Origin of the sequence: Streptomyces hiroshimensis, from assembly GCF_014650335.1 — a bacterium.
GTDB lineage: Bacteria > Actinomycetota > Actinomycetes > Streptomycetales > Streptomycetaceae > Streptomyces > Streptomyces hiroshimensis.
Window position 1 is genome coordinate 120,905 of sequence record NZ_BMUT01000015.1, and the last position, 49,297, is coordinate 170,201.

Annotated in this window: 39 protein-coding genes, 2 pseudogenes and 1 riboswitch; of the genes and pseudogenes, 19 read left to right on the forward strand and 22 right to left on the reverse strand. The window is 73.1% G+C overall.

What is annotated here, in order from left to right:
- Positions 1-163 precede the first annotated feature (163 nt).
- The gene (locus IE241_RS28570) at positions 164-616 is read left to right on the forward strand and encodes a hypothetical protein (protein ID WP_190024743.1); all 453 of its coding nucleotides are present in this window, start codon (positions 164-166) and stop codon (positions 614-616) included.
- Positions 617-758: 142 nt separating this feature from the next.
- Here IE241_RS28570 and IE241_RS28575 read toward each other — a convergent pair whose 3' ends face one another.
- Together IE241_RS28575 and IE241_RS28580 are read right to left on the reverse strand one after the other, a co-directional pair.
- Positions 759-2,009: an MFS transporter gene (locus tag IE241_RS28575; protein ID WP_190024744.1), complete on the reverse strand. Its 1,251-nt coding sequence runs from the start codon at positions 2,007-2,009 to the stop codon at positions 759-761.
- A 110-nt stretch (positions 2,010-2,119) separates the two neighbouring features.
- Positions 2,120-4,438, reverse strand: coding sequence for a chitinase C-terminal domain-containing protein (locus IE241_RS28580; protein WP_373300794.1), 2,319 nt, complete (start codon positions 4,436-4,438; stop codon positions 2,120-2,122).
- 409 nt (positions 4,439-4,847) lie between these two features.
- Positions 4,848-4,978, forward strand: a riboswitch (FMN riboswitch).
- 164 nt (positions 4,979-5,142) lie between these two features.
- Between IE241_RS28580 and ribD the strand changes: the two genes are divergently transcribed.
- The 15 genes and pseudogenes from ribD (at position 5,143) to IE241_RS28655 (ending at position 18,999) form a co-directional block, all read left to right on the forward strand.
- Positions 5,143-6,270 (forward strand): bifunctional diaminohydroxyphosphoribosylaminopyrimidine deaminase/5-amino-6-(5-phosphoribosylamino)uracil reductase RibD, encoded by a 1,128-nt coding sequence (gene ribD / locus IE241_RS28585; RefSeq protein ID WP_229899931.1) that lies wholly within the window; start codon positions 5,143-5,145, stop codon positions 6,268-6,270.
- A 2-nt stretch (positions 6,271-6,272) separates the two neighbouring features.
- Positions 6,273-6,890 (forward strand): riboflavin synthase, encoded by a 618-nt coding sequence (locus IE241_RS28590; RefSeq protein ID WP_190024745.1) that lies wholly within the window; start codon positions 6,273-6,275, stop codon positions 6,888-6,890.
- The gene (locus IE241_RS28595) at positions 6,887-7,540 is read left to right on the forward strand and encodes a nicotinamide mononucleotide transporter family protein (protein WP_190024746.1); all 654 of its coding nucleotides are present in this window, start codon (positions 6,887-6,889) and stop codon (positions 7,538-7,540) included. The genes IE241_RS28590 and IE241_RS28595 overlap by 4 nt, the downstream gene beginning before the upstream one ends.
- Positions 7,537-8,865, forward strand: a complete 1,329-nt coding sequence (locus tag IE241_RS28600) for a bifunctional 3,4-dihydroxy-2-butanone-4-phosphate synthase/GTP cyclohydrolase II (RefSeq protein WP_190024747.1) — start codon at positions 7,537-7,539, stop codon at positions 8,863-8,865. Before IE241_RS28595 ends, IE241_RS28600 begins: the two co-directional genes overlap by 4 nt.
- A gap of 83 nt (positions 8,866-8,948) precedes the next feature.
- Positions 8,949-9,434 carry a 6,7-dimethyl-8-ribityllumazine synthase gene (ribH, locus tag IE241_RS28605; RefSeq protein ID WP_190024748.1) on the forward strand — a complete coding sequence of 162 codons (486 nt, stop codon included), beginning with the start codon at positions 8,949-8,951 and terminating at the stop codon, positions 9,432-9,434.
- 34 nt (positions 9,435-9,468) lie between these two features.
- Positions 9,469-9,738, forward strand: coding sequence for a phosphoribosyl-ATP diphosphatase (locus tag IE241_RS28610; protein WP_058047755.1), 270 nt, complete (start codon positions 9,469-9,471; stop codon positions 9,736-9,738).
- A gap of 80 nt (positions 9,739-9,818) precedes the next feature.
- Positions 9,819-10,667 carry an ATP phosphoribosyltransferase gene (gene hisG, locus IE241_RS28615; RefSeq protein WP_190024749.1) on the forward strand — a complete coding sequence of 283 codons (849 nt, stop codon included), beginning with the start codon at positions 9,819-9,821 and terminating at the stop codon, positions 10,665-10,667.
- A gap of 48 nt (positions 10,668-10,715) precedes the next feature.
- The gene (locus IE241_RS28620; RefSeq protein WP_229899933.1) at positions 10,716-11,180 is read left to right on the forward strand and encodes a PH domain-containing protein; all 465 of its coding nucleotides are present in this window, start codon (positions 10,716-10,718) and stop codon (positions 11,178-11,180) included.
- A 231-nt stretch (positions 11,181-11,411) separates the two neighbouring features.
- Positions 11,412-12,743, forward strand: coding sequence for a hemolysin family protein (locus IE241_RS28625; RefSeq protein WP_190024789.1), 1,332 nt, complete (start codon positions 11,412-11,414; stop codon positions 12,741-12,743).
- Positions 12,740-13,849, forward strand: coding sequence for a hemolysin family protein (locus tag IE241_RS28630; protein ID WP_229899935.1), 1,110 nt, complete (start codon positions 12,740-12,742; stop codon positions 13,847-13,849). The genes IE241_RS28625 and IE241_RS28630 overlap by 4 nt, the downstream gene beginning before the upstream one ends.
- A gap of 135 nt (positions 13,850-13,984) precedes the next feature.
- On the forward strand, positions 13,985-14,290 hold the full coding sequence (locus IE241_RS28635) for a CU044_2847 family protein (RefSeq protein WP_190024750.1): 306 nt from the start codon (positions 13,985-13,987) through the stop codon (positions 14,288-14,290).
- 10 nt (positions 14,291-14,300) lie between these two features.
- Positions 14,301-15,191, forward strand: a complete 891-nt coding sequence (locus IE241_RS28640) for a S1 family serine peptidase (protein WP_190024751.1) — start codon at positions 14,301-14,303, stop codon at positions 15,189-15,191.
- On the forward strand, positions 15,188-17,593 hold the full coding sequence (locus IE241_RS28645; protein ID WP_229899937.1) for a tetratricopeptide repeat protein: 2,406 nt from the start codon (positions 15,188-15,190) through the stop codon (positions 17,591-17,593). Before IE241_RS28640 ends, IE241_RS28645 begins: the two co-directional genes overlap by 4 nt.
- A gap of 48 nt (positions 17,594-17,641) precedes the next feature.
- Positions 17,642-18,310, forward strand: a pseudogene (locus tag IE241_RS28650) (polysaccharide deacetylase family protein); the annotation flags it as partial.
- Positions 18,307-18,999 carry a DUF5995 family protein gene (locus IE241_RS28655; protein WP_190024752.1) on the forward strand — a complete coding sequence of 231 codons (693 nt, stop codon included), beginning with the start codon at positions 18,307-18,309 and terminating at the stop codon, positions 18,997-18,999. The pseudogene IE241_RS28650 and the gene IE241_RS28655, both read left to right, overlap by 4 nt.
- A 53-nt stretch (positions 19,000-19,052) precedes the next feature.
- On the opposite strand, the gene IE241_RS28660 is transcribed toward IE241_RS28655, so the two are convergent.
- From IE241_RS28660 to IE241_RS28670, 3 genes are all read right to left on the reverse strand, one after another.
- Positions 19,053-20,753: a flavin monoamine oxidase family protein gene (locus IE241_RS28660; protein WP_190024753.1), complete on the reverse strand. Its 1,701-nt coding sequence runs from the start codon at positions 20,751-20,753 to the stop codon at positions 19,053-19,055.
- A 61-nt stretch (positions 20,754-20,814) separates the two neighbouring features.
- Positions 20,815-21,624, reverse strand: coding sequence for a carbon-nitrogen hydrolase family protein (locus IE241_RS28665; RefSeq protein WP_190024754.1), 810 nt, complete (start codon positions 21,622-21,624; stop codon positions 20,815-20,817).
- 284 nt (positions 21,625-21,908) lie between these two features.
- Positions 21,909-22,880, reverse strand: a complete 972-nt coding sequence (locus tag IE241_RS28670; protein WP_190024755.1) for a LysR family transcriptional regulator — start codon at positions 22,878-22,880, stop codon at positions 21,909-21,911.
- Positions 22,881-22,981: 101 nt separating this feature from the next.
- Between IE241_RS28670 and IE241_RS28675 the strand changes: the two genes are divergently transcribed.
- Positions 22,982-24,463 (forward strand): MFS transporter, encoded by a 1,482-nt coding sequence (locus IE241_RS28675; RefSeq protein WP_229899939.1) that lies wholly within the window; start codon positions 22,982-22,984, stop codon positions 24,461-24,463.
- On the opposite strand, the gene IE241_RS28680 is transcribed toward IE241_RS28675, so the two are convergent.
- The 5 genes and pseudogenes from IE241_RS28680 to IE241_RS28700 form a co-directional block, all read right to left on the reverse strand.
- Entirely contained in the window at positions 24,441-24,896 is a 456-nt protein-coding gene (locus tag IE241_RS28680) for an Lrp/AsnC family transcriptional regulator (protein ID WP_030365350.1), read from the reverse strand. The genes IE241_RS28675 and IE241_RS28680 overlap by 23 nt on opposite strands.
- A gap of 436 nt (positions 24,897-25,332) precedes the next feature.
- Positions 25,333-26,835: pseudogene (locus tag IE241_RS28685) on the reverse strand (amino acid permease); the annotation flags it as partial.
- A gap of 411 nt (positions 26,836-27,246) precedes the next feature.
- Positions 27,247-28,689, reverse strand: a complete 1,443-nt coding sequence (locus IE241_RS28690; protein ID WP_190024756.1) for a GuaB1 family IMP dehydrogenase-related protein — start codon at positions 28,687-28,689, stop codon at positions 27,247-27,249.
- A 232-nt stretch (positions 28,690-28,921) separates the two neighbouring features.
- Positions 28,922-29,887, reverse strand: a complete 966-nt coding sequence (locus IE241_RS28695) for a LysR family transcriptional regulator (RefSeq protein ID WP_190024757.1) — start codon at positions 29,885-29,887, stop codon at positions 28,922-28,924.
- 53 nt (positions 29,888-29,940) lie between these two features.
- Complete coding sequence (locus IE241_RS28700; protein ID WP_190024758.1) at positions 29,941-31,197, reverse strand: MFS transporter; 1,257 nt, start codon at positions 31,195-31,197, stop codon at positions 29,941-29,943.
- 69 nt (positions 31,198-31,266) lie between these two features.
- On the opposite strand from IE241_RS28700, the gene IE241_RS28705 reads away from it, so the two are divergent.
- Entirely contained in the window at positions 31,267-31,860 is a 594-nt protein-coding gene (locus tag IE241_RS28705) for a CGNR zinc finger domain-containing protein (protein WP_190024759.1), read from the forward strand.
- Positions 31,861-31,934: 74 nt separating this feature from the next.
- Here IE241_RS28705 and IE241_RS28710 read toward each other — a convergent pair whose 3' ends face one another.
- From IE241_RS28710 to fmt, 10 genes are all read right to left on the reverse strand, one after another.
- Positions 31,935-33,050, reverse strand: a complete 1,116-nt coding sequence (locus tag IE241_RS28710) for a prephenate dehydrogenase (protein ID WP_373300795.1) — start codon at positions 33,048-33,050, stop codon at positions 31,935-31,937.
- Between the two features lie 69 nt (positions 33,051-33,119).
- Positions 33,120-34,814: an FAD-binding oxidoreductase gene (locus IE241_RS28715; protein WP_190024761.1), complete on the reverse strand. Its 1,695-nt coding sequence runs from the start codon at positions 34,812-34,814 to the stop codon at positions 33,120-33,122.
- The gene (locus IE241_RS28720; protein WP_190024762.1) at positions 34,811-36,361 is read right to left on the reverse strand and encodes a CoA transferase; all 1,551 of its coding nucleotides are present in this window, start codon (positions 36,359-36,361) and stop codon (positions 34,811-34,813) included. The genes IE241_RS28715 and IE241_RS28720 overlap by 4 nt, the downstream gene beginning before the upstream one ends.
- Positions 36,358-37,206 carry an oxidoreductase gene (locus IE241_RS28725; protein ID WP_190024763.1) on the reverse strand — a complete coding sequence of 283 codons (849 nt, stop codon included), beginning with the start codon at positions 37,204-37,206 and terminating at the stop codon, positions 36,358-36,360. The genes IE241_RS28720 and IE241_RS28725 overlap by 4 nt, the downstream gene beginning before the upstream one ends.
- A gap of 49 nt (positions 37,207-37,255) precedes the next feature.
- Positions 37,256-38,431 carry a 4-hydroxyphenylpyruvate dioxygenase gene (hppD, locus tag IE241_RS28730; RefSeq protein WP_190024764.1) on the reverse strand — a complete coding sequence of 392 codons (1,176 nt, stop codon included), beginning with the start codon at positions 38,429-38,431 and terminating at the stop codon, positions 37,256-37,258.
- 107 nt (positions 38,432-38,538) lie between these two features.
- The gene (locus tag IE241_RS28735) at positions 38,539-39,768 is read right to left on the reverse strand and encodes a cytochrome P450 (protein WP_190024765.1); all 1,230 of its coding nucleotides are present in this window, start codon (positions 39,766-39,768) and stop codon (positions 38,539-38,541) included.
- Between the two features lie 330 nt (positions 39,769-40,098).
- The gene (locus IE241_RS28740; RefSeq protein WP_190024793.1) at positions 40,099-41,088 is read right to left on the reverse strand and encodes a sugar-binding transcriptional regulator; all 990 of its coding nucleotides are present in this window, start codon (positions 41,086-41,088) and stop codon (positions 40,099-40,101) included.
- A 152-nt stretch (positions 41,089-41,240) separates the two neighbouring features.
- A complete protein-coding gene (gene rpe, locus IE241_RS28745; protein WP_190024766.1) occupies positions 41,241-41,927 on the reverse strand; it encodes a ribulose-phosphate 3-epimerase in 687 nt (228 codons plus the stop codon).
- Between the two features lie 382 nt (positions 41,928-42,309).
- Positions 42,310-43,734: an RsmB/NOP family class I SAM-dependent RNA methyltransferase gene (locus tag IE241_RS28750; protein ID WP_190024767.1), complete on the reverse strand. Its 1,425-nt coding sequence runs from the start codon at positions 43,732-43,734 to the stop codon at positions 42,310-42,312.
- Between the two features lie 62 nt (positions 43,735-43,796).
- On the reverse strand, positions 43,797-44,732 hold the full coding sequence (fmt, locus tag IE241_RS28755) for a methionyl-tRNA formyltransferase (protein WP_190024768.1): 936 nt from the start codon (positions 44,730-44,732) through the stop codon (positions 43,797-43,799).
- 270 nt (positions 44,733-45,002) lie between these two features.
- Between fmt and IE241_RS28760 the strand changes: the two genes are divergently transcribed.
- Positions 45,003-45,512 carry a hypothetical protein gene (locus IE241_RS28760; protein WP_190024769.1) on the forward strand — a complete coding sequence of 170 codons (510 nt, stop codon included), beginning with the start codon at positions 45,003-45,005 and terminating at the stop codon, positions 45,510-45,512.
- Positions 45,513-46,121: 609 nt separating this feature from the next.
- On the opposite strand, the gene IE241_RS28765 is transcribed toward IE241_RS28760, so the two are convergent.
- Together IE241_RS28765 and metK are read right to left on the reverse strand one after the other, a co-directional pair.
- Positions 46,122-48,275, reverse strand: a complete 2,154-nt coding sequence (locus IE241_RS28765; RefSeq protein WP_190024770.1) for a primosomal protein N' — start codon at positions 48,273-48,275, stop codon at positions 46,122-46,124.
- Positions 48,276-48,376: 101 nt separating this feature from the next.
- Positions 48,377-49,297: methionine adenosyltransferase (gene metK, locus IE241_RS28770; RefSeq protein WP_190024771.1), on the reverse strand; the 921-nt coding region annotated here is incomplete at its 5' end.

A 49,297-nucleotide genomic window follows, 5' to 3' on the forward strand; every position in this document is an offset into this window, starting at 1 on the left:
GGCGTCCAGCGCTCCACCCGGCGGCGTCCGCCGTCGCCGGGATTTTGCTGCAACCGGCGCAATTGGTCGCCCGTAGGACTGTATGACCGTCTTCTCATGCTGTTCTCCGCCATGAGCACGGTATCGGTGCCATTGTCCGATTCCTGCAACTCAGGAGACACATATGCGTAAGCTCGCCGGCCGCGCCGCGGCCGCTGCCATCATCGCCGCAGTCGCGATCGTCCCGGCCGCCGGAGTGGCCCAGGCCGCCCCCGCCACGCCGGCGGTCGCCTTCCACGACGACGATCACGACCGCGACGGCCGCGACCACGGCCGCGACCACGACCACGGTCGCGACCACGACCACGGCCGCGACCACCACCACGGCGGCTGGGGCGGCCACGACCACGGTGGCTGGGGCCACCACGACCGCGACTGCGACCACGGCTGGGGCGGCGGCTGGGACGACTGGGGCTGGGGCGGCGGCTGGGGTGGCGGCTGGGGCGGCCACCGCGGCGGCCACGGCGGCCACGGCGGCTGGGACGACTGCCACAGCAGCTGCGGCTGGGGCGGCCACCACGGCGGCTGGGGCGGCTGGGGCGGCGGCTGGGGCGGCATCCTCGGCGGCATCCTCTAACCGCACCTGCTCCTCATCACCACGGCGCGGGCCGTGGCGGCGGACCTCATCGGTCCGTCGCCCGGCCCGTCCGGATTTCCCTCCCCGGCCCCGGGGTCCGGAGCCCCGCGATCCGGGGTTCCGGACCCCGGGGCCGGGTCGTTCACCTGGCTTCCGACCGTTCCCCCGGCGCCTTCTCCTTCGCCGCCGCCGTGCGCTCTTCAGCCCCGGCCCGCAGCACGCCCGCCCCGGCCACCAGCCCCGCCGCCAGGACCGTGACCAGGCCGAACGACGTCACCAGCGAACCGGCGTCCGCGATCTGGCCGATGGCGGCCGGAGCCACGAGCCCCGAGGTGTACGTGATCGTCGCGACGCCCGCGATCGACCGGCTCGGCGCGGGCCCGCTGCGCCCCGCCGCCGCGAAGGCCAGCGGGACCACGACGGCGATGCCCACACCGATCAGCGCGAACCCGGCGACGGCGGACGGCGCACCCGGGGCCGTCACCACCAGTACCCCGCCCGCCGTGGCCAGGACCCCGCTCACGCGCACGGTCCGTACGGGGCCGAAGCGCCGCACGACCGGGTCGCCGGCGAAACGGGCCAGGGCCATCGTGCAGGAGAACGCCGTGGTGCAGGCGGCGGCGACGCCGGGGTCGGAGCCGATGACGTCCCGGAGGTAGACGGCCGACCAGTCCAGGCTCGCGCCCTCGGCGAAGACCGCGCAGAAGCCCACCGCGCCGATGACGAGCGCCGACCGGGGCGGCAGGGCGAACCGGGGCGGCGGGTGCTCGCCGGCGGCGGTGCGCAGGTCGAGCACCCGGTGACAGGCCACCGAGCCGAGCACGGCCAGCACCGCGGCCGCGATGCCCAGGTGGATGCGGGCGTCGAGGTCCGCGTGCGCGGCGGCCGCGCCGGCCGCGGACCCCACGAGCGCGCCCGCGCTCCACATGCCGTGCAGGCCCGACATGATCGAGCGGCCCAGCCGCTCCTCGGTCTCCACCCCGAGCGCGTTCATGGCGACGTCCGCCATGCCGGACGCCGCCCCGTAGACGGCCAGCGCCCCGCAGAGCGCCGGCAGCCCCGGCGAGAGCGCGGGCAGGGCCACGGAGGCGCACCACAGGGCGATCAGCCCGCGCAGCGCGGCGCGGGAGCCGAAGCGGTGGCTGATGCGGCCCGCGAGCGGCATGGCGCACGAGGACCCGACGGCGGGGAGGACGAGCGCGAGGCCCAGCTCGCCGGAGCTGAGGTCCAAGTGGCTCTGGATCCAGGGGATACGGGTGGCGAAGCTGCCGGTGACCGCGCCGTGGACGGCGAACACCGCGGCCACGGCGAACCGTGCGCGGCGCAGCCGGCCGTCAGCGCGGTCCGTGGTCCCGCCGCCGGTTCCGTCGCCGGTTCCGTCTCGGGCGTCCATGGCGCCTCATCCTCCCGGACAGGGCCCGCGCGGGTCGACCCCGGCGCGGGTCCCGTCACGGGCCCGGCAGCAGACCCCGTTCGAGCCCCGTCACGGCCTGCGGCGCGGGCTCAGCAGGCGCCCGCGTCCTGCCACACCCCCCACTCGCCGGTGGTGCCGGGCTCGTCGCCCTGGGTCCACCACCTGGCCTTCCAGGAGTGGGACTTCCAGGCCACGGTGGCGCCGCCGTTGTAGACGGCCGCCTTGTCCCACTGCGGTGCGGTGCAGGTACCGCCGGTGGGCTTTCCCGTAGGGGTGCCCGTGGGCGTACCCGTCGGGGTCGGCGTGGGGCCGCCGGGGTCGACGACGGTCGTGCCGCGGGCCAGGTCGCCGGCGAGGGCGTACGTCTTCCCGCCGAAGCTCACGCTCCAGTTGGACGGGGTCGACACCGGCAGGTAGTAGACGAAGTCGAGGTCGGCGGAGGCGCCGGGCGCGAGCGGCTGGGAGGCGGGAAGCTTCACGGAGACCCGGTTGTAGTCGCCCTTGAGGCCGCCGATGTTGTCGGCGGCGGTGTGGTCGCTGCGGACGACCTTCAGCCCCCAGCCCGACTGGTCCTTGGCGTTCCCGGGCGCGGAATTGCCGTAGTCGAACTGGAATTCCGTGCCGCCGGGGAGGGCGGCCTTGGTCCGGTTGGTGATGTGGATCTTCGGGTTGATCGGGTAGTTGCTGTCGCCGAGCGGGAAGTTCGTGAAGCTCACGTCCACGTCGAGGACCTGGGCGGGCAGTTCGGTGGTCGCACGGCGGGCGCCGTAGGCGGGGGCGGCCTTGAACGCGTCGTACATCGCGGTGGTGAGGGTGGTGCCCGGTTCGTACTGCCCCTTGGCGGCGTTCCAGCCGTAGTCGCCGGCGAGTTCCCAGACCATGGTCCCGCCGAGGCCCTTGTCGACCACGTACTGGGCCTTGGCCTTCACCGACTGCTCGTCCTCGGTGGACAGGAAGACCTTCTTCTCCGCGTTCCACAGCCACGGCGCTGTCAGGCCCGTGTCGTAATTGCGGGCGTAGGTGCCGGTGAGCTTGGTGCCGGCCGGGAAGCCGTACTTCCCGGCGTAGTCCCCGACGACGCCCTTCTCCAGGTTCTTGGCGTGCCACATCGGGTTGGAGCCGGCCGGGGACTCCTTGCCGTCGTCGTCCTTGTCATGCCAGAGGTTGTCGATGCCGACGGCGCCGTCGCCGCAGGTGGTGAGGCCGGAGCCGGCCGGGCAGGAGGTGGTCTTCGCCGTGCCCCACAGGCCGTTCGTGCCACCGGTGACGTTCTTCCAGCCGCGCGTGTAGTAGGGCAGGCCGAGGTTGATCCGGCCCGCGGGCATCGAGCCGCGGAAGTAGTGGTAGGCCCAGTCGCCGTTGAGGTAGCCGATTCCGCCGTACTGGGCGGTGGTGTAGACGCCCCACTTGGCGAGCTCGGCGTCCTTTCCGTCGTCGTAGAGCGCGGCATTGGGCCCGACGAATTCGTTCCACGCGCCGTGCAGGTCGTACGACATCACATTGACGTAGTCCAGGTACTTCGTGGTCTGGTACGTCTCCATGCCGCGCAGCAGATATCCGGAGGAGGGTGCGGCGACGGAGAGGAGGTAGTGCTTTCCGTCCGCCGCCCCGGCCCGGTCGAGCTTTTCGCGGAGCGTCTTCATCAGTGCCGCGTAGCCCTTGTTCAGGCCGCCGCGCCGGGCATTGGCGAGCGCCCAGTCCTTGGGGTTTCCGGCGTCCTTCATCGACGTCGGGTATTCGTAGTCGATGTCGACGCCGTTGAATCCGTACTTCTTGACGAAGGCGACGGCCGAGTCGGCGAAGGTGTCGATTCCGGCCTGGTTGACCGAGCCGTCGGCGTTGGTCGCCGTCTTGTAGAAGCCGCCGGAGTCGACGCGCTTGCCGTTCTCGTCGATGTAGCCGCCGGTCTCGGCCCAGCCGCCCACCGAGATGAGGGTCTTCACCTGGGGGTGCTGCTTCTTGTACTTGTTCAGCAGGTTGAAGTGGCCCTTGTAGGGCAGGTCCGGGTCCATCTCGGCGCCCGCGACGCCCGGCCAGGTCATGCCGGTCGCGGGGTTGTCCGCACCGTCCGCGCCGACGGAGATCTTGTCGTCGGGGCCGACGTGTGCGAAGGCGTAGTTGAGGTGGGTGACCTTGTCCCAGGGGATGTCCGGGGCGAGGTAGGCGGGGGTGCCGTCCTTGCCGGTGCGCCAGCCCGTGAAGTAGCCGATGACGCGGCGCTGGTGGTCGGCGCCCATCTTCTCGCGGCCGGCGGAGTCGTAGACGGAGCAGTACGGGACGTCGGTCCCGGGGGTGGTGTAGAGGCCGTCGGGGCGGCAGGCGGCCTGGTCCTCGGCATGCGACGCGGTCGCCGAGACCGTGCCGATCAGCAGTCCGGCCAGGGCGGTGCCGACGGCGGCGACGGTGATCCCGCGGCGGGCGCGGGAGCCGGTACAGGATCTTTCCCGGCGCTCCCGGTTCTCTCGGAACAACACGATCAGGTCCTCCAGGTGGGGTGCCCGGCGGGGCCGGGCGGGCGGGGGGTGAGCGTCGTGCTGTGGCCCGCCGGTGTGCGCACACCGGCGGGCCGTACTCCTCGGAGGTGTGGCAGAGGTTAAGAGGACTAGACCAGTGCGTCAATAGGTACGGACCAAGTCCGGAAACCGGAGCCGGACGCTCCCCCGCGACCCCCTGTTCGCCTTGTCCCGACCGGGGTCTAGTGCGTCACATCGCCGTGGACACCGCGCCGCCGCCCGGCGTACGCTCGGTCCCGTCGACCAGCGGTTTTAAGAAGCCGCAGGCCGTACGCATGTAGCATGACCTGAAATTCAGAAAACGCAGCGCACTCCGGGGTCGGTGAAAGTCCGAACCGGCGGTTACAGTCCGCGACCCGTCCGCAGCCAGCGGCCGGTTGACCAGGTGAAATTCCTGGACCGACGGTTAAAGTCCGGATGGGAGGCAGTGCGCGGCGGGTATGCATCGGCACACCGTCGCAGGTGGTCCGCCCTCACCGGGCGGCCCTTCCCGCACGGCCCCGCAAGGGCCGTGGTGTCCCCCGTTGCGGCGTACCCGCTTCTTTCGTCGTCCCGTACGACAGCCCCGGAGTCCGTGCCCGAAGAGGCAGGAGGACCCGGTGGCCACCGCGACCGAAGCAGACGCGATGCGACGCGCCATTGCGCTCGCCGCTCGCGCCCTTGGCGCGACGAGCCCCAACCCCGTCGTCGGCTGCGTCATCCTCGACCCGCAGGGCACCGCCCTCGGCGAGGGATGGCACCGCCGCGCCGGCGGGCCGCACGCCGAGGTCGAAGCCCTCGCCGCGGCCTCCGCCGCCGGTCACGACGTGCGCGGCGCCACCGCCGTCGTCACCCTCGAACCCTGCAACCACACCGGCCGCACGGGCCCCTGCGCCCAGGCCCTGATCACCGCCGGCATCGCCCGGGTCGTCTACGCCGTCGCCGACCCCACCGACGATGCCACCGGCGGCGCGGCCACCCTGGCCGCCGCGGGCGTCGACACCGAGGGCGGCCTCCTCGCCGACGAGGCCGCCGCCGGCAACGCCGCCTGGCTCACCTCGGTGCTGCACGGGCGCCCCTTCGTGCTGTGGAAGTACGCCGCCACGCTCGACGGGCGCAGCGCCGCCGCCGACGGCACCAGCCGCTGGATCACCTCCGCGGACTCCCGCGCCGACGTCCACCGGCTGCGCGCCGAGGCCGACGCCGTCGTGGTCGGCTCGGGCACCTTGCGCGCCGACGACCCGCACCTGGCCGTGCGGGACCACGAAGACGCCGTACAGCCGCTGCGCGTCGTCGTCGACACGCACGCCTCGGTCACCCCCGGCGCCCGCGTCCTGGACGACGCGGCACCGACCCTGATCGCCGTCGGCGAGCACGCCGACACCACCCACCTGCCCGGCGTCGACGTCGTGCGCCTGCCCCGCGCCGGGGCCGACGGCGGCGGGCACGGCGGCCTCGACGTACACGCCCTGCTCGGCGAGCTCCACGCGCGCGGCGTCCGCTCCGTACTGCTCGAAGGCGGCCCCGCCCTCGCCGGCTCGTTCATCTCCGCCGGTGCCGTCGACCGCGTCGTCGGCTATCTGGCCCCCGCCCTGCTCGGTGCCGGACCTGCCGCCCTCGGCGACGCCGGCATCGGCACCATCGCCCGGGCCCTGCGCCTTGAGGTGACCGACGTCGCCCGGCTCGGCCCCGACCTGCGGATCACCGCAGTCCCCACCGCTTCCGCCACCGCCCCTGAGGAGAACTGACAGTGTTCACCGGAATCGTCGAAGAACTGGGCGAGGTCGTCTCCGTCGAGAACCTCGGCGACAGCTCCCTCTTCCGGCTCCGCGGCCCGATCGTCACCCAGGATGCCAAGCACGGCGACTCCATCGCCGTCAACGGCGTCTGCCTCACCGTCGTGGAGACCGCCGACGGCGAGTTCACCGCGGACGTGATGGCCGAGTCCCTCAAGCGCTCCAGCCTGGGCTCCCTCGTCTCCGGGTCGCGCGTCAACCTCGAACGCCCCATGGCCCTCGGCGGACGCCTCGGCGGCCACCTCGTCCAGGGCCACGTCGACGGCACCGGCACCGTGCTGGAGCGGATCCCCGGCGAGCACTGGGAGATCGTGAAGATCGGCCTGCCGGCCGGGCTCTCCCGCTACGTGGTCGACAAGGGCTCCATCACCGTCGACGGCATCAGCCTGACCGTGGTCGAGGCCGGCGACGACTTCTTCACCGTCAGCCTCATCCCCACCACCCTCGAACTGACGACGCTCGGCATCAAGCAGCCCGGCGACCTCGTCAACCTGGAGGTGGACGTCCTCGCCAAGTACGTGGAGCGGCTGCTCGGCACGCCCGCCCGTATCTCCGGGGAGACCGTCGCATGAGCGCTCTCGACTGGCTGGGCGGCGAGGCGTTCGGCGTCTTCGGGCAGCACGTCATCTGGTCCGACGCGATCGGCAACACCATCGGCCTCGCCGCGCTCGCCCTCGGCTGGCGGCGCTCCATATGGACCTGGCCCGTCCAGTTCCTCTCCGGCGTCATCCTCGTCGCCGCGTACGCCTCGGCCCACCTCAGCGGCGGCGTCGGCAAGCAGCTCCTCGTGATCGGCGTCGCCCTGTGGGGCTGGCGGCAGTGGCACCGCGGCAGGCGGCAGGCCCAGGACGGCTCCATCGCCGTCCGCTTCGCCGGCTGGCGCGAGCGCACGGTGCTGCTGGCCGGCACGGCGCTGGGCACGCTGGCCGTCGGCGCCCTGTTCACCGCCGTGCCGGAGCTGTCCTGGAACCCCTGGCCCGACGCCTACATCTTCGTCGGCACGCTCGCCGCGATGGTGGCCCAGGCCCGCGGGCTGGTCGAGTTCTGGGTGGCCTGGCTGCTGGTCGACGTCGTGGGCGTCCCGCTCGCGTTCAGCAGCGGCCTCGCCTTCTCCGGCCTCGTCTACGTCATCTACTTCGCCCTGGTCCTGTGGGGCATGCGCGACTGGTGGCTGCGCTCCCGCGAGAGCGTGAAGCCCGCACTGGAAGGAGCAGCAGCATGACCGTTCTGGACACGGAGAACTGGCCGATGGCGGGTGAGGCCGGGGAGTTCGCCCTCGACTCCGTCGAGCGCGCCATCGCCGACATCGCCGCCGGCCGACCGGTCGTCGTCGTGGACGACGAGAGCCGCGAGAACGAGGGTGACCTCGTCGTGGCCGCGGAGAAGGTCACCACCGAGATCGTCGCCTTCATGATGAGCGAGTGCCGCGGGCTGATCTGCGTCCCGCTGGAGGAGGACGACGTCTCCCGGCTCGACCTGCCGCAGATGGTCGCGGACAACACCGAGTCCATGCGCACGGCCTTCACCGTCTCCGTCGACGCCTCCCACGCGCACGGCACCGACACCGGCATCTCCGCCGCGGACCGCGCCGTCACCATCCGCCTGCTCGCCGATCCGGCCGCCGTCCCCGGCGACTTCGTCCGGCCCGGCCACGTCTTCCCGCTGCGCGCCAAGCCCGGCGGCGTCCTCGCCCGCAACGGCCACACCGAGGCCGGCACCGACCTCGCCCGGCTCGCCGGGCTGCGCCCCGCCGCCGCGATCGTGGAGATCGCCGGCGAGGACGGCGCGATGCTGCGGCTGCCCGAGCTGATCCCCTTCGCCCGCAAGCACGGCCTCGCGATCATCTCCATCGAGGACCTGATCGCCTACCGCCGGGCGGCGGAGGCCACGGAGGCCGCAGTTCCGCAGGCCTCCGCGGCCCCGGGCGTCCGCCGCGAGGCGGTCACCCGGCTGCCCACCGCCTCCGGCGAATTCCGCGCCCACGGCTATCGCTCGACCGCCGACGGCGTCGAGCACATCGCCCTGGTGGCCGGTGACCTCGGTGACGGCGAGGACGTGCTGGTGCGGGTCCACTCCGAATGCCTCACGGGCGACGTGTTCGGCTCGCTGCGCTGCGACTGCGGCCCGCAGCTGCAGGCGTCCATGGAGCGCATCGCCGCCGAGGGCGGCGTCGTCCTCTACCTGCGCGGGCACGAAGGCCGCGGCATCGGTCTGCTGCCGAAGCTGCGCGCCTACGAGCTGCAGGAGGACGGCCGCGACACGCTCGACGCCAACCTCGAACTGGGCCTGCCCGCGGACGGCCGGGACTACGCGGCCGGCGCGGAGATCCTCGCCGACCTGGGGGTCCGCTCGCTGCGGCTGATGACCAACAACCCCGACAAGAGCACGGCCCTGGTCCGCCACGGGCTGAAGGTCACCGGCCGCGAGCCCGTGCCCGTGCAGGCCGGGGAGCACAATCTGCGGTACCTGCGCACGAAGCGGGACCGCATGGGCCACGACCTGCCCTGGCTGGACGGCGCGCACGTGGCCGCCTGCGACAACCAGTAGACGAATCAGCCAGTAGACGAATCAGCCAGTACACGCATCACCAGTAAACGCATCAGCATCACACCGAACGAGGAGAGTGGAACGTGAGCGGCAAGGGCGCCCCCGAGCTGAGTGTGAAGAACTGCCAGGACCTGCGGGTGGCCGTGATCGCCGCGCAGTGGCACGAGAAGGTCATGGACGGCCTGGTCGACGGCGCCCTGCGCGCGCTGCACGACCTCGGCATCGACGAGCCCACCGTGCTGCGTGTGCCCGGCAGCTGGGAGCTGCCCGTCGCCGCCAAGGTCCTCGCCGGCCGCGGCTACGACGCGATCGTCGCCCTCGGCGTCGTCATCCGCGGCGGCACCCCGCACTTCGACTACGTGTGCCAGGGCGTCACCCAGGGCCTCACCCAGGTGGCCGTCGGCACCGGCGTCCCCGTCGGCTTCGGCGTCCTCACCTGTGACGACGACGCCCAGGCCCTGGACCGGGCCGGCCTTGAGGGTTCGAACGAGGACAAGGGCCACGAGGCCGTCACCGCCGCCGTCGCCACGGCGGTACTTCTGCGCTCGGTGTCCGAGCCCTGGCACTGACAGCGGGGGCGGACCCCGTAGGGTAGGACGCACCATGTCCAAGAAGACGTTCGAGGAGCTGTTCGCAGAGCTCCAGCAGAAGGCCGACGGCGACCCCGCCACCTCCCGCACCGCAGAGCTGGTGGGCAAGGGCGTCCATGCCATCGGCAAGAAGGTGGTCGAGGAGGCCGCCGAGGTGTGGATGGCCGCCGAGTACGAGGGCGCCGACGCCACCGCCGAGGAGATCTCCCAGCTGCTGTACCACGTTCAGGTGATGATGGTCGCCCGCGGGATCTCCCTGGACGACGTCTACTCCCACCTCTGACCCCGCCGGCACCGGCCCCCGGTGCCATCGCAGTTCCTCCCTACATCCGCACATCCCCACGCACGAAGGAAACCGACCTCATGCTGCGCATCGCCGTTCCCAACAAGGGTTCTCTCTCCGAGCCTGCGTCGGCGATGCTCCATGAGGCCGGCTACCGCCAGCGCAAGGACCGCAGGGAGCTCGTCCTCGTCGACTCGGCCAACGACGTCGAGTTCTTCTTCCTCCGCCCGCGCGACATCGCCGTCTACGTGGGCTCCGGCAAGCTCGACATCGGCATCACCGGCCGCGACCTGCTGCTGGACTCCGGCTCGCAGGCCGAGGAGATCATGCAGCTCGGCTTCGCCGGCTCCACCTTCCGCTACGCCACCCGGCCGGGCACGGCCAGGGACGTCAGCGAGTTCGGCGGCATGACCGTCGCCACCTCCTTCTCCGGCCTGGTCACCAAGCACCTCGCCGACAACGGCGTCGACGCCGCCGTCGTCCACCTCGACGGCGCGGTCGAGACCGCCATCCAGCTCGGCGTCGCCGAGATCATCGCGGACGTGGTCGAGACCGGCACCACCCTGCGCAACGCCGGCCTGGAGATCATCGGCGAGCCGATCCTGAAGTCCGAGGCCGTCGTCATCCGCCGCTCCGGCGCCCCCGCCGACGACCCCAAGGTGCAGCAGTTCCTCCGCCGGATGCAGGGCGTCCTCGTCGCCCGCCGGTACGTGATGATGGACTACGACATCCGGGTGGAGCACGTCGAGCGCGCCGTCGCCCTCACCCCCGGCCTGGAGTCGCCGACCGTCTCCCCCCTGCACCACGAGGGCTGGGTCGCGGTCCGCTCGATGGTCCCCTCCAGCGACGCCCAGAGCATCATGGACGAGCTGTACGAGCTGGGTGCCCGCGCCATCCTCACCACCAACATCCACGCCTGCCGCCTCTGACCGGCCCGGCCCCTCCACCCAGCGAGAGCACCAGAGAGCACCAGCGACGTGTCCACGCCCGCATCCCCGTCCGGCCTGCCCGGGCTCCCGGTCACCTTCCGCCCGACCCGCACCCGGATCGTGCTGATGAGCCTGGGCACGGCCCTGCTCGCCGTCCTCACGGCGGTGTCCTTCCTGCTCGACACGGCCACGGCCGGGGACCGGGCCTCCTTCATCGGCACCGGCCTGCTCGTCTTCGCCTTCCTCGGGCTGCTCAGCCGGCCCAAGGTGGTCGCCACCCGCGACGGCGTCACCGTGGTCAACCTGACCACGAAGCGTCAGCTGGCGTGGGCCCAGATCGTCCGGGTCACCCTGCGACCGGGCGACGCCTGGGTCCATCTGGACCTGGCCGACGGCACGAGCCTGCCGGCCATGGGCATCCAGCCCGGCATCGCCAAGGAGCAGGCCGTCGCCAACGCCCGGGCCCTGCGCGCCCTGGTGGAGGAGCACGGCACGGGGCACTCCGCCACCTGATCGCCTTCGTCCCGGGCCGGGTCCACGGCCGGGCGGCCCGCGTGTAACCGGGGTTCCTTGATTACTCTGGTGCCACGGGCACACCCATGCCCCGCCCCGCACGAGGAAACGGCCGTGAACAGCGCGGCCCGCGGGGCACCTGCGACCCGAGGAGTGACTCCCTCCGGCAATGGACGGATCGTCCTGTAGTACCCGCGCCGCCGCCCGTCCCACAAAGGCGGCGGCATGAGCATCACCGTGTCCCTGCTGCTGCTCGCGGCAGCACTCTTCCTCATCCTGGCGAACGGCTTCTTCGTCGCCGCCGAGTTCGGCCTGGTGACCGTGGAGAAGCCGGAGGCCGAACGGGCCGCGGCCGGCGGTGACCGCCGGGCCCGCACCGTCGTCGCCTCCCTGCGCGAGCTCTCCTTCCAGCTCTCCGGGACCCAACTGGGCATCACCATCACCTCGTTGGTCGTCGGCATGCTGGCCGAGCCCGCCCTGGGCCGGCTGCTCACCGGGCCGCTCGGCGCCGCCGGCCTGCCCGCGGGAGCCGCGCCCGGCGCCGCCGTCGTCACGGGCATGCTGGTGGCCTCGGCCGTGCAGATGGTCATCGGCGAGCTCGTGCCCAAGAACTGGGCGGTCTCCCGGCCCCTGCAGGTCGCGCGGTTCGTCGCCGGCCCGCAGCACGCCTTCGCCCACTTCTTCCGGCCCGTGATCACCCTGCTGAACGCGGTCGCCAACCGGCTCGTCCGGGCCCTCGGCGTCGAGCCCGCCGAGGAGCTGGCCTCCGCCCGCACCCCGGGCGAACTCGTCTCCCTGGCCCGCCACTCGGCCCGCGCCGGCGCCCTGGAGCAGGACACCGCCGACCTCTTCGTCCGCACCCTCTCGCTCGGCGACCTCACCGCCCAGCACGTGATGACGCCCCGCGTGAAGGTCAGCGCCCTGCAGTCCTCGGCGACCGCCGAGGACGTCCTCAACCTCACCCGCGCCACGGGCCTGTCGCGCTTCCCCGTCTACCGGGAGCGCCTGGACGACATCACCGGCATGGTCCACCTCAAGGCCGCCCTGGCGGTCCCCTCCGAAGAGCGCCTGCGCACCCCCGTCGGGCGCATCGCCGTCCCCCCGATGCTCGTCCCCGGCACGCTGCCCGTGCAGCCGCTGCTGGAGCAGCTGCGCAGCGGGCAGCCGATAGCCGTCGTCGTCGACGAGTACGGCGGTACGGCGGGCGTGGTGACCCTGGAGGACATCGTCGAGGAGCTCGTCGGCGAGGTCCGCGACGAGCACGACGCCGAGGACGCCGACCGTCCCGAACTGGCCCCCGTGGCCTGCGAGGACGGACGCACCGGCTGGGAGGCCGACGGCGGCTGCCGCGTCGACGCCCTGCGCCGCATAGGCCTGGAGGCGCCCGACGGCCCGTACGAGACCGTCGCCGGGCTCGTCGCCGGGCTGCTGGGCCGCATCCCCGCGGCCGGTGACACCGCCGAGCTGCCCGGCTGGCGGATCTCGGTGCGCCGGGTCGCCCACCACCGGGCCGAGCGGGTCCGGTTCGCGCGCGCCCTCACGGTCAGGGGGGACGCGCGATGAGCGTGCTGCAACTCCTCTTCGCCGCGCTGCTGGTGCTCGCCAACGGCTTCTTCGTGGGCGCCGAGTTCGCACTCGTGTCCGTGCGCCGCAGCCAGATCGAACCCAAGGCCGCGGAGGGCTCGGGGCGGGCCCGTACGGTCCTGACCGGCCTGGAGAACCTGCCCCAGATGATGGCCGCCGCCCAGTTCGGCATCACGGTCTGCTCGCTGACGCTCGGCGCGGTCGCCGAGCCGACGGTGGCCGCGCTGCTGGAGCCCGTCTTCGTGGCGGCCCGTACGCCCGCGGGGCTGATCCATCCGCTGGGCTACGTGATCGCGCTCGCCGTGGTGGTCTTCCTGCACCTGGTGATCGGCGAGATGGTGCCGAAGAACCTGGCCATGTCGGCGCCCGACCGGGCAGCGCTGTGGCTGGGCCCGGGGCTGGTGGCTTTCGCACGGGTCTGCCGGCCGGTCACCCGCCTGCTGGGCGCGTGCGCCCACGGCGTGCTGCGGCTCTTCCGCGTCGAGCCCAAGGACGAGGTGGAGGCCGTCTTCACCAGCGAGCAGCTCACCCACCTGGTCGAGGACTCGCGCCAGGCGGGGCTGCTGGAGCGCGCCGAGCAGGAGCGCCTGGAGGACGCCCTGGAGCTGGGCAGCCGCCCGGTCACCGACGTGCTCCTCGACCGGGCCTCCCTGGTCACGGTCGACCCGTCGATCACCCCGCGCGGAATCGAGGAACTGACGGTCCGCACCGGCTACTCCCGCTTCCCCGTGTGCGCACCCGGCGGCACGTTCATGGGCTACCTGCACGTCAAGGACGTCCTGGACCTGGAGGACCGTGACCGCGCGGTGCCGCAGCACGTATGGCGCCGCGTGGAGACCCTCCGGGCCGAACTGCCCCTGGACGACGCCCTGACGGTGATGCGCAGGGGCGCGGCCCACCTGGCGGCGGTCACGGACGCGTCGGGCCGGGTCCTGGGCCTGGTGGCCCTGGAGGACGTCCTGGAAAAGCTGGTCGGCGAGGTCCGCGACCCGGCCCACCGGGAGGTTCCGGCGACGGCCGTCCGGGTCGCCGACCCGCGGGTCCCGCGCAAGCCCCGGGAGCGCAGCGGCGTACTGACGAGCTGAGGGCGGCACGGGCGGGCCGCTCGTGCCGCCCGGCACTCCCCCGATTCCCCTGCCGCCAGTGGTCAGCGTGGCTAGGCTGAACAGGCCGCCACGTCACGGCCGGCGAAGCCTGTGGAGGGATCGGGGGAGCCTGCCATGCCTGAGCCGCTGGTCCGCGTGGAGACGGTGGAACTGGACGCGCAAGGGTCCCGGCAGATCAGCAGCCGGACCCGCCGCACCGCCTCCCTGGAGGAGCGCTCCGAGGAACTGGAGCAGGCGATCACCTCCGCGTCCTCGATCGCGCAGGACGCCCTCGCACGGATCCCGGAGCGCGAGGGCTGGCGGGTCGGCAGCCTTCAGGTCACTTTCGGGGTGACGCTCGCGGCCGAAGCCGGGGTGATCCTCTCGAAGGCGTCCGCGGAGGCGTCCTTCGAGGTCACGCTGACGGTGGAACGCACCTGAGGGGCCTGCGGTGCCCGGATCCGGCTACGCGGTCGACCTGTACCAGGCGGACCGGCCCCTGGGAGCGGGGTTCCTGCTCACGCGGTGCTTCGTTCTGACGGCTGATCACTGCCTGCGGTATCTGGCCGGTGAGACTCTTGAGGTGCGGCTCGAGAACGGCAGTGTGATCGGCGGACGCGTCTGCCGTCGCATCGAAGAGGCCGACCTGGCGCTGATCGAGATCCTCGAACCGGAGCGGGTGCCGCTGACCCTGCCGACCGGCGACCTCGCCCGGCGCGGCGACCGCTGGCGCGGGCTGCACCGGCCGTCACTCAGCGACCCGTCCCTGGGCGGGCACGTGGACGAGGACGCCGTGGACTACACGTGCGTGGGCGGCGGACGCGTACAGGCCATCCAACTCGTCGCGGAGCAGGAGCTCGGCGACTACTCGGGATACTCGGGCGGCCCGGTCGAGCGGGTGACGACGGCCGAGCGCGGGCCCGCGCTGCTGGGCATCCTCATCGAGCAGTACCCGGACCGGCAGACGCCGGAGCGCGCGGCGAACGTCCTGTTCGCCGTCCCGCTGCGGGAGGTCATGGCGCGTTTCCCGTACTTCCGGACGGAGCACCTGCTGCGGGTGCTGGAACCGCCGGCGAATGCGGCGGTCCCGGCCGTGGGGCACACGGAGCAGTCCGCTGCGCCGGGTGCGGGGATCCCGCCGCCTGACGCCGTACAGGCAGCGGCCGGAAAGCCGGGTGCGCCGGAGCCCGTCGAGGCGGCGATCGCCAAGGGCGAGACGCTGCTCAGCGCCCTCAAGGAGTGGTCGGCCCGCGGTCTCATCGACCCGGCGCAGGTCACGGGTCTCCAGGTGCACATCGCCAAGAACGTGATCGACATCGCGTTGGGGGACGAATCCTCGTGACGGATGTGCTGCAGGAGGCGATCGGCCGGGCGGAGGCGGCGGTAACCGGCGAAGGCAGGGCCGGGTTCCCGGCACCCGACCTTGCCGCGCTCCGCGATCTGGTCGCGCAGCGGCCCGGTGCGGTCGAGGACGTCTGCTACCTGGCAGCCCTCCTCCAGGCGCTGAAGCGGCACGCCGAGGCCGTGCGCGTACTGATGCACGCCGTTGCCCCCTTGCTGTCGCCGGACACCCCCGGCCATTCCGCCAAGGCCTCCGCGCTGAACAAACTGGCCGTGAGCATGGTCGACCTCGGGATGCCGAGGCTGGCGTGGTCCACATTGCGGGTCGCCCGGGAGCACTCTTCAGAGCAGCACGTGCAGGCGGAGACATACGCCAATCTCGCCGCGGTGTGCGCCCGCCTCGGTGAGGTCGACAAGGCTGAAGAGGCAGTGGCCTCTGCGCGACAGGCGCTCGGTGACACCGGCAACCGTCAGGTTCGCCGCCTCCTCTCCTCGGTCGAGCTGGTCCTCGCCCGCTGGAGCAACGATCCCGTACAGCTGAGCCGGGCCGCCGAGGAGCTGCGCGAGGCCGACCGGGAGCCCCCGGAGGCCCACGGCCACGCGTCCGCAGAGCTCCACGCACTGATCTGCAGGACCGCGGCGGAGTTCGAGTGGGCCCGGTCGCTGCAGGCTCATCAGCGGATGGCGGAGGTCACCGACGTGCTGGCCACCGTCGCGGCCCGGGCGGCGGCAGACCTGGGCGCCCGCCACCCGCAGACCGTCGCCGCCGTGGCCAATCTGGCCTGCGCGGAGTTCGAGACAGCACGGCGGACGAAGAAACTGCCCCGGCTGGACCGGGCGGTACGCATGCTGGGGGAAGCTGCGCGCCAGGCCTCCGATTGCCTCGGCGACCATCATCCCCTCGCGATCACGGCACTGACGAACCACGCGTGCGCAGAGCTCGACCTCGCCCGGGCGGCGCAGTCCACCGCTCTGCTGGAACGTGCGGAGGACGCTCTCCTCAGGGCGGGCCGCATCACCACGGACGGCCTCGGAGCGGATCATCCGGCAGCGCTGCTGCTGAGGGGGACCCTGAAGGCGTGCCGTCGTATGCAGGGCACAGGTGAGATCGCGATCGACTCCGGCGTGTTCCTCACGCTCGTCCGCACGGCCGTCAGCGACGAATGGAACCCCCGCGAGGAACTGCTGTCGCCCGACGTCGCCTCGCGGGTCTTGCATGCCTCTGCCCGGCCGGGCAGCGCTGACGTGTCGCCGTGGTTGCGTGACGTTCTCGGTATCGGTTACGACCTCGCACTCGCACTGGGCCGGGAAGGGAGGTGGTCCCTGGCGCTCCGGAAGCATCAGCAGGTCGCGGCCGCGCAGGAGGAGGCGCTCGGGCCGGACCACCCCGACACCCTCGCGAGCTCGCACGAAGTCGCCGTCGCGCTCTCCAGGCTGGGGCGCCACACCGACGCCCTGCCTCTCTTCGGACGAGTCTCCGGGGCCCGCGCCCGCGTGCTCGGTCCCACGCATCCGAAAACGGTGGCGACGCTTCAGGAAATGGCCCATGTCCTCGACCAGTTGGGGAGGCACTTCGAGGCCTGCCGGATCCACTCCAAGGTCATCGCCGTACGAGAGCGCACGCTGGGCCGCGAGCACGCCGACACCCTGTACTGCCGGCACCGCCTCGCATTCAGCCTTCTACGGCTCGGGCACCGGAAGAGGGGGTACCTCGTGGCATCCGAGGTCGCAGCCACCCGCACCCGTACGCTGGGCCCGGAACACGCCGACACCCTCGACACGCTCTACGAGGTCGGCTACGCACTCGGCTCGCTCGGCCGGTGGGAAGCGGCTCACGCGATGAACGCCGGTATCGCCGAGGCCCGGAGCCGCACGCTCGGCCCCGACCACCCCGACACCCTCGCCGCCCGCTACGAGGCGGGCGTCTGCCTCGGGCGCCTGGGGCGCCCGGCGGAGGCGCTCGCCGCCTACGACGGCCTGGTCGCCGCCTATATTCGCGTGCAGGGCCGCAGGGCCTCGGGGACCCTCCGCGCCCGGCACGGCCGCGGGGTCGGTCTCGGGCGCCTCGGCCGCTGGGAGGAAGCCCTGGCCGAGGCCCGGGTGGTCTGCGCCGGCCGCGAGCGGATCCTCGGCCCGCTGCACCCCGACACGCTCGCCAGCCGCCGGGAAATGGCGGTCGCTCTGGGGTGGTTGGGCCGGTGGAAGGAGGCACTCGGCTCGTACCGGAAGGCGACGGAAGGCCGTGAGCGCACGCTGGGCCGCGATCACCCCGACACCGTCGCGAGCCTCAACGACCAGGCCCACTGCCTCGAACAGCTGGGCCGCCGAGACGAAGCCGCCGAGCTCTACCGTGAAGCGGCCCGGCGTGCCGCCTCACGCCCGTCCGGCGTTGACGGAGCATGAGACTTTCCGCCAGAGCGCTCCTCGCGGCAGTCGTACCCGACCACCCGTCCCGTCGTCGCGCTGACGTTCAACGCAGCGTGGGACGAGGCCGGGATCGAGGACGTGCTCGGTACGCTCGCGCGCCTGCGCGTGCCCGCGGCGTTCTTCCCCACGGGGGACTTCGCCGACCGGCACCCCCGCGCCGTGCGGGCCATGGCGGCGCGCGGGTTCGGGCTGGGCAATCACTCGTACAGCCACCCGCATTTCGACCGCATCGGCGCCCGGGAGGCGCAGGAGGAGGTGCTGCGGGCGGACCGGGCGATCCGGCGGGCCGGGAGGGTGGAGCCGCTGCCTTTCTTCCGCTTCCCGTACAGCGAGGCGCCCCCGGAGAAGATCACGTTGGTCAACTCACCGGGCTTCGCGGATATCGAGTTCACCGCCGACACCAAGGGCTACCTCGGCGCGACCGGGGGCATGACCGCCGACCGGGCCGTCCGCCGCGCCCTGGACGCGCTGACGCCGGGGGCCGTCATCCAGATGCACATCGGCAGCGACGACGGCGGACCCGTGCTCGACGCCCTGGCGCTGCCGCGGATCATCGCGGGTGCGCGGGCGCGGGGGTACGGCTTCGCCGACCTGCGCGCATATGCCGGGAGGTCCTGCCCGTTCATCCGTTCCGGTCAACTAGCGGTCACGGATCCCTACTCTGCGTATTCGCGTGTCACTCTGTGTGCATGACGCTGACTTGGGCGAAGCCCGCGGCACCCGCCGGCATCGAGGACGTACTGGCGCAGATGCGGATGCTGGACGGGGCCCTGCCGCCGCGGGACGGGGTGCACGTCTTCAACCGCGTGTACCTGAGGGTCACGGAGCGGGTCGCCGAGCAGGCAGGGGGCGGAGGGTTCACGGACGGAGCCGCGGCCACGGAGCTCGCCGTGCGGTTCGCAGCCCGCTACCTGGCCGCCGTCGACCACACGGCGGCGGGCCGGCAGCCGCCGGCGTGCTGGCGGCCGCTGTTCCAGCTGCGGGGCCACCCGGCCGTCCAGCCCCTGCAGTTCGCGCTGGCGGGGATCAACGCCCACATCGGGCACGATCTCGCGCTGGCCCTCGTCGACACCTGCCGGGCACTGCGCGCCAGGCCCCATCTGCTGGAGGCCGACTTCGACCGGGTGGGCGGGCTGCTGGTCGCCATGGAGGAGCGGATCCGCGAGGATCTGATGCCCGGGCCGGATCTGCTGGACGTCGCCGATCCGCTGACGCACCTGGTGGGTTCGTGGTCCCTGCAGGCGGCGCGGCGCGGGGCGTGGGCGTCCTTCCGCGCGCTGTGGGCGGTGCGCGGCCTGCCCGACGTGGCCGAGGAGCTGACCGGCCGGATCGATTCGAGCGTCGGGCTGGTGGGGCGCTGCCTGCTCACGCCCTTGGGGTGAGGTGAGGCCCCCCGGGCTGGGGGGCTCGGGGGGCCTCGGTCCGGGAGCCCGGGTCAGTCCTCGGGCAGCTCGACGGGCGCGAGCTCGTCGTAGCGGTCGCCCGGGCCCGGGTTGGACGGGTCGGTCTCCCCGCCGAACTGGTGCATGATGCCCCACACGGCGTTGAGCGCGGTCTGCACGGCGCCCTCCGCCCAGCCGGCGGTCCAGGAGATGTCGTCGCCCGCGAGGAAGAGCCCGCGCTTGTCCTCGGGCAGGAGGTCCTGCATGAAGTGGGTGAACAGGCGCCGCTGGTAGCGGTAGTGGCCCGGCAGGTTGGCCTTGAACGCGCCCATGAAGTAGGGCTCGTTCTCCCAGGAGACGGTGACCGGGTTGCCGATGATGTGCTTCCGGATGTCGACCTTGGGGTAGATCTCGCCGAGCGACTTGAGCATGACCTCCAGGCGCTCGTTCGCCGACAGCGGCAGCCACTTGAGGCTGTCGTCGCACCAGGTGTACGAGAGGCAGATGACGGCCGGCTTGTCGGGCCCGTCGTCCAGCAGGTAGGTGCCGCGCGTCATCCGGTCGGTGAGCGTCATCGACATGACGTCCCGCCCGGTCTCCTCGTCCTTGTCCAGCCAGAACGGCCGGTCCACCGGCACGAACAGCTTGGAGGACTCCATGTAGTGGGTGCGCTCCATCGCCGTCCAGTGGTCGATGGGGAACAGCGAGTCGTCGCAGGCGATCTTCGACAGCAGCATCCACGACTGGGCGGTGAAGACCGCCGCCTTGTAGGTGCGGATGTCGCCGGAGGCGTCGGTGACGGTGATGCCGTTGCCCGCGGTGCGGTGCAGACGGGTCACGGCCGGGCGCGGCTCGCCGCCGTGCAGCGAGGACAGCGAGGTGCCCGGCGCCCAGTGGACGATCTTCTCCGGCTCGCGGGCCCACAGCCGCTCCGGGAGCTGCTGGCTGCCGCCGACGATGCCGCGGTGGTGGTCGTCGGCCTCGGTGTAGACGACCCGCAGGATCTCCAGGATGGAGTTGGGGAAGTCGGTGTCCCAGCCGCCGGTGCCGAAGCCGACCTGGCCGAAGATCTCACGGTGCCGGAAGGACTTGAACGCCTCCGACTCGCACAGGAAGCCGTAGAAGGTCTGGTTGTCGAGCTTCTCGACCAGCTTCGCCCAGATCTCCCGGATGCGCGGCACGTCGCGCTCGCGCAGGGCGCGGTTCATGTCGGAGAAATCCGCGCCCTCCTCCAGGCAGGCGTTCCACGCGTCGGCGACCTCGCGGTAGACCGGGGGCAGGTCGTCGATGGTGTGCGCGTAGTGCGACTCGCCCTTGAGGTCCACGACGGTCGACGGGGTGTCGGGCGCCAGCGGGTTGGGGAAGGGCTTGGTCTCCAGCTCCACCAGGTCGATGTAGTACTGCAGCGCGGTGGAGCTCGGGGGGAAGCGCATCGCGCCCATCTCGGCGGTCAGCGAGGGGTCGCAGCCCTCGAAGCCGACGGTGCGCAGCCGGCCGCCGATCTTGTCGGCCTCGTAGACGACGGGCTTGAGGCCCATCTTCATCAGCTCGTAGGCGGCGATGATGCCCGACAGGCCGCCGCCGATGACGGCGATCTCGGTGCCGTGCTCGGTCGCCGGTATCTGCCCGAGGCCCGCCGGGTGGGCGAGGAAGTCGTCGTAGGGGAAGGGGAAGTCCGGGCCGACCATGGTGATCGGCGGCAGGGCCGGCTCCGACGGCTCGTCGTGGGCGGCGGTGGGCACCATGGACGTCATCGGCTGAACTCTCCTGCGAAAAGTGGGGGTTGCGGCTCTGAGGGTGCCCGGAGGCGGGGGGTCAGACGAGCGAGGCGTACAGCTCCGGACGCCGGTCGTTCAGGTAGGTGTTCTCGGCGCGCGAGGCCTTCAGCAGCGCCGGGTCGACGTCGGCGACGATCAGGTCCTCGCCGTGGCCGGCGCGCGCCCGTACGGTCCCGTCGGGGGCGGCGAGGCAGCTGAGGCCGGCGAAGGTGAAGCCGCCCTCGTCGCCGCAGCGGTTGGCGTAGGCGATGTAGAGCTGGCTCTCCCACGCGCGGGCCGGGACGATCGTCTGCGGGACGATCTCGTACGGGCGCATCAGCGCGGTGGGCGCGAGCAGCAGCTCGGTGCCGGCCAGGGCGTGGGCCCGCACGGGCTCGGGGAACTCGACGTCGTAGCAGATCAGCAGGCCGAGGCGGAGGCCGGCGAAGTCGGCCTGCACGACGGGCTCGGAGCCGGGCCGGAACTGGGCCGTCTCGTACGCGCCGAAGAGGTGGGTCTTGCGGTAGTTGGCCAGGCGGGCGCCGTCGGGGCCGATGAGCTGCAGGGCGTTGTAGACCGTGTCCGCGTCGGCCGCGTCGCGCTCGGGGTAGCCGTAGGCGACGGCCAGGCCGTGCTCGGCGGCGATACGGGCGACCGCCTCGGCGCCGGGGCCGTCGGCCGTCTCGGCGCACTCCCGGACCGCGTCGCCGAGGGCGTAGCCGGTGAGGAAGAGCTCGTTGGTGAGGAGGATCCGCGCTCCTGCGGCGGCGGCCCGGCGGGCGGCGGCGTCGAGGGCGGCGAGGCTGTCCGAGGTGGAGGAGGGAACGCCGGCGGGGCCCTGGTACAGCGCGATACGCGGCGGCGTCATGCGGCCTCACTTCACCTGGTCGGAGGGGGCGTGCGGGGCCCCTGCGGGGGGCGTTGCGTTAAGACGCCTTGACGGTACGGGTCGCCGTCCCGGCCGGACAAGGCGCGTCCGTTGCGTGGAGGTGGACGATTCGTTGCGCCTTTCCTCTGTTTCGGCGCGATTCGTTGCGCGGGTCCCTGCCCGGGTCCCTGCCGGGGGCTCGCGGGGCCACGACCCGGGGCCCGCGAGGCCGGCCTCGCACACGCGACCGTGGGGGTTGCGCACCGCCCACCCGCGCGGAGCGCTCACGGCTTCGGGCGGCCCGGTGCCGTGGCGCTGATCGTGTCGCGGACGATGCCGCGAAGCCAGCGGTGTCCGCTGTCCGCCTCGTGGCGGGGGTGCCAGGCCATGGCGACCTCCAGCGGCGGAAGCGCCAGGGGGATCTCGAAGGTGACCAGGCCGAGAGCGTCCGCGGCCGGGCGGCCGATCCGTTCCGAGACGAGGCCGACGGTGTCGCTGCCGGCGACGACGAAGAGGGCCGAGGCGAGCGTGGGCGCGGTGGCGACGACGCGGCGCCGCAGGCCGTGCGCGGCCAGGGCCTCGTCGACGGGCCCGGACAGGCGCCCGCGCCGGGAGTCGAGGACGTGGCTCGCGGCGGCGTAGCGGCGCAGGGTGACGGGCCCGTCGAGGAGCGGGTGCCCGGGCCGGGCGACGCCGACCATGCGGTCCGTCGTGATGAGCTCGACGCGGATCTCGGGTTCGTTGCGGTCGATGACGCCGATCTCGAGGTCGAGGGGGCCGTCGCGGAGGGAGGGGACGCCGGAGGCGCCCTCGGCGAGGAAGCGGAGGGTGACGCCGGGGGCTTCCCGGGCGGCGCGGCCGATGAGCGGGGCGCCGAAGGCCAGCACGTTGCTGTCGTGGGCGCTGAGGGTGAAGGCCCGCTCCAGGGTGGCCGGGTCGGCGGGCGCGGCCGGGGCGAAGAGAGAGCGGGCGTCGGCGAGGACGCGGCGCACGTCGGCCCGCATGGCGAGGGCGCGCGGGGTGGGGACCATGTGGCGGCCGGCACGGACGAGCACGGGGTCGCCCAGGGCGCGCCGGATGCGGCCGAGCGTGCGGCTCATGGCGGGGCCGGACAGGCACAGGCGTTCGGCGGCGGCCGTGACGCTCTCCTCGGCGAGCAGGGCGTCGAGGGCGACTAGCAGATTCAGGTCGATTCTGGCCAGCCGGTCGGTCGGCGAGGCCGTAAGAGGTGGCCTCTCATCTGCATCTTTGCGCATGACACAAGTATGTCGTGCAGAACTTGCATTTGTAAGCAAGTAAGGGCGGTCCTAGCGTCGGGGCACACCCGTAGGCCGACCCCTGGAGGGGCGCTTTCGCCATGCCTGCCACCTTGTCCCCCGCCCCTTCCCCCCACGGGACGCGCTCGCGTGGCGTGCCCTGGGCGATGCTCACGGCCGTACTGGTCGCGCAGTCGCTCGTCGCCGCGATCAACCTCGCGATACCGCTGATATCGGCGAGCCCGCTGCACCCGTCGCCGTCGCAGTTGCTGTGGATCGTCGACACGTACGTGATCGTCTTCGCCGGGCTGCTGGTCCCGGCCGGCGCGCTCGGCGACCGCTTCGGCTCCAAGGGCGCGCTGCTGTCCGGCCTCGCCCTCTTCGCGGCGGGCACGGCCCTGTGCGCGCTGGCCCCGAACGTGCCGCTCCTGCTCGCGGGCCGGGGGATCTCCGGGGCGGGTGCGGCGCTGGTGATGCCCGCGACGATGTCCCTCCTGCTGTACGTCACGGAGCCGCGCCGGCACGGCGGGGCCATCGCGAGCTGGAGCGCGGCGGTCGCGATGGGCGGACTCCTCGGCAACACGGGCGGGGCGCTGATCCTGCAGTACCTGCCCTGGCAGGGCCTGTTCTGGGCGTATGTGCCGCTGGGCGTCGTCCTGCTGGCGTGGGCGGCACGCGTCGCACCCCGCCCGCCGCGGGGCGGCGCCGCGCTGGACGTGCCGGGGTCGGGGCTGCTGATGGCCGGGCTGCTGGCGCTGCTGTACGGGATCATCGAGGGCCCGTCGCACGGCTGGTCCTCGCCGCTGGTCCTGGGCGCCTTCGCGCTGGCCTCCCTGATGCTGGCGGCCTTCGCCGGGCACGGGCTGCGCACGGCGCACCCGGTGCTCGATCCGCGGCTGTTCCGGCTGCCCGCGGTGAGCTCGGGGACGCTGGGGCTCGCGGCCACGTTCTTCGGGATGTTCGCGCTGTTCTTCGTCAACGCGCAGTTCCTGCAGTACGTGAAGGGGTTCAGCCCGCTGGAGGCGGGGCTGGGGGTGCTGCCGGTGGCGGTGGGGATCATGGTGTTCACCCGCCGGAGCCTGGCGTGGGCGGCCCGGCTCGGCCGGATCCGTACGGTCACCGCGGGCCTGCTGCTGATCGCGGCCGGCCTGGCGGCGCTGTCCACGGCGGACGCCGGGACACCGTATCCGCTGTACGCACTGTGGCTGCTGGTGATGGCGCTGGGGTGCGGCGCGGCCATGCCGTCGCTGTCGGGCGCGGTGGTCACCGCGCTGCCGCAGGAGAAGGCCGGCGTCGGCTCGGGGCTGAACGCGGCGGCGCGGGAGCTGGGCGCGGCGCTGGGCATCGCGGTGGTGGGCACCGCGCTGTCGGTGCGCTTCTCGGCGCGGCTTCCGCAGGGGGCGGCGGACGGCTCGCCCGCGCAGGCCCTTCAGGCGGCGCGGGGGCCGGGCGGCGCCGTGCACACCGAGGTGCTCTCGGCGTACACGGACGCGGTGTCGCTCGCCTACCGGGTGGCCGCCGTGGTGATCGTGGTGCTGGCGGCGGCGGTGGCGGCGGGGCTCAGGAGGGAGCGCCGGAGCTGAAGCGGCGCAGCAGCGGGGAGAGCACGAGCACGGACTTGGTGCGCTCGACGAAGGGCTCCCCCGCGATGCGCTCCAGCACGCGCTCGAAGTGGCGCATGTCGGAGGCGAAGACCTGCACGAGGGCGTCCGCCTCGCCGGTGACGGTGGAGGCGGACGCCACTTCGGGATAGCGCGACAGGCCGCGGTGGATGGCCTCGGGCGAGGTGTTCCGCCGGCAGTAGATCTCGATGAACCCCTCGGTCTCCCAGCCGAGGGCCGCCGGGTCCACGCGGACCGTGAACCCGGTGATGGCGCCCTCGGCGCGCAGCCTGTCCACGCGCCGTTTCACGGCGGGCGCCGACAGACCGACCTCGGCGCCGATGTCGGCGTAGGAGCGCCTGGCATCCTCGGCCAGGGCATGCACGATGCGTTCGTCGAGCTCATTCAATCGCACGGCGGGTGGATCACATTTCTACGGGTAACCAGCTACTGCTACCAGCAGTAGATCACGTGCCCGGCCGTGTTCCCGACCCCGGACTCCGCGTCGCCGCCCCCGTCGGCCGGGGGCGGCGGCGCGGAGGGGATCACTTCCTCTTGCCGCGCGCCTTCTTCCGCGGCTTCGGCCGGCTCTTGCCGGCGGCCTTCGCGGCGGACGTGCCCCCGGACGCGGCGGGCTTCCCGGCTTTCGCCGCCCGCTGTGCCGGGACGGCGGCCTTCTTGGCCGTCGTGGCCCCGGCCTTCGCCCCGGCCTTGGCGGTGGTCTTGGCCTCGGCCTTCGCCCCGGCGCCGGCCTTGGCCCCGGCCTTGGCCTTGACCTCGGCCTTCGTGGCGGCCTTGGCCCCGGCGGCCGCCGGCTCCGTCTCCAGGGCGGCCCCGGCCGCGCCGTCGGCGGCCAGGCGCGAGCTGCGCATGCCGTAGGCGAAGTAGATCACCAGGCCGACGAGCATCCAGCCGCCGAAGACCTCCCAGGTGACGACGTCCAGGCTGAGCATCATGTAGACGCACATCGCGAAGCCGAGAACGGGGAAGATCAGGCCGACCGGCACGCCCGTCCGGCCCAGCGGGATGCGCACGCCCGAGAGCGGCACCTGGAAGCTGCGGTGCATGTCGGGACGGGTGAAGCGCAGCACGATCACGGCGATGTTGACCAGGCCGAAGGCGAAGAGCGTGCCGATGCTGGTGGCGTCGGCGAGCTGGGCCAGCGGGACCGCGGCGGCCAGGACGCCGCAGAACAGCGAGACGATCACGGTGTTGGCCACCGGCACGCCCTTGGGGCTGACCTTCGCGAAGGCCTTGGGGACCAGGCCGTCGCGGGACATCGCGAAGAGGATGCGGGTCTGGCCGTACAGCACGGTCAGCACGACGCTGGCGATGGCGATGACGGCGCCGGCGGCGAGGAGCACGGCCCAGAAGCTCTGGCCGGTGACGTCCTTCATGATGCCCGCCAGGGCGGCCTCGGAGTCCTTGAACTCGCCCCACGGCAGCGCGCCGACGGCGATCGCCGCGACCAGCACGTACAGCGCGGTGACGATCAGCAGCGACAGCATGATCGCCTTGGGCAGGTCCTTCTTCGGGTTCTTGGCCTCCTCACCGGCGGTGGAGGCGGCGTCGAAGCCGATGTACGAGAAGAACAGCGTGGCGCCCGCGGCGCTGACGCCGCCGAGGCCGAGCGGCATGAACGGCGCGTAGTTGCCGGCGCGGATGCCGGTGAAGGCCACGGCGCAGAAGAGCAGCAGGGCCACGATCTTCACGCCGACCATGATCGTGTTGGCGCGGGCGCTCTCCTTGGCGCCGCCGAGCAGGAAGGCCATGCACAGCAGCACGACGAGCAGGGCGGGCAGGTTGAAGACGCCGCCGTCCACGCCGGGCGGGTTGGCCATCCAGTCCGGGATGGTGACGCCGATCGTGCCCTCGAGGAGCTCGTTGAGGTACTGCCCCCAGCCGACGGCCACGGCCGCCACGGAGACGCCGTACTCCAGGATCAGGCACCAGCCGCAGACCCAGGCGATGATCTCGCCCAGGGTGGCGTAGGCGTAGGAGTACGAGGAGCCGGAGACCGGGATGGTGCCGGCGAGCTCGGCGTAGGACAGCGCCGAGAACAGCGCGGTGATGCCCGCGAGGATGAAGGAGATCACGACGGCAGGGCCGGCCTGGGGCACGGCGTTGCCCAGCACCACGAAGATGCCGGTGCCCAGCGTGGCGCCGATGCTGATCATGGTCAGCTGCCACATGCCGAGCGAGCGGCGCAGGCTGCCGCCCTCGCCCTGGCCGCCCTCGGCGACCAGGCGCTCGACGGGCTTGCGGCGCATCAGGCGGGCGCCGAAGCCGGTGGACTGCAGCGGGGGAAGCTGCTTGCCGCCGGTGGCAGGTGGCGCAGTGCCTTGGTCCAACACGGGGTTGCTCCGTTCATGACTGCCGGTCGGGGGTACCGGTCGGGAGGCAGCGGTCCGCGGCGGTACCCGGGGCGCGCCGACATGGCAGAGCAATCCCGTAGCGAGGGGTACCGCCGAGCAAGCGGTACCCGCCACTCCACGTTCTGCGCAGACCCTACGAGGTCAGGGCCCGCGCTCGTAATGCACCATTCTTGCGTATGCCCGGCTGATCATTGCGTCCGGGTGGCCAGAACAGGTGATCGTTGCACGTCACGTTATGAATCGGTACATGGGGAGCAAAAAAGGGGCGCGACCCGGCGAACCGGACCGCGCCCCGGAAACACGAAAAGGCGGGAGACGCGCATACGCGAAAGGGGCGCGGTCCGGAATCGGACCGCGCCCCTTCAGGGCCGCTTCAGGGCGGTGCGGGGACTACTGCCAGCTGGCGTGCAGCGGCTTGCCCTCGGCGTAGCCGGCGGCGCTCTGGACGCCGACGACGGCACGCTCGGCGAACTCGGCCAGGGAGCCGGCGCCCGCGTACGTGCAGGAGGAGCGGACACCCGCGATGATCGAGTCGATCAGGTCCTCGACGCCCGGGCGGGCGGGGTCGAGGAACATGCGCGAGGTGGAGATGCCCTCCTCGAACAGACCCTTGCGGGCCCGGTCGTAGGCGGACTCCTCGGAGGTGCGGTTCTGGACCGCACGGGCCGAGGCCATGCCGAAGGACTCCTTGTAGAAGCGCCCGTCGGCGGTCTGCTGGAGGTCGCCCGGGGACTCGTAGGTGCCCGCGAACCAGGAGCCGATCATGACGTTGGACGCGCCCGCGGCCAGGGCCATGGCGACATCGCGCGGGTGACGGACGCCGCCGTCGGCCCACACGTGCTTGCCGTACTTCTTCGCCTCGGCGGCGCACTCCAGGACGGCGGAGAACTGCGGGCGGCCCACGCCGGTCATCATGCGGGTGGTGCACATGGCGCCCGGGCCCACACCGACCTTGATGATGTCCGCGCCGGCCTCGATGAGGTCGCGCACGCCGTCGGCGGCGACGATGTTGCCCGCGACGATCGGGACCTTGGGGTCGAGCGCCCGGACGGCCTTGATCGCGGAGATCATCGACTCCTGGTGGCCGTGCGCGGTGTCGATGACGAGGGTGTCCACGCCCGCCTCGAGCAGCAGCTTGGCCTTGCCCACGAAGTCGCCGTTGATGCCGACGGCGGCGGCGATGCGCAGCTTGCCGTCCGCGTCGGTGGCGGGGGTGTAGAGCGTCGCGCGCAGGGCGCCACGGCGGGTCAGGATGCCCGCGAGGCGGCCGTCCTTGTCGACCGCGGGGGCGAGCTTGCGGTGCGCGGCGTCGAGCTGGTTGAAGGCCTCGCGCGGGTCGATGTCCGCGTCGAGGAGCAGCAGCTCCTTGGACATGACCTCGGACAGCTGGGTGAAGCGGTCCACGCCGGTCAGGTCGTGCTCGGTGACGACGCCGACGGGGCGCTGGTCCGCGTCGACGACGACGCCGGCGCCGTGCGCGCGCTTGGGCAGCAGCGACAGCGCGTCGGCGACGGTCTGGGAGGGGCTGAGGACGATCGGGGTGTCGAGCACGTGGTGACGGCTCTTGACCCAGGAGATGACGTCGGTGACGACCTCGATCGGGATGTCCTGCGGGATGACGACGAGGCCACCGCGGCGGGCGACGGTCTCGGCCATGCGGCGGCCGGCGATCGCGGTCATGTTCGCGACGACGAGGGGGATGGTGGTGCCGGTCCCGTCCGGCGCGGAGAGGTCCACGGCCTGGCGGGAGCCGACCGCGGAGCGGCTCGGCACCATGAACACATCGTCGTACGTCAGGTCGTACGGCGGCTTCTGGTCATTAAGGAAACGCATACTGGCTCTCTCACCTGCGGTTTTACGTACAGAGCGGGTGGGGAGTCAGACCGGGCCGACACCGGATCGGGCTGAGGTTCCTGGACCCATCATCCACGATTACGGGCCGCTGTGGCGAACTGGCGTCGCATTCTGTGACTTCGGCCAAGCGGCCCGGGCGCGCCCTGTGGCTTCGCCCGAGCCGCCCGGCTTGCCCGCTTTTACTCGGTGTTCGAATGGCGCGGTACCGGTCTCACGCGGTGCTGGAGATCTCCACCCCGGCCAGGTCCGTGTACTGCACCCCGCGCGGCGTGCGGTGGCTGCCGACCAGCTGGTGCCTGTTGGAGCGGGCCACCGTCACGAAGTTGTCCACCACCAGCGACCGGGTGGCCCTGCGCCAGGCCACGGCGATCTTCGTCACCGGCACGGGCGCGGTGAAGCGGCGTACGGCCATGCCGTGCCGGACGAACCGCTCGGCCACCCGCCGGTCCATGACGGCCACGGCCGTGCCCCGCTCGACGAACGCGCACACGCTCTCGTAGTCGGGCTCCTCCTGGACGATGCGCGGGGAGACCTCTCCCCACACCTGGCCGACGATGCGGTCGTACAGCTCCGGCGCGAGCTTCCTGGGCCACATCACGAGCGGCTCCTCCCGCAGCTGCTCGCGCGTGATGCGCAGGGAGGAGGTGAGGCGGTGGCCGGACGGGAAGACGGCCACCAGCTCCTCCTCGGCGAGGACGAAGGAGTCGACCTCGGGGCAGCGGGCCTCCTGCCGGACGAAGGCGACGTCGACCTGGCCGTCGCGCAGCATCTCGATGTTGCGGGCCGAGCAGCCGGAGTCGGTCTCCACCCGGACGGCCGGAAAGCGCTTGCGGAACTCCTCGACGATGTCCTGCTGCCCGAGCGAGGCGCCGGAGAGGCTGTAGGCCAGGCCGATCGAGCCGGCCCGGCCGGTCGCGACCTCCTGCAGGCGGGCGGTGAGGTCGTCGCAGAGGGAGAGGATCCGGTCCGCTCCCTCCACCAGCTCCCGGCCGGCCTCGGTGAGCTCGGCCCCCTTGGGCCCGCGGCCGGTGATCAGGTCGACGCCGACGTCCTTCTCCAGGGCCTTGACCTGTTGCGACAGTGCCGACTGCGTGATCCCCAGCGTTTCGGCCGCCCGTCCGAAGTGGAGCTCTCCGGCGAGCACGACGAAGTATTTCAGGCGCCGCAGGTTCATCATGTGGCCCGGATCCCCCTTTGTGGTGCTGTGTGCCGATGCATGGCCCCCGGTCGTCAGGGACGGGTGTCCACCGCTGCGGCGGACGTCTGCGGCGCCGCCGTCACCGTGGTGGCGGCGCTCGCCGCCGGGCGGGCGGCCCGCGCGCCGATCGCGAGGACGACGAGGGCGAGCACCTCGAAGCCCGCGCCGGCCAACGGCAGCCCGCCCAGGTGGCCGGCACCGGCGAAGAGCCCGCCGACCACGGCCGCCGCGGTCTGCCCGATGTAGACGGCGCTGTTGTTCAGCGCCAGGAGCATGTCCCCGTTCTTGCCGCCGATGGCCAGCAGGCGGTGCTGGATGAGCGGGAAGCTCGCCCAGTGCACCAGGCCCCAGACGGCGAGGCCCACGGCGGCGCCGACGACGGAGTGCAGGGCGAGGGTGAGCGCCGCGAGGACGGCGGCGAGCAGGGCGACGGTGGCGGCGAGGCCGCGGGTGGAGTCGACGCGGTCGGCGAGCCGGCCGCCGCCCATGACGCCGGCGAAGCTGCCGATTCCGAACAGCAGGAGCAGCCACGTGCGGTCCGCGTCGGAGGCGCCGCTGACCTTCTCCAGCACGGTGCCGAGGTAGGTGTAGACGACGAAGGTGCCGACGACCCACAGCGTGGTGGTGAGCATGGCGGTCGGGGCGCGCTTGATGCGCACGGCACCCAGGCGCTCGCGGACGCCGAGACCCGGGTTGCCCGCCACGGACGGGATGCCGGCCGCGGCGCCGAGCGCCGTGACGAGGGCGAGCAGGGCGACGAAGCCGAAGGCCCAGCGCCACGAGGAGAGCTCGCCGATGGCGTTGCCGATCGGGACGCCCAGGGCGATGGCGCTGGTCATGCCCGCGTAGACGATCGCGAGGGCGCGCCCGCGCCGCTCGGGCGCGGTGATGCGGGCGGCGACGGCGGAGGCGGTGGAGGCGTAGAGCGCGGCGGAGGCACCGGCGACGACGCGGCTCAGCAGCAGCACGGCGTAGTTCGGGGCGAACGCCGAGAGGGCGTTGCCCACGGCGAAGACGAGGAGCACGGCCAGCAGCAGCGTGCGCCGGTCGAGCCGGGAGGTGACGCTGGCCAGGATCGGCGCGGCGACGGCGTACGTGATCGCGAAGACGGTCACCGTCTGGCCGGCCGCGGCCGTCGACAGCTCCAGCTCGTCGCCGAGCGCCGGCAGCAGCCCGGACACGATGAACAGGTCCGTGCCGATCGCGAACATGCCGAGGGCCAGGAGCCAGACCTTCGCCGCGCCCGGCCACCCGCCCTTCGGCGCTTCCGCCGCTGCCTGCTGGGTCATCGCACAACCTCTCTCCCGGTTGCTAACCGGTAGTACGGTTACTCGGTGCGCGTAACCTATCATGGGGTTATGGCAGTGGAACAGGTGCAAGATCGCCAAGTGCCGGAGCGCTGGGTCTGGTACGGCGGGCGGCTGAGCGTCGACTTCGTCAACACCCTCCGGGACCGCTTCAAGGGCGGCCGCGAGCTGCTGGTGCGGCCCGGCGACCTCGCCGAGTGGTTCGCCGAGGCGGGCGTCACCCCGCCGGACGTCGTGGTGGACGATGCGCTCCTGCTGCAGGCCAGGGAGCTGCGCGAGGCCATCGACGCCGGATACCGGGCGAGCGTCGCGGGCGAGCCGTTCCCCGGGGCCGCGGCCGGGACGATCAACGTGTGGCTGGCGCGCCTCGGCGAGCACCCCTCGCGCCTCGACGTGCAGGACGGCACCGCCGTCTTCCGCACCGACACCGCGCCGTCCGACGCCCGCCGTGCGCTGTGCCGGATCGCCGTCGACGCCGCGACGCTGCTCGGCAGCGGGGACACGCGCGCGCGGCTGCGCATCTGCGACGGGCACAACTGCAGCGGCCGCTTCGTCGACAAGTCGGTGGGCAAGCGGCGCCGCTGGTGCTCGATGGCGATCTGCGGCAACCGCGCGAAGGCGGCGCAGCACCGCCGGAAGAACTGATCAGCATGGTGAGCGGGGCGGGGCGGGCCGGGTACATCCGGCCCGCCCCGCCCCGCTCTCCATGACGGACCGGGTTACGGCATGACGCCGGTCAGCACCCGCGCGTCGGCCCGGTCCGCCTCGAACCCCTCCCGTACGAGCCTGCGCAGCACGTCCTCCGTCCGGAGCGGCGCCACGCCCAGCTCCACCTCCAGCCCGGAAGGACCGCCGCCGCGCGGCGTGACGTCGTCCGCCCCGACGCCCAGGTCGGCCACCGAGGCCAGCAGCCGGGCGAGCTCGCCGGGCCGGTCCCCGAGGGCCACGCGCACCCGCACCGGGCCGGCGGCCGGCGCACCGTCGCGGCCCTGGATCACCCCCATCCCGGCGACGCCGCGGTCGAGGAGGCCGACCAGGCGCGCGAGGCCGGGCGAGCCCTCGCCCGCGGGCGCGGCCGGCAGCTCGTCGAGCGCGGCCAGCAGGTCGGAGAGGTCGGCTTGAAGGTCCCGCAGGACGCCGGCCACGGCGGCGGCGTTGGCCTGGAGGATGTCGCCCCACAGGCGGGCGTCGCCCGCGGCGATGCGGGTGACGTCGCGCAGTCCCTGGCCGGCGAGCCGGGCCGCCTCCCGCGGGGCGTGCTGCAGGCGCGCGGCCATGAGACTGGCCACGACGTGCGGCACGTGGGAGGTCAGCGCCACGGCGCTGTCGTGGGCCTGACTGTCCATCAGTACGGGCACGGCGCCGCACAGCGCGATCATCTCCAGGGCCCGGTTGAGGGTCTCCTGCGAGGTGCCCGCCGATGGGGTGAGCACCCACGAGCGGTCCTCGAAGAGGTCCGCCCGGGCGGCCAGCGGCCCCGACTTCTCCCGGCCGGCGAGCGGGTGGCCGCCGATGTAGGAGACGGCGTCGGCGAGGCCCGCCGACACGAGCCGCTCCGGCGCGGCCTTCACGCTCGCGACGTCGGTGTAGGCGCGGGCGAGGCCGCGCAGCTGCTGCTCGGCGAGGACGGGGCCGAGCCGGCCGGGCGGCACTGCGAGCACCGCCAGGTCCACCGGCCCGGCGGGGGCGGCCAGGATCCCGGCGCCCAGCGCCGCCGCGCATCTCGCCGCCGTCTCGTCCTCGTCCATGAGGTGGACCGTCACGCCGTGGCGGCTCACCGCGAGCCCCACCGACGTGCCGATCAGCCCGGTGCCGACTACTGCCATCGTGCGAATCACGGTTCACGCCCTCTTTCGGATGAGGCCGGTGAAGCCCGGGCGGGCCCGTCGCCGCGCCCGCCCGGGCTACGACGTCGGCAGAGCGATGGACTGCGGGTGCCGGAAGACGTTCCCCGGGTCGTACGCGGCCTTGATCCGCTGCAGCCGCGGGTAGTTGGCGCCGTAGTAGAGCGTCTGCCACGGCACTCCGGACCGGTTGTGCGCGGGGTCGGTGATGTCGGTGTCCGCGTAGTTGATGTAGCAGCCGTCGGTGGCCGCGCCCGGGACGGGATAGCCGCCGGTCGCGGCGAAGACCTCGGCGTAGGACTCGCGGGTCCAGCGCACGTTCGCGTCGTCGTCGGCACGGTCCGCCCACATCGACTGGAAGAGGGCCTTGAAGACGGAGTCGCGCTGGACGGAGGCGGTGTCCCCCGGCCGCACCGCGTTGATCCGGCCGCCGAAGGACAGCAGCGAGACCATCGAGCTCGGGTTACGGAGGTCGGTCCGGGTCAGGTGCCGGTGGATCGCGGCGATCTGCCCGTCGGTGAAGCTCCGGCGCATGTACGCGGACTTGTGCGCGCCGCGCAGCGTGGGGTTGACGAGCGCCGCGTTGTTGGTGCCGAGGAACTTCGTGGCGGTCAGCCAGGGCAGCCGCCGCGGGTGGAAGAGGTCCGGCATCGGGGGGTTCTCCCCCGCCGGGGCCGTCAAGGGCCGCGCCGCGCCCTTGCCGAGGGAGGCGGTGACCGCGGCGATGTAGTCGTGCAGCAGCCGCTCGGCGTCCGGCGCGCCGGCGTCCATCTGGGTCAGCAGGCTGACGGTGCCGTTGGCCTGGTGGCACAGGGTCAGGAAGCTGCACAGGGAGGCGTAGGGGGAATCGGCTCCCGCGTTCTTCTCGTGCCAGGCGCCGTAGTTGCGCACCAGACCGGTGAAGGCCTTCTCGTCCAGCGCGCTCCACGGCAGGGCCAGGGCGCTGACCAGTACCTCCTTCGGCGGCTGGATGAGCTGGCCGGCCGGGTCCGTGCCCCGGGCGCCGGGCGAGCGGAACCAGTAGCGGGTGATGACGCCGAAGTTGCCGCCGCCCGCCCCGGTGTGGGCCCACCACAGGTCCCGGTGCGGGTCGCCCGGCTCGCGCGTGGCGACGACGGGGCGCGCCCTGCCGTCGTCGCCCACGACGACGACCTCGACGGCGTAGAGGTGGTCGACGGTGAGCCCGTGCTTGCGCGAGAGCATGCCGTAGCCGCCGCCGCTGACGTGCCCGCCGACGCCGACGGAGTGGCACCGGCCGCCGGGGATGGTCACGCCCCAGCCCTTGTAGAGGGCCTCGTAGACGTCGAGGAGGGTCGCCCCGGCCTCGACGCAGAACGCTTTGCGCGCGGCGTCGTAGGAGACGGCGTTCATCGGCGTCATGTCGATGACCGTCTGCACCTGCGGGTTGAAGACGAAGTCGGCGTAGCAGTGCCCGCCGCCGCGCACGGAGATCCGCTTCCCGCCGTCGACGGCGTCCTGCACGGCGCGCACGGCGTGCTCGGTGGTGGCGACGAGCCGCACGGTCTCGGGCCGGCCCACCCAGCGGGCGTTGTTGCCGACGACGAGGTCGCCGTAGCGGGGGTCGCCGGGGCCGACCGTCACGGCCGGGAATCCGGTCGCGCCCGCGAGGCTCCCGGCGGGCGCGGCCGGGGTCGCGGGGGCGGCCGCCGCGGGGCGGGCGGTGAGCGCGCCGGCGGTGCCCGCCGCGGCCGCCACGGTCCCGGCGAGGAGGGACCTCCTGCTCGGGCCGGTCATGCGCCCCTCCTCGCACCGGGCAGCCACTCGGGCCGGGAGGAGCCGCGCGGCACCAGGACCTGGCGGTAGGCGCCCGGCGTCGCCGACATCCGGACCTGGTCCGTGACGCCCTGGTAGGCACCGAGCGGGGTGTCGGCGGTGAAGGTCTCGGGGTCGAGGTAGAGGTGGCGGGAGCTCGATCCGGCGACCTGGTGGGCGTAGTCGCGGTCGAAGACGCCCATGCTCAGGATCCACAGGGCGGCCCGGACGAGCGAGACGTGGACGCGGTAGCTGCCGCCCTCCTGCGCACGGCGGTGGAGCGCCTCGACGATGCCGACGGTGGTCAGCCAGGAGGTGATGTAGTCGTTGACGACCTGGACGGGCGGCAGCTGGGGGCGCTCGCCGTCGCCTTCGAGGTTCATGATGCCGACGAGGCTCCCGGCCGTCTGGTCGAAGCCGATCCGGTCCGCCCAGGGACCGGTGCGGCCGGCCAGGGAGTTCGTCGCGTAGACGATGCCGGGGCGCAGGGCCGCCGCCTCCTGCTCGGAGACGCCGATCTTGTCGAGGTAGCCGGGGCGGCGGTTGGCGTAGAAGACGTCCGCGCCGCGCAGGAGGGCCCGCAGGCGCCCGGAGCCCTCGGCCGCGTACGGGTCGAGGTAGGTCGAGCGGACGCCGACGTTGGCGCTGATGTAGCTGCGCTCGTGCTCCAGCTCGTCCGGCCGCCACAGGTTCAGCACGTCGGCGCCGTGCAGGGCGAGGGCGCGGCCGACCCCGGCGCCGGCGATGACGTGGCCCATGCCGAGGGCGCGGATCCCCTCCAGCGGCTGGGCGGCGCCCGGCGGCAGGGGTTCGGGGTCGCCGTCGCCGATCTTCTCGATCTCGATGAGCGGGGCGTGGGCGAGGACGTCGCGGTACTGCGGCTCGGCCAGGAACTCACGGGGCTCGCGCAGCATCGCCATGACGATGCCGGCGCGGTTGCCCGCCTCCTCCAGCTCGCGGGCGTCGCGGGCGGCGATGGCGGCGGCCACCGCGTCGGCGTCGTCCGGGACCCCCAGGAACCGCTGCGCCTCGACCTTGATCTTGGGGTACATGTTCTGGGGCATCATCCAGCGGCCGTCGCGGCTGCGGTAGAAGGCCCAGCCCAGGGCGTTGCTGGGGTTGGAGGACTCGCTGAGGGGACTGCCGTTGATCAGCTCCCACTTGCGGTCGTAGAAGGGGCAGAGCCGGTGCGGCGCCACCCGCAGGTCCATGGAGATGTCCTGTCCCCCGCCGCCGCGCAGCCGCCACAGCTTGGCGACGGCGGCGGACTTGGCGACGAGGGCGATGCCGGCGGCCGCGCCGAGGCGCAGCGTGGAGGGGACGACGGGGTCGGCGCCCTCGAAGGTGATGGTGCCGCCGGTGTCGGCGGCCGTCATGCCGACGCCCGCGAGGACGTCTTCGAGCGCGGCGTGGACGTCGAAGGCGTCGTCGGTCGCGGGGGCGGCGAGTGCCTTCTCGATCCGTTCGGTGAGGGGCGAGCTCGGGGCCGGGTTCGGGGCCGGGTTCGGGGCCGGGTTCGGGGAGGTCACGCCCGGGCCTCCGCGGTCTCGTGGTCGGTGGACAGGGCGACGTGCCGCCACGCCCCGAGCTCGCCGGCGACGTGCGCGAGCTTGGCCTCGATGCGGGCCACGCTGTCGCTGCCCAGCGGCAGCCGCAGCGGCGGCTCGGCGGTGTGCGCGAGGGCCACGACGGCCTGCGCGGCCTTGACCGGGTCGCCGATCTGCCGGTGGTTGGTCCGGGCGAAGTCGGCGCGGCGGGCCCCGGCGGTCTGCGCGTAGTCGTCGATGGCGTGCGCGGCGGGGCGCAGGCTCGACGGGTCGAAGAAGTCGGTGCGGAGCTGGCCGGGTTCGACGACGGTGACCTTGATGCCGAGCGCGGCCACCTCGGCGTTCAGGGCCTCGGTGATGCCCTCCAGGGCGAACTTGCTGGCCCCGTAGATCCCCGAGCCCGCCCCCTGGGCGAAGCCGCCGACGGATCCGATGTTGATGACGTGGCCGGCGCGCCGGGCCCGCAGGACGGGCAGGACGGCGCGGGTGACGTTGAGGAGCCCGAAGACGTTGGTCTCGAACAGCGCGCGGACCTCGTCGCCCGAGGTCTCCTCGATCGCCCCGACCACCCCGTACCCGGCGTTGTTCACCAGCACGTCGATCCGGCCGAAGCGCTCGACGGCACCGGCCACGGCCGTACGGGCCTGCGCCTCGTCGGTCACGTCGAGCGGGAGGACGAGCAGGTTGCCGCCGGTGTCGGGCAGGGTGTCCGGGAAGGCGCGGGGGTCGCGGACCGCGGCGACGACGTCGTCGCCGTGGGCGAGCGCGGCCCGGACGAGTTCCAGGCCGAGGCCGCGTGAGGCACCGGTGATGAACCACACCGTCATGTGATCAGCTTTCTCCAGAGGTGGTACGGGTTGCCGGCTCGCGGTGGGGTCAGAGGTTGCCGCGCAGCGCTTGGTCGCGCTCGATGGCCTCGAACAGCGCCTGGAAGTTGCCCCGGCCGAAGCCCTTGGCGCCGCGCCGCTCGATGATCTCGAAGAAGACGGTGGGGCGGTCCTGGACCGGCTTGGTGAAGATCTGCAGCAGGTAGCCGTCCTCGTCGCGGTCGGCGAGGATGTTCAGCTCCCGCAGCTCGTCCACCGGCACGCGCATGTCGCCGATGCGCTCGGCGAGGACGTCGTAGTACGCGCCGGGGGTGGTGAGGAACTCCGCCCCGGCGGCCTTCATCGCGCGGACGGTGCCGACGATGTCGTCGGTGGCGAGGGCGATGTGCTGCACGCCCGGGCCGCCGTAGAACTCCAGGTACTCGTCGATCTGCGACTTGCGCTTGCCGATGGCCGGCTCGCTGACGTTGAACTTCACCTTGCCGCTGCCGTCGCCCAGGGCCTTGGACATCAGCGAGGACAGCTCGGTGGCGATGTCCTCGTCGGTGAACTCCTGGATCTGGGTGAAGCCCATGACGCGCTGGTAGAACTCGATCCACTTGTCCATGGCGCCGAGCTCGACGTTGCCCACGACGTGGTCGATGAGCGTGAACAGAGGCTCGCTCTGCGGGCCGAAGCGGCCGGGGTCGACCGCCTCGTAGCCCGGCAGGTAGGGGCCCTGGTAGCGGGTGCGGTCGACGAGGGTGTGCACGGTGTCGCCGTAGGCGGCGATGCGGGCCAGCACGACCGTGCCGCAGTCGTCGGTGAGCTCGTACGGTTCGGCGAGGCCGTGCGCGCCCTGCTCGACGGCGCGGGCGTAGGCGGCGCGGGCGTCGGGGACCTGCAGGGCGACGTCGGTGACGCCGTCGCCGTGGGCGGCTATGTGCTCGGCGAGGACGCGGCCGGCCTCGGTGTGCGGCTGCACCGGCGAGGTGACGACGAAGCGGACGCCCTGCGACTCCAGCACGTAGGAGACGGTCTCGGGCGTGCCGGTCTCCGGGCCGCGGTAGGCGGTCACGCGCATGCCGAACGCGGTCCGGTAGAAGTGCATCGCCTGGCGGGCGTTGCCCACGGCGAAGACGACCGCGTCGTTGCCGAGGAGGGGGAAGGGGTCGGCGGCCGGGGCGGCGGGAGAGGCCAGAGGGGCGGAAGAGGGGGCGGCGAGGGCCGTGGAGAGAGCGTTCATCGGTTGTTCCCGTCTTTGGTGGGGCAAGAGGGGTCTGAGAAACAGGGGGACTGAAGGGCCGGGCGCCGGACCGCCGGGGCCGATGGGCCGGGCGGCGCGCGGCCCGGTCAGCCGCTGATGCGGGACCAGGTCACGGGCAGGGCGTCGAGCCAGCGCACGACCATGCCCTGCTTCCAGCTCAGCTCCTCCTCGGGGACCGCGAGCCGCAGTCCCTCGACGCGGCGCGCGAGCGCGGCGATGGCCACCTGCAGCTGCATACGGGCCAGGTGCGCGCCGGGGCAGAAGTGGGCGCCGAGGCCGAAGCCCAGGTGCGGGTTGGGGCCGCGCCCGAAGTCGAGCTCCTCGGGCGAGGTGAAGACGTCCTTGTCCCGGTTGGCCGCGCAGATGGAGCCGACGACGGCCTCTCCGGCGCGCACGACGGTCCCGCCGAGCTCGACGTCCTCGGTCGCGTAGCGGGGGAACATCGTGGAGGTGTGGAAGGGGGTGTAGCGGATCAGCTCCTCGACGGCCGCGGGCACGAGGGCGGGGTCCGTGCGCAGCCGACCGAACTCCTCAGGGTGCTGCATGAGGACGAGCACGAAGTTGGCGAGGGTGAGCACGGTGTTCTGCACGCCGGGGGCGAGCAGGCGCACGGCCACCAGGACGAGCTCGTCCTCGGTGAGCCGCTCCGGGTCCTCGTCCCGGGCCTGGATCATGCCGTTGAGGAGGCTGTCGGTCGGCTCGCTGCGGCGGATTCCGACCAGCTTCGCCATATAGCGGTGGAGATTTCCCATGTATTCGTTCATCTTCGCCGGCGGGAGCGAGGTGGTGGAGACCACCGCCTGCGACCATTCCTGGAAATCCGCGCGATCCTCGAAGGGAACGCCGAGCAGTTCGCAGATCACGGTGACGGCCAGCGGGTTGATGAATTCGGCCATCAGGTCGGCCGGGGTTTCCCCGGATTCCTTGCGGGACAATGCGTCGAGCAGCTCGTCGGCTTTCCGCTCGGTGAGCGGGCGCAGCCGTTCGGTCTGCCGCGGGGTCAGGCCGGCGTTGGCGACGCGGCGCAGCCGGGTGTGGTCCGGGGGGTCCATCGACAGCAGCCCGCGGTCGACGACCTCCTCGCCGATGCGCGGCTCGTCCCGGTGGAGCGTGGCCGCCCGGCTGAAGGTGTTGTCCGTCATCACCTTGCGGATGTCGGCGTAGCGGGTGGCCAGCCAGGCCTCGTCGCCGTAGGGCAGCTGCACCCGGCTCAGCGGCTCACTCTCGCGGAGCTCCGCGTAAAGCGGGTCCAATTCGAGTCCGGACGGTTCGCCGAATGGGTAGGACCGCACCTGGAGTGCCTTGTCGTCATTCACCTTCAGGACGTCCTTTCCGGAAGCGGCTGCGCACGGAAATGGAGTCTGCTGAGGTGAATTTGTAGTGTCAAGCTATCTTGTCTACTGACGCGATTCGGGTTTGCTTATCTTCGCAGCTGGAATCGGCTTCCGGGGCGGCCGGGGGCGCCTCATGACCTCGGTCACACAAAGAAAAAACCGGACTGCCGACCGGTGAAATTACCAATGGAATGCAAAGTTCCGCCCTGCGTTTCATAACGCGGAAATCAGAAAAGGAAAAGCGGGCGCCGTGCCCTCCGGCACGCGCCCGCTCACCTGTCCCTCGCGGTACGGCTCCCCGCACCCGCCCCGCTACGCGCCGTCCGGATCCGCCCGGTCCAGCGCCGGACGCGGCCCCGGGCCGGTCTCCAGCAGCAGGTAGTCCGCGGCGGCGGTGTCCGTCACCAGGCTGGTGACCAGCCCGGAGCGCAGCACCGCACCGATCGCCGCGGCCTTGCGCTGCCCGCCCGCGATCGCGACGACCTCCGGAATGCGGCGCAGCCGGTCGGCTTCGACCGTGATGCAGCGCTCGCCCAGGTCACGTCCGATACGGCGGCCCTCGGCGTCGAAGAGGTGCGCCGACATCTCGGCGGCGGCGCCCAGGGAGGCGTAGTGGGCCCGCTCCTCCTCGGTGAGCATGTCGTAGACCGTCGAGATGCCCGGCGCCCACGAGCCGATGGAGACGGCGGCGACGGTCACCTTGTCGAAGTAGTCGAAGGCGCGCGCGATGCCCGTCTGGCCGCGCAGCGCCGCGGCCGTGGCCGGGTCCGGCAGCAGCATCGGCGCGTAGATCGGGTGCGCCTCGCCGCCCGAGACCTGCGCGGCACGGCGCACGGCCTCCACCGAGCCGCGCTCCGCCGTGCCCGCGTCGTAGACACCGGTGAGCTGGACGACGGTGCACGGCGGCAGCCGGTGCAGCGCCGCGGCCATGTGAATGGTCGAGCGGCCCCAGGCCAGGCCCAGCACGTCGCCCTCGTGCACCAGCTCGCCGAGCAGGTCTGCGGCCACCTCGCCGAGGTTCTCGGGGTCGGGCGCGTCCTCCGCGGCATCGGCGGGGGACTCGACGACGACCGCGTGACGCAGGCCGTAGCGGGCGCGCAGCGCATCGGAGCGCTCCGCGTCCAGCTCGGCCGGGACCCGGATCTCGATCCGCACGAGATCGCGCTCGAGCGCCGTCTCCAGCACCCGGGCGACCTTGAAGCGGCTCACGCCGAACTCCTCGGCGATCTGGATCTTCGATTTGCCCTCGAGGTAGAAGCGGCGGGCCATGGCCGCCGCCTGCACCAGCTCGGCGGGCCCCATCGGCGTGGCTGAACGGCCCGTCGACACCACCGTCTCCTCACTGTTTTCACGCTGTTCGAGCTTGGACTCCACCGTCATCCTGTCAGAAACGGCGGTCCTTGATCAGACCTTGACCTTCGCGCTCAGCATTTCGGGCGAGCGCGGCACCCCGCTCAGTGCCCGCAGGCCCAGGCCGCACCGGCCGTGACGCGCTCCGCCTGGGCGCGCAGGGCCCGTACGGTCGCCGCCGGGTCCTCCGTACCGTAGACGGCGGATCCGGCCACGAACACGTCCGCGCCGGCCTCCGCGCACCGTTCGATCGTCTCCGCCGAGACCCCGCCGTCGACCTGCAGCCACATCTGCAGACCGTGCCGCGAGATCAGCTCCCGGGTGCGGCGGATCTTCGGCAGCATGATGTCCAGGAACGCCTGGCCGCCGAAGCCGGGCTCGACGGTCATGATCAGCAGCATGTCCAGCTCGGGCAGCAGGTCCTCGTACGGCTCGATCGGCGTCGCCGGCTTCAGCGCCATCGAGGCGCGCGCGCCCTTCGCCCGGATCTCCCGCGCGAGCCGCACGGGCGCGGCGGCGGCCTCCGCGTGGAAGGTCACCGACCCGGCGCCGGCCTCCACGTACTGCGGCGCCCAGCGGTCCGGGTCCTCGATCATCAGATGGCAGTCCAGCGGGGTGTCCGTGGCCCGGCTCAGCGACTCGACGATCGGCACGCCGAGGGTGAGGTTGGGGACGAAGTGGTTGTCCATGACGTCCACGTGGAGCCAGTCGGCGCCCTTGACCGCCTCGGCCTCGTCGGCGAGTCGGGCGAAGTCCGCGGACAGGATGCTGGGGTTGATCTGCACGGCCATGCCTTAAGCCTCCCATGTCCGCTGCGCGGCGCTGACACGGGCTCCACCGGTGCGGCGCCCTCCGCCCCGCCGGGACCCTCCCCGGGCCCCGGCCCCGGGGCCGGATCGAAGAGGCGAGGCCTCATCGCTCGGGCCGGCCGTCCGGCCGTGGCACACGGACCGAGGGCAGCCCGGCACCGCCGGACACCGCCGTGGGGATCGCGCACCGCGGCGTCGGAACGAAGAGGCGCGGCCTTTTCACCGTCTGCGCGGCGACGGTGGCCGGGCTCGTGAAGGGGCGCAGCCCCTTCAAAACCGCCGCCGCGGCGCGCAACCACCACGGCGCGGCCCGGCGGTGCCGGACCGGGCCGCTACGGGCGGACCCGGAAGCCCGCCGCAGGCGCTACGCGGTGCGGCGCAGGAGGGCCAGGTACATCGCGTCCGTGCCGTGCAGGTGCGGCCACAGCTGGACGTCCGGGCCCTCGCCCAGTGCCGGAACGCCCTGCATGTGCGGGCGCGCGTCGATCCACTCCGCGCTCACGCCGTCCCGCTTGAGCACGTCGTCCACGACGGCCTTCGTCTCGGCCGGGTGCGGCGAGCACGTCGCGTACCCCACGACACCGCCCACCCGCACGGCGCGCAGCGCCTCCCGCAGCAGGTCGCGCTGGAGCGGGGCGAAGCCGGCCACGTCCTCCGGGCGGCGGCGCCAGCGGGCCTCCGGGCGGCGGCGCAGGGCGCCCAGACCGGTGCAGGGCACGTCCACGAGGACCCGGTCGAAGACGCCCTCGCGCCACGGCGGCCGCGTGCCGTCCGCGGCGATGACCTGGTACGGGCCGGGGTTCCCGGCGAGCGCCCGCCCGACCAGGCGGGCCCGGTGCGGCTGCTTCTCGGAGGCGAGCAGCGCCGCCCCCCGCTCGGCGGCCAGCGCCCCGAGGAGCGCCGCCTTGCCACCGGGACCGGCGCAGCCGTCCAGCCAGCGCGCGTCCGGGCCCTCCACGGGCACGGACGCGAGGGCGAGGGCGACCAGCTGGCTGCCCTCGTCCTGGACACCGGCGCGGCCTTCCTGCACGGCCTCCAGCGCCCCGGGCTCGCCGCCCTCGGCGAGCCGCACGGCGTACGGCGACCAGCGGCCCGGCAGGGCCGAGTCCTCGCCGACGGCCGCCAGCAGCTCCTCCGGCGTGGAGCGGCCGGGCCGGGCGACCAGCGTGACCTCCGGCCGCTCGTTGTCGGCCTCCAACAGGTCCTCGATGCCGGCGCGGCCGCCGCCGAGGGCGTCCCACAGGGCGGAGACGACCCAGCGCGGGTGCGCGTGCACCACGGCGAGGTGCTCCTCGGGGTCGTCCTCGTAGGGCGGGGCGACCTTCTCCAGCCACCCGTCCAGGTCGTGCGCGGTGATCTTCCGCAGCACGGCGTTCACGAACTTCGCCCGCCCGTCGCCGAGCACGACGCGCGCCAGCTCGACGCTGGCGGAGACCGCCGCGTGCGGCGGGATGCGCGTGCCGAGCAGCTGGTGCGCGCCCAGGCTCAGGACGTCCAGGACCGGCGGGTCCACCTCGCGCAGCGGCCGGTCGACGCAGGAGGCGATGATCGCGTCGTACGTCCCCTGGCGGCGCAGCGTGCCGTAGACCAGCTCCGTGGCGAGCGCGGCGTCGCGCGTGTCGAAGTCCCCCTTCTCCCGCGCCTTGCGCAGCAGCGGCGGCAGGACCAGGTTCGCGTACGCGTCCCGCTCGTCGACCGCCCGCAGCGCCTCGAAGGCGAGGACCCGCACCGGGTCCTTCTTGGGCCGGCGGTAGGGCTTTGCGGGGCGTCGGGCGGGACGGTCGTTCACGAAAGGTGCTCCGGGGCAGGCTGGGTGACGAAGGTGTCCAGCCTACGCTCTGCGCTCTGCGCTCAGGCCGTGCCGAGGCGCTCGCCTGCGGCGATACGGACACCGCGGGCCCAGTCGGCCGCCTTCATCGGCTTCTTGCCCTGCGGCTGGACCCACTGCAGCTCGACGGCGTACGAGCCGGTCCCCACGTGCACGGAGTTCTTGGCAGCGACGATCTCGCCGGGCGCGAGGCCCTCCCGGTCCGTGGCGGGCAGCACCGACATGACCTTCAGCCGCTCGCCGCGGAAGAGCGTCCAGGCGCCCGGCGCCGGGGCGCACCCGCGGACCACGCGGTCCACGCGCAGGGCGGGCGCGGCCCAGTCGATCCGGGCGTCCTCGACATTGATCTTCGGGGCGAGGGAGACGCCCTCGGCGGGCTGCGGCACGGCCTTGAGCGAGCCGTCCTCGATGCCGTCCATGGTCGCGGCGAGCAGGCCGGAGCCGGCGAACGCGAGCCGGGTCAGCAGGTCGCCGCTGGTGTCGGTGGGCCGCACCTCCTCGGTGACCACGCCGTAGACGGGGCCCGAGTCCAGGCCCTCCTCGATCAGGAAGGTGGACGCGCCGGTGACCTCGTCGCCCGCGAGGATCGAGTGCTGCACCGGGGCCGCGCCGCGCCACGCGGGCAGCAGCGAGAAGTGCAGGTTGACCCAGCCGTGCACGGGGATGTCCAGGGCGGCCTTCGGCAGCAGCGCGCCGTAGGCGACGACCGGGCAGCAGTCCGGGGCGATCTCGCGCAGCCGGGCGAGGAAGTCCTCGTCGCGCGGGCGGGCGGGCTTGAGCACCTCGATGCCGGCCTCCTCCGCGCGCTCGGCGACGGGGCTCGCCACCAGGCGGCGACCGCGGCCGGCCGGGGCGTCGGGCCGGGTGACGACGGCGACGACCTCGTGGCGGTCCGAGGCGAGCAGGGCGTCGAGGGCGGGGACGGCGACCTCGGGGGTACCGGCGAAGACGAGCCTCATGGGTGGCGAACTACCTCTCCTCGAGCGCCGAGCGGAACGGCCCACCAGTCTAAAGGGCCCGGCCCCGAGGGGGCGTACGGATTGTCACGCGCCTCATTCCGGCGGATGTGCGCCCCCATACCGTGACCCGGCGGCCCATGGCGCGTTGTGGTCAAGAGAGATTGACCGCACCGGGCCGCTGCCGCGGCCCTCTTCCGTTGCTCGTCGACGTAACGCGTCAACTCTCGTCTTTTTCCGTCCTTTTACCCCGCCGGTCCGAGAGGCTTCTTCATGGCCGACCACGCAACCCACGACGCCCAGGCACGGGCCAGCCTGCATCTGTTGGTCCGGGACATCGAGCGGGTCCGCAGGCAGGTGGACGCCCTGCGCACCCTCACCGCTCAGCTGGGCAACGTCTACCGCCCGCGGCGCACCGGCCCCTCGGCCGGCTTCGTCGTCTACGGGCGGGCACCCGCGCCGACCGTACGGCTGGCGCAGGAGTTGCGGGACAGCGTCGAAACCCTGGTGACGGCCGCGGTCGACTTCGACCGCTCGCTGGGCTTCTCGTGGGACGCGGTGGGCTCGGCCCTCGGGGTCACCAAGCAGGCGGTGCACCGCCGTTACGGGGCGCGCCGGGCCAACGGGGCCGCTTCCGCGGAGGCGGCGGAGGCGGTCCGCACGGCCGAGCCCGCGCCGGTCCCGGTCGTCCCGGCGGCCCGCACGGTCCCGGGCCAGGCCCCGGCCCCCACCCACCGCGAGGACCAACGCCCCCCGGCCTTCCCGGGCCCCCGCAACGGCTAGCCCTGCGGGCGGCTCCTGCAACGACGGCCCCGGGCACGTCGCTCGTGGTTGCTCGCCACCACAGCGGAGTCAAGGGGCGCAGCCCCGAAACCCACGTGCCGCGGCGTCGGCCACCCCACTCCCGCCGCCGCGGCGAGCAACCCGCGACGACGCATCCGGCGGTGCCGGGCCCACCTCAGGCCGCGCGGCACCGCCGGACCCCGCCGTCTCGGCCGATCGCCGTCGCGGCGGATCCAAGGGGCGCAGCCCCAAGACCCACACGACCCGTTCCGGGCGCACATTCCCGCCGCCGCGGCGAGCAACCCCCGACGACGCATCCGGCGGTGCCGGGCCCACCTCAGGCCGCGCGGCACCGCCGGACCCCGCCATCTCGGCCGATCGCCGTCGCGGCGGATCCAAAAGGGGCGGAGCCCCGAAACCCTCGTGGCCCGTGCCGGGTACGACCTCCCGCCGCAGCGTATGGGACGCGCCCGCGCATATTTCCCTCCGCCGCAACGGCGCTCAGCCCACCGCAAGGTGACCGGCGGTGCCGGGCCCGCCTCAGGTCAGGCGGGCCGTGGGCGTCGCGGCACCCCGCAATAAGCCCGCACCCCCGCCGGAGGCGAACCGTCAGCCGATGTCCGGTGGGTCGACGCGCAAGCGCACCGGTTCGCCGTCGCGGCGGGTGAGCCGTATCGCCTGCGCCGTCTTGAGCGCGGCGGCCAGCGCCGCTCCCCGCCCGGGGCGGACCCTGAGCAGGGCCCGTTCCCACCGCTCCCCCGGCGGCGGGTCGCCGGGCCGGCGCGGACGGCCCGCGGCCGTCACGGGCAGCGGCACCGGCCCGAGCACCTCCGCATCCTCAGGCAGCTCCGCCGCGGCGAGCAGGTCCGCCACATCTTCCGGCGGCCCGGAGACGGACGCCATCCGCGACACCGGCGGGAAGCCGAGCTCGGCGCGGTCGGCGAGCTCGCGCATCGCGTGCCCGGCGGGATCCCACCGCACGAGCGCCTGTACGGGCCGCAGCGTGGGCTCCGCGACCACCACGACGACACCGCCCTCCGTCTGCCCGCGCACGAGCGCCGCCGCGGACAGCCAGCGCCGCAGCGCCTCCTCCCCCGCCCGCAGGTCGGGGAAGCCCAGCAGGGCCCAGCCGTCGAGCAGCAGCGCCGCGGCATAGCCGCCCTCGGCGACGGGCTCCGCGCCGGGCGTGGAGACGACGATCGCGGGCCGGTCCGGCACCGTGTCGAGGATGTGATCGCGCCCGGAGGTCCGTACGGGCACGGACGGGAAGGCCCGGCCGAGCTCCTCGGCCGTACGCCGGGCACCCACGATCTGGGCCCGCAGCCGCACGCCCCCGCACTCGGCGCAGTGCCAGCCCCTGGTCTCCTGCCCGCACCAGCCGCAGTGCAGGGCCCCGTCCCCGTCTCGGGCCTCCAGCGGACCGGCGCAGTGCCCGCACCGGGCGGGCTCGCGGCACCGCTCGCAGGCCAGCCGCGGCGCATAGCCCCGCCGCGGCACCTGGACCAGCACCGGCCCGTGCTTGAGGCCCTCGCGGGCGGCCTGCCAGGCGAGGCTGGGCAGCCGCGCGGCGCGCGCGGCGGCGTCCCGCGCCTCGTCGCCGTCGCCGACGGTGCGGATGACGGGAGCCGCGGCCCGCACGGTCTCGCGGGCGGCGGCCAGCGGCAGCGCCCAGCCGGTGTTGACCAGCTGGGCGGCCTCGACGGTGCAGCCGAAGCCGCCGAGGAGGAACGCGGCCTTCTCGTGCACCGCACGCTGCACGAGGACCTCGCGGGAGTGCGGATGCGGGGCGTTCTGCGCGCTGTGGCTGGAGTCGCCGTCGTCCCAGACGGCGACGAGCCCGAGGTCGCGCACGGGCGCGAACATCGCGGCGCGCGTGCCGACCACGGCGCGCACGGCCCCCCGGCTGACCGCGAGCCAGCGGCGGTACCGCTCTTCCGGGCCGAGCTCGGCCGTCAGCAGCACATGGCGGCCCTCGCCGAGCAGCGCGCCGAGCGCGGCGTCGACCCGGGCGGCGGCCCGCCCGTCGGGCACGACGACCAGTGCACCCCGGCCGGAGGACAGCGCGGCGGCCGCGGCCCGGGCGAGCTCCTGCGGCCAGTGCGGGCCGGGCAGCGCCGTCCACACCGCGCGGGGCGTGTCACCGCGCGCCACGGCGTCGAGGAAGGCGGGACCGGCCGGATACCGGGACCAGCTCCCCGGCTCCGGCGCCCCCGGCGGAGGCAGCGGCGCAGGCGAGGGCTCGGCCTCGATGCGGGCGTGCCGGGGCGGAACGGCCAGCTGCAGCACATCGGCGAGCGAACCGGCATACCGGTCGGCGACCGACCGGCACAGATCGTAGAGGGCCGGGCCGAGCACCGGCTCGGGCGAGAGGACCTGGGCGATCGCGGCGAGCGGCCCCTGGTAGTCGGACTCGGCGACCCGCTCGACGATGTACCCGTCGAGGAGCCCGCCGCCCTCGCGACGCCCCCCGCGCACATTGCGCGTCCCGGCGCCGAACCGCACGCGCACCCGCACCCCGGGCCGGGCGTCGGCGTCGAGCTCCTCGGGCACGGCGTAGTCCCACAGGCGGTCCAGGTGGACGGGCCCCTTGTCCACGAGCACCCGCGCGACGGGCAGCGTCTTGGCCAGGGGGGCGTTCCGCCACGTGCGCGGCTTGGCCTTGGGCGCCTTCGCCTTGGCCTCGCGCACGCTCTCCCGTATGAGCGCGAGCTGCTCCCCCTGCTCCGGAGGCTTGCCCTGGGACCGCCCGTTCTCGCTGCTCACAGCCACAGTCCTACCAGACGCCACTGACAACGCCGGGCGGGCTGGAATTCCAGCCCGCCCGGCGTCGGGGACGGCAGTGATCGGGGCGTACCCCGGGGTGCCTAGAGCCCGGCGGCCTTCTTCAGGGCGTCCACGCGGTCCGTGCGCTCCCACGTGAAGTCCGGCAGCTCACGGCCGAAGTGACCGTACGCAGCCGTCTGCGCGTAGATCGGGCGCAGAAGGTCGAGGTCGCGGATGATCGCGGCGGGGCGCAGGTCGAAGACCTCGGCGATCGCGTTCTCGATCTTGTCGGTGTCGATGGTGTTGGTGCCGAAGGTCTCCACGAACAGGCCCACCGGCTCGGCCTTGCCGATCGCGTACGCCACCTGCACCTCACACCGCGACGCCAGACCCGCCGCCACGACGTTCTTGGCGACCCAGCGCATCGCGTACGCGGCCGAGCGGTCGACCTTGGACGGGTCCTTGCCGGAGAACGCGCCGCCACCGTGACGGGCCATGCCGCCGTACGTGTCGATGATGATCTTCCGGCCGGTGAGGCCGGCGTCGCCCATCGGGCCGCCGATCTCGAAACGACCGGTCGGGTTCACCAGGAGGCGGTAGCCGTCGGTGTCCAGCTTGATGCCGTCCTCCACCAGCTCCTTCAGCACGTGCTCGACAACGAACTCACGGATGTCGGGCGCCAGAAGCGAGTCCAGGTCGATGTCCGACGCGTGCTGCGAAGAGACGACCACCGTGTCGAGACGGACGGCCTTGTTCCCGTCGTACTCGATCGTCACCTGCGTCTTACCGTCGGGACGCAGGTAGGGAATCGTCCCGTTCTTACGGACCTCCGACAGACGACGCGAGAGCCGGTGCGCCAGGTGGATCGGCAGCGGCATCAGCTCCGGCGTCTCATCACACGCGTAGCCGAACATCAGGCCCTGATCGCCCGCACCCTGCTTGTCGAGCTCGTCCTCGTCACCCTCGACACGGCTCTCATACGCCGTGTCGACACCCTGGGCGATGTCCGGCGACTGCGCACC

Excerpts from the sequence above, each read along its gene's own strand:
- IE241_RS28570 (WP_190024743.1), top strand. The coding sequence starts at position 164 with ATGCGTAAGCTCGCCGGCCGCGCCGCGGCCGCTGCCATCATCGCCGCA.
- IE241_RS28575 (WP_190024744.1), bottom strand. The coding sequence starts at position 2,009 with ATGGACGCCCGAGACGGAACCGGCGACGGAACCGGCGGCGGGACCACG.
- IE241_RS28595 (WP_190024746.1), top strand. The coding sequence starts at position 6,887 with ATGAGCGCTCTCGACTGGCTGGGCGGCGAGGCGTTCGGCGTCTTCGGG.
- IE241_RS28600 (WP_190024747.1), top strand. The coding sequence starts at position 7,537 with ATGACCGTTCTGGACACGGAGAACTGGCCGATGGCGGGTGAGGCCGGG.
- IE241_RS28610 (WP_058047755.1), top strand. The coding sequence starts at position 9,469 with ATGTCCAAGAAGACGTTCGAGGAGCTGTTCGCAGAGCTCCAGCAGAAG.
- hisG (WP_190024749.1), top strand. The coding sequence starts at position 9,819 with ATGCTGCGCATCGCCGTTCCCAACAAGGGTTCTCTCTCCGAGCCTGCG.
- IE241_RS28630 (WP_229899935.1), top strand. The coding sequence starts at position 12,740 with ATGAGCGTGCTGCAACTCCTCTTCGCCGCGCTGCTGGTGCTCGCCAAC.
- IE241_RS28635 (WP_190024750.1), top strand. The coding sequence starts at position 13,985 with ATGCCTGAGCCGCTGGTCCGCGTGGAGACGGTGGAACTGGACGCGCAA.
- IE241_RS28655 (WP_190024752.1), top strand. The coding sequence starts at position 18,307 with ATGACGCTGACTTGGGCGAAGCCCGCGGCACCCGCCGGCATCGAGGAC.
- IE241_RS28660 (WP_190024753.1), bottom strand. The coding sequence starts at position 20,753 with ATGACGTCCATGGTGCCCACCGCCGCCCACGACGAGCCGTCGGAGCCG.
- IE241_RS28665 (WP_190024754.1), bottom strand. The coding sequence starts at position 21,624 with ATGACGCCGCCGCGTATCGCGCTGTACCAGGGCCCCGCCGGCGTTCCC.
- IE241_RS28670 (WP_190024755.1), bottom strand. The coding sequence starts at position 22,880 with ATGCGCAAAGATGCAGATGAGAGGCCACCTCTTACGGCCTCGCCGACC.
- IE241_RS28675 (WP_229899939.1), top strand. The coding sequence starts at position 22,982 with ATGCCTGCCACCTTGTCCCCCGCCCCTTCCCCCCACGGGACGCGCTCG.
- IE241_RS28690 (WP_190024756.1), bottom strand. The coding sequence starts at position 28,689 with ATGCGTTTCCTTAATGACCAGAAGCCGCCGTACGACCTGACGTACGAC.
- IE241_RS28695 (WP_190024757.1), bottom strand. The coding sequence starts at position 29,887 with ATGATGAACCTGCGGCGCCTGAAATACTTCGTCGTGCTCGCCGGAGAG.
- IE241_RS28700 (WP_190024758.1), bottom strand. The coding sequence starts at position 31,197 with ATGACCCAGCAGGCAGCGGCGGAAGCGCCGAAGGGCGGGTGGCCGGGC.
- IE241_RS28705 (WP_190024759.1), top strand. The coding sequence starts at position 31,267 with ATGGCAGTGGAACAGGTGCAAGATCGCCAAGTGCCGGAGCGCTGGGTC.
- IE241_RS28715 (WP_190024761.1), bottom strand. The coding sequence starts at position 34,814 with ATGACCGGCCCGAGCAGGAGGTCCCTCCTCGCCGGGACCGTGGCGGCC.
- IE241_RS28725 (WP_190024763.1), bottom strand. The coding sequence starts at position 37,206 with ATGACGGTGTGGTTCATCACCGGTGCCTCACGCGGCCTCGGCCTGGAA.
- hppD (WP_190024764.1), bottom strand. The coding sequence starts at position 38,431 with ATGAACGCTCTCTCCACGGCCCTCGCCGCCCCCTCTTCCGCCCCTCTG.
- IE241_RS28740 (WP_190024793.1), bottom strand. The coding sequence starts at position 41,088 with ATGGGGCCCGCCGAGCTGGTGCAGGCGGCGGCCATGGCCCGCCGCTTC.
- rpe (WP_190024766.1), bottom strand. The coding sequence starts at position 41,927 with ATGGCCGTGCAGATCAACCCCAGCATCCTGTCCGCGGACTTCGCCCGA.
- fmt (WP_190024768.1), bottom strand. The coding sequence starts at position 44,732 with ATGAGGCTCGTCTTCGCCGGTACCCCCGAGGTCGCCGTCCCCGCCCTC.
- IE241_RS28760 (WP_190024769.1), top strand. The coding sequence starts at position 45,003 with ATGGCCGACCACGCAACCCACGACGCCCAGGCACGGGCCAGCCTGCAT.